Source organism: Sulfitobacter sp. UBA4523 (assembly GCF_002388305.1).
Taxonomy (GTDB): Bacteria; Pseudomonadota; Alphaproteobacteria; order Rhodobacterales; family Rhodobacteraceae; genus Sulfitobacter; species Sulfitobacter pontiacus.
In genome coordinates, this window is the sequence record NZ_DGMH01000024.1 from 5,520 (window position 1) to 61,396 (window position 55,877).

Sequence of the window (55,877 nt, forward strand, 5' to 3'; positions counted from 1 at the left end):
CCCCAATTCGTCTGCCGTCAGCCAGCCAATGTAATGGCCGTAATGCGGCGTGCTTAGTTTCGATTTGCCGCGGCCCGATCCATCTACTGCCTGGATCAACACTTCGGCTTCTTCCATTTGCAGCCAACCTTTGACTTTTTCGTAGCCCGCAACGGCCTTGCCCGCCTTGCGTTGCAACGAAATCAGGTCAACCACACGGCGGACAAGTTGCTTTTCAACTTCATCCACCAAATCATCCGCAACCTTGACAGGTTGCTTGGCCGAGCGGGCGAACAGACCCTTCTTGGCCGCTTTTTCCAACGCGGCCCGATCCGCTGACACATACATCCCCCGACCGGGCAGTTTCCCCATGATATCCGGGAAAACATGCATGTCGGGACCAATGACAAAGCGGATCAGCCCGTTTTTGGGCTGCGCCTCGCCAGTGGCGATACACTTTCGTTCGGGACCGTCTTGCCGGTCTTTAGAAACGCCACCACGTGTCATATCGTTCCCCAAGGCCCCGCGATCAGGCCTCGGCCTCCTCGTCCGTGTCGATGTCGGCATCGAACTCTTCGTCGACATCATCCGCTTCAAGCTCGGCAGGATCGACCCAGCCCAGCAGGACGCGCGCGGTCATGATCAGCTTTTGCGCATCTTCCAGCGACAGATCGAAAGGTTCAAGTGTCCCTTCATCCTTGGTGCGTTCGCCATTCACGGTAGTCCAGCCGCCGGCCAGCTCCCAATCCGCGCAAGTCGCGAAATCTTCGAGCGTTTTAACGTCGTCTTTGGCCAGTGCCTCAATCATTTGGGGTGTCAGACCGTCGAATTCAATAAGCGTGTCGTCCACACCCAAGGCGCGCGCCGCATCAAGCGCCGCTTTGTTCTGCGCTTCGATCACGTCACGGGCGCGGGCTTGCAGTTCGCTTGCGGTGTCTTCGTCAACACCGTCGATGACCAGCAGCTCGTCCACTTCGACATAGGCGACTTCTTCGAGGTTGGTGAACCCTTCGGAGACCAGAAGCTGGGCAAAGAATTCGTCCAGATCCAGATTGTCCATGAACAGCTTGGTGCGCAGTTCGAACTCTGCCTGACGGCGCTGGCTCTCTTGCTCTTCGGTCATGATGTCGATGTCCAGACCGGTCAGCTGCGATGCCAGACGCACGTTCTGACCACGACGGCCAATCGCCAACGACAGTTGTTCTTCGGGAACGACGACTTCGATTTTGCCGGCTTCTTCATCCAGAACAACCTTGGAGACCTCGGCAGGCTGAAGCGCGTTCACCAAGAACGTCGGCTGGTCTTCGTTCCACGGGATGATGTCGATCTTTTCGCCCTGAAGCTCGTTCACAACGGCCTGAACGCGGCTGCCGCGCATACCAACGCAGGCCCCCACAGGGTCGATGGAGCCGTCATAAGAGATGACAGCGATTTTCGCGCGCGAACCGGGGTCACGGGCAACGGCCTTGATCTCGATGATGCCGTCATAGATTTCAGGCACTTCCATCTTGAACAGCTCGGCCATGAATTCGGGCGCGGTGCGGCTCAGGAAGATCTGCGGGCCACGCTGTTCGCGGCGCACATCCTTGATGTACACGCGGATACGGTCGTTCGGGCGATAGCTTTCACGGCCGATTTTCTCGTTGCGACGCAGGATCGCTTCGCCAGCGCCCACATCGACGATAACGTTGCCATATTCCTCGCGCTTGACCAGACCGTTGATGATCGTGCCGGCGCGGTCCTTGAATTCTTCGTACTGGCGGTCACGCTCGGCTTCGCGGACCTTCTGCAAGATCACCTGCTTGGCGGATTGTGCGGCGATACGGCCCATTTCAACCGGTGGGACTTCTTCGCTGAATTCCTGACCGACTTCGGGGTTGGCCATATACTGCTTGGCCTGCTCTACCGTGAACTCCGCCTGATAGTTCTCAAGCTCGTCATCGGCCACAACCGTACGCACACGGGTAAAGGTCGCGCGACCGGTCTTGCGGTCGATGGAAACGCGAATGTCCATCTCAGCGCCGTAGCGCGACTTCGCCGCCCGAGCGAGCGATTCTTCCATCGCTTCAACCACGAGATTGGGGTCGATCATCTTTTCGCGGGCCACAGCCTCGGCGGTTTGCAGCAGTTCCAGCTGGTTGGCAGATGTAATGGCCATTTAGTCGTCTCCCTCGGTGGACCCTTCGGTCTCGATGTCATCGAATTTGGTTTCGTCAATCGCACCGGACGCTTTGCGTTGGCGCAGCATTTCTTTGATCAGATCGTCGGTCAGAACCAGTTTGGCGTCGGTCAGCCAATCGAACTTGAGCCCGATGGTGCCTTCCTCGACGTTGATCAGCACCTCGTCATCCTCGACGCCTGCCAGCTCGCCCTTGAAGCGGCGGCGGCCGTCGATCAGTTCGCCGGTCTCGATCTTGGCCTCATAGCCCTCGAACATCTCGAAATCCTTGAGCCGCGTCAGCGGGCGGTCGATGCCGGGGCTCGACACTTCAAGGGTGTATTCATCAAGGATCGGATCCTCGACATCCATGACAGCGCTGATGGATTGGCTGATCAGGGCCAGCTCGTCCACCTCGATACCGCCATCGGGACGGTCTGCCATCACCTGCAACGTCGTCGACTTGCCCGACATCAGGCGAACGCGCACCAGTTCAAACCCCATATCCTCGATCACCGGTGTGATGATCTCGGCCATGCGGCGATCAATGGCTGCTTTTGCAATCAGGTCGTTGTTCATAATCTCACTATCATCCTGCAGTTTCGAGCAGGCACAAAAAAACGGGCGCGCGGCCCGTGTTCAAGATCGGTGGAGCCTCAGGTGTGGACCCCGATGCGCCGCTGTTGAGACGTCATATACGCCTGTATATGTGAAACTGCAAGCCCCGTGTGCCTGCCCTGCTTAGGCCAGCCACCAGCGTTCGGCGGCGCGCAGGTTGTCCAGCGGGCGATGCTGGCCGGTGCGCAGGGGCATGGCGATGCTGCGTGACACCGCATGGGTCACCCCGCGTGCATGGGGCAGCAAGGCAATATCATCATAGGATTGAAGGGCTTCGCCATCATTCAGGTCTGCCGCTTCGACCAGATATTCAGCCATCGCCTGCGCACGAACCTGCTGCGCGGGAATGGACACCAGTTCAACCGTATCGAACCAGCCGGCGCTGCGCCCTTTGTAGTGATCCGCCACACGTTCGGCCAAAACCTGCTGACCCGGCGTAAATCTTCGCAGACGGTACAGGCCGGTCCCGATGCCGTCGTCCATCGCATGGGCGGCGCGGATCACATGACGCGGGTCCGCCAGCGTAAAGGGCAAGTCCATCGCGGGCGCATCCATCGTGATGCGCAGCTGATGGGGGCCCGTCGCCTCTACCACACCGTCCAGCGCGAGGGACGCGACAACATCGCGCGCGGTCATGGGGCGCTGATCGTGAAACAATACATCCTTGCGCAGATCGACCAGCCAGACGCGCCCGTCGGCGCTGCCTTGCCAGGCTGTTGCCAGCTCTCCGCGCAGGGTGCCGTCGGCGGCGATTTCGGTCAGCGTATCAAAGATCAGCCCCTGCCGCGCCACCTGCATGAACAGGCCATCGCCCTGCCCCCAGGTATCGCTGCGCGCCGCCCCCGACAGCGCCATCCGCAACCGCCCGCCCGCTTTGGGCATGGACGCCGCCGACACACCTGTCGCCGCCAGCAAGGCCGCCGCAGCACCCGAGGCAAATAAAGCACGGCGATCCATCAAAGAGCGGGTCATTGCGCAGCAATCCTGTCCATCGTGCGCACCAGTTCAGCGCTGATGCCGGGTTCAGACAGCGCGTGACCGGCATTGCGCACCATCTTCAGCTCGGCATTGGGCCAAGCCTGCGCCAGTTCATACGCGCTGGAGGGGGGGCAAATCATATCGTAGCGGCCTTGCACAATCACGCCGGGGATATGGGCAATGCGGTCCACATGCGCAAGGATCTGGCCATCAAACTCAAGAAATCCGGCGTTGGTGAAATAGTGATTCTCAAGCCGGGCGAAGGTGCGCGAATATTCACCCGGTCCCTCATACGACCCGCCCGACGCATGGATCGAGGCCAGCGCGTTTTCCCACGCGGCCCAGGCCTTGCCGTATTTCACCTCGGTCATGCGGTCGCCACAGAACAGCCGGCGGTGGTAGGCCGCAATCAGATCGCCATGCTCGGCTTCGGGGATCAGGCCGGTAAACCGCGCCCAAAGATCGGGCCAGAACTTGCCCGCGCCGCCGCCATAGAACCAGTCAAGCTCCGCCTGCGTCATCATGAAAACGCCGCGCAGGATGATGTTGCGCACCATCTCGGGGTGGGTTTCGGCATAGATCAACGCCAGCGTCGCGCCCCAGCTGCCACCAAAAGCGATCCATTTCTCGATGCCAAGCGCTTCGCGGATGCGTTCGATATCCGCGACCAGATCCCATGTCGTGTTATTTATAACCGACGCAAAAGGCTTGGACCGCCCGCACCCGCGCTGGTCAAACAGGATCACGTGATATTTTGCCGGATCGAAATAGCGCCGCATCGACGGGCTGCACCCGCCGCCGGGGCCGCCATGCAGGACCACCACGGGGATGCCATCGGGGTTGCCGCATTGTTCGACATAGATCGAATGACCATCGCCCACATCCATCATCCGCTGATCGAACGGGTCGATCGGCGGGTGAAGATATTGCACTGCGCGCTTTTGGTCCGGGATTTTGTCCATTACAGCCCTATATAGTCATTGGACCCAAAAGAGCACAGAGAGATCAGAATGCAAGCGCCTCAAAGCACTGTTGACCCCGCCGAGATCGAAAAGTTTCAGGCCATGGCCGCCGAATGGTGGGACGAGAACGGCAAATTCAAGCCGCTGCATATGCTCAATCCCTGCCGTCTGGATTACATCACCTCCCAAATCGCCGGAGAGTTCGACCGTGACCTGAAATCGCCCGAACCGTTTCGCGGGCTGCGGATTCTGGACATCGGCTGCGGCGGCGGGCTGCTGTCGGAACCGATGGCGCGGTTGGGTGCGACCGTGGTCGGTGCCGATGCCGCGGCGGGCAACATCCCTGTCGCGCAGGTCCATGCGCAGCAATCGGGGCTCGATATCGACTATCGTCACACCACAGCCGAGGCGCTCGCCGAAGCGGGGGAACAATTCGACGTGGTGCTGAACATGGAGGTGGTCGAACATGTCGCCTCTCCCATCGATTATCTGATCGCCTGCCGCACCCTGCTGAAACCCGGCGGGCTGCACATCTGTTCGACGCTGAACCGCAACCCCAAGTCTTTCATGATGGCGATTGTCGGGGCAGAGCACGTGATGCGCTGGCTACCCAAGGGCACCCATGAATGGTCGAAATTCATCACGCCGGATGAACTCTTTGACCTGCTGCACAAGGCGGGCCTGACGGCAGTGGATCGCAAAGGGTTCGTGTTCAACCCGATCACATGGTCGTGGCGTCTGTCGGACCGTGACCTGAGCGTGAACTACGTCACCGCCAGCCTGAAGCCAGAGTGACCCAAACCGGCGTCAGCCTTCAAGCTGGCGCCGCAGAGCGCGCAGGGTATCTAGCGTGGCACGCACCTGCGCCTCGCCCAGATCATCGGCCACATCATTGATCAACGGCGAGATTTGCCGGATCGCATGGTCCCGCGCGTTGCGGCCTGCGGGGCTGATCGCCACCATCTTGCGCCGCGCATCGTCCCAATCGGGGCGGATATGCACATAGCCCGCCCAGACCAGTTTATTCAGCGTATTTGTCATCGCACCACGGGTGACATTGAACGTCTCGGCCAGCTGCGCGGGGGTCTTTTCACCGTCATGCCAGGCCAGATTGTTCAGCACCGAAAAATGCGAAATCTCCATGCCTTTGGGCAGCGCCCGGGTCAGCCGGTTGCGCATCCGTTGATCAGCCGACAGCAATTCGCTGATCAATGTGATCGCAAGTGAGTTTCGATTTTCCGTCATAAGCCGTTACTAAGGTGCCTTGAAATCCCGCCGGTTGGCAAGACTGGGTACGCGGGTACGTGCCTCTTGTACACGCGCCATGTCCAGCGTGAACGGATAAATGCCGGGCGCGGTGCCCGCATCCAGCAGCACCTCGCCCCACGGGGCAACAACCAGCGAATGGCCGTAGGTGTCGCGGGTCTTGTGGCTGTCGCTGGCATGGGTGCCGGTCTGCGCGGGGGCCAACACGAAACACCCTGTCTCGATCGCACGGGCCCGCAGCAACATGTGCCAATGCGCGGCACCGGTCACGGGCGAAAAAGCGGCGGGCATGGTCAGGATCGTCGCCCCCGCATCCGCCAGCGCCTGATAGAGCTTGGGAAAACGCATGTCATAGCAGATGCTCATCCCGATTTTGGCGAAAGGCGTCTGCGCCACAACCGCCTGATCGCCGGGGCGGTAGCCTGCCGATTCGCGGTAGCTTTCGCCCGCGTCGATATCCACGTCGAACATATGGATCTTGTCGTAGCGGGCCTTGATCTGCCCCTGCGGATCAATCAGGAACGACCGATTGGCAAAGCGCCCGTCCGCATCCCGCGTTTTCAGCCCAAGCGACCCGATCAGCAGCCAGATGCCCGCCTCTCGCGCCACATCCCGCAGGGCGGCGAGGGTGATGTCATCGTCTTCGTGCTGCAAAACGCTGCGCTGGTGGTCGCGGCTGGTCGAGACGCAGTTCGTGACCTCGGGCGTGAGGACAAACGCCGCCCCCTGCGCCGCAGCATCGCGCACCATCTCTACCGTGCCCGCCAGATTGCGGGCCGGTGTATCGCTGACGTTCAGCTGGATCAGCGCCGCCTGCATCAGGAGGCCAACAAAGCGTCCAGCTTGCCCGCACGCTCAAGCGCGTAAAGGTCATCACAGCCGCCGACATGGGTGTCGCCGATAAAGATCTGCGGCACAGTGCGCCCGCCATTCGCACGCTCGATCATCTCGGACTTACGCTCTGGCTGGGCAAGCACGTCGACCTCGGCAAAGCTCACGCCTTTTTCATTCAGCAAACGTTTGGCGGCATGGCAAAAGCCGCACAGCGGGGAGGTATAGATCTCAACAGGTTGCATGTTGATGTCCTTTCAACAAATGGGTTGGATCAAGACTTAAGTATCTTTTGCCACTCTTGCCAGTGTCACAACGCAGATTGGCCCTGCACGTGCCTCCAGACAGGCCCGCGCCGATGCCTGTAATGTCGCCCCCGATGTCATCACGTCATCCACCAGCAGCACCGGACGGCCACGCAGCAGGACGGCGCGGCGGGGATGGGCGGTGATCGCGCCATCCAGATGGGCAAAGCGTTCGCGGCGTCCCTTCCCCTCTAGCGCGGCGGTGCGTCGGACGCGGCGCAGCGCGTCGGGGCACCACCCAAGCTTGTGTTCACGGGCAAGCGCACGGGCAAGCAGGGCCGATTGGTTGAACCGCCGCTTCCACAGCCGCGCGTAATGCAGCGGCACGGGCACCACCAAAGTGTCAGGCGTGACGAAGGGCGCGATCACCCGCGCCATCCAGTGTCCTGCGGGTTTGGCGATGTCCTGACGGTCGCCGTGTTTCAGCGCCAGCACCAGCCGGCGGCCGGTATCTCGGTACAAAAGGGCTGCGCGCCCGTGGTCCCACGGCGGCGGCGCGGCAAGGCAGGCGTCGCAGCGCACGTCTGTCTCGGACAGATCGCCCAGCAAGGGAATACCGCAGGTTTCGCAAACCACACCTCCAATGAACCCCGTGTCGCGCCAGCACGGGCCGCACAGCCCCCCATGAGCAGCCACCCACGCCCCGCACGCCAGACAGGACGGCGGGTAAATCAGCGCAACAGCGGTTTGTAACTGGTCTCGCATGATCTTATTATCCTTTCATGAACGCTTCACACACCCTGACCGATCGCGCGGCGCTGACCCGCAACCGCCGCCGCGCCACCGATGACGCCCTGTTCCTGCACCGCGCCGCGCTTGAAGAGGTCGATGATCGGCTGTCGCTGGTTAACAGAACCTTTACGTCAGCAGCGATTGTCACAGGCTTCCCGCAGGTCTGGGGCGCGCTGCATCCGAACGCGACGCTGGTGGAGGACACCGATACGCTTGCGCTGACCCAGGGCGCGCATGATCTGGTGGTCCATGCGATGGGGATGCATTGGGCGAATGATCCCGTCGGTCAGATCATCCAGTCACGCCGTGCCCTGCAACCCGACGGGCTGTTTTTAAGCGTTGGTTTCGGCGGGCAGACCCTGCACGAGCTGCGCGCCTGTCTGGGTCAGGCCGAGGCGTCGATCACCGGTGGGCTGTCGCCGCGGATCGCCCCTATGGCCGAGTTGCGTGATATCGGCGGGCTGCTGCAACGGGCGGGGCTTGCGCTGCCGGTGGCGGATTCCGTGACGCTGACGACAGAATACAGCGATATCTGGCACCTGATGCGCGACCTGCGCGCCATGGGAGAAGCCAACGCCCTGACCAGCCGTCTGCGCCGCCCCAGTGGCCGCGCGATCTTTGACGCGGCGGGGCAACTTTACCGCGACCACTACGCCACGCCAGAGGGGCGCATCAAAGCAAGCTTTGAGCTGGTCTTTCTGGCGGGCTGGGCACCGGCGGACAGCCAGCCCAAACCCCTGCGACCCGGCTCTGCGCAGCAGCGCTTGGCCGATGCGCTGGCCACGGCGGAAACGCCGCTGCGCGATTGACGCGCGACCATAACCGTTTATCTCAGCGCTAAACGCAGAAAAGGAATGCCAGATGACGCAGCAGCGCCCAGCCCATGCACAGCCTGACCACCCCACCGTGCCCGCCCCCAAGGTGGGTATCCTGCTGGCGAACCTCGGCACGCCGGACAACTATGATTACTGGTCAATGCGCCGATATCTATCGGAATTTCTGTCGGATCGCCGCGTGATCGACTATAGCCCGTGGAAATGGCAACCGCTGCTTCAACTGGTGATCCTGTCGAAACGCCCCTTCACCAGCGGTGCCGCGTATAAGTCGATCTGGAACCACGAGGCCGGGGAAAGCCCGCTGATGACCATCACCAAACAGCAAACCGCGAAGATAAAAGACGCGATGCAGGCGCGGTATGGTGACGCAGTCATGGTCGATTACTGCATGCGCTACGGCAACCCGTCTACCCAATCCAAGGTGGCGGCGATGACCGCTGCGGGCTGCCAGAAGATCCTGTTCTTCCCGCTGTACCCGCAATACGCCGGTGCCACCTCTGCCACCGCGAATGACGCGTTTTTCGCCGCGCTCGCCAAAGAGAAATGGCAGCCCGCCGCCCGCACGGTTGAACCCTATTTCGACCGCCCCGATTATATCGAAGCGCTCGCCACCTCGATCGAGAAGGCCTACGCCAAGATGGAGACAAAGCCCGACAAGCTGCTGTGCTCGTATCACGGTGTCCCGCTGCGCTATTTGATGGAGGGCGATCCCTATCACTGCCAATGCCAGAAAACGACGCGCCTGCTGAAGGAACGGCTGGGCTGGGACGACACCCAGATCATGACGACCTTCCAGTCGAAATTCGGCCCCGAAGAATGGCTGCAGCCCTATACCGTGGAAGAGGTCGCGCGGCAGGCCGAAGCCGGTAACAAAAAGATCGCGGTCTGTGCCCCTGCCTTTTCAGCCGATTGCATCGAAACGCTGGAAGAGATCAACGAAGAGATCAAGGAAAGCTTTGAACACGCGGGCGGGGAGGAGTTTCACTATATCCCCTGCCTCAATGACGACGACTTGCACATCAAGGCGCTGTCCAATGTGATCGAGGAAAACCTGCAAGGCTGGATCGACTAATCCCCCGCGCCGCTTGGACCTGAAAACAAAGAAAAGCGCCTGTGGCTACAGGCGCTTTTCTTTTGTCCGCTTGTCATCTGACGCCGAACGGCAGACATAAAAAAAGGCGGTGTAGAACACCGCCTTTTTCTAACTGAAACTTCGACCGAATTAGTCGGAAGCAACTGCAGCAGCAACAACGGCCAGCAGCAGCAGAGGAATCAGGATGCCCGAGGAAGAAGAGGTGGACTCTTCAACGATGACGGGTGCTTCGATGATTGGCTCTGCCAGCGAACCAGCAAATGCATTCGATGCAGCAGCTGTCAGAGCAGCGGCGAGAACGAGTTTCTTCATAACATAACCTCCAGAAAAGGCGTACTTCACAGTGTGATAGCACGCGCCCAAGACTTACCTCGTAAAACTTTCTAAACAGCATCAGCGGGTAATTGCAAACCCGGATTCAGCTTTTGAGCACCACAATCGCTAAAAAGTTGTCAAATAAGCAACACTTGGGTGCCGACGTTCGCCATGCCAAAAAGTTCAGCAATATGTTCATTGTACAGGCCAATGCAGCCATTCGACGAACGGCGCCCGATCTTGCGTGTGTCATGCGTGCCATGGATACGGTAGTACGTCCAGCTCAGGTACAGCGCGTGGGTGCCCAAGGGGTTGTCAGGGCCCGGCCCGATCACCGCTGGCCACTCTGGGTTGCGTTCCAGCATCGACGGGGTCGGACGCCATGTGGGGCCAACGACCTTCTGGATCACGCTGGTACGCCCACGGCGGGTCAGTTCCTCGGTCAGCGGTACGCTTGAGGGGTATAGTTTGTAGATCGACTGATCCTCGGACCAGTAATGCACCGCGCGGCTGTCGATATCGACAAGAATGGCCCCGTTCTTGGTGTCGCTGAAGTACGGCTGCCAATCCAGCGTGCGGAAGCTGGAGGTGTTGCGACGCACGGTCTCGGTCAGATCACGCTCCGTCTCCGTGGTCGCTTCGCTGTTGACGCTGCTTTGCGCCAGAGCGGGCGTTGCCAGCATGGCGGCGCTGCCAGCAAGGAAAGCACGGCGCGACGAAAGGGTAAATTTCTTATCAGACATCAGATGTCTCCTGAAGGTAGTTACAACCTAGTATAATACTGTCGTATATGGCTCGAAAGTCGCAGTTTCAAATCAAACAAGCGTTAACAGGCGCGCTCACGCTCATGTGCGTTTGATCTGCAACGCATCAAGCTGTATGGCACGACAAACCCAATTGCGTGGAGCTGCGCCATGATCCGTCTGTTTTCAATCCTTATTTCCCTGACCGTGGCGCTGGCGGCCTGTACCCCTGCACCAACCCCGCTTGCGTCCGACGGTCGCCCCGGCCCTACCGTCTATAAGATTGGGCGCAATGATACCGGCAAGCTGCAATTCCGCATGCTTGATTCCGTGAACGCGCTGCGCGGTGCCTCCGGTCTGGCACCCGTTCAACTGGACGCACAACTGAACGCCGCCGCCGCGACCCATTCGCGGGATATGGCGGTGCAGAACCGCCCCTGGCACTTCGGGTCTGACGGGTCGTCCCCTGTCGATCGCATCCAACGTGTAGGGTATACCGGCGCGCTGGTCGGCGAAGTCATCTCGGAAACCTACGAGACCGAGCTCGAAACACTTGCCGCGTGGATGGAGAAACCGGACACCCGCCGCATCATCATGTCGAAGGACGCTTTGAACATGGGCTTTTCCTGGCATCAGGAAAACAACGGCAAGATCTGGTGGACCATGGTGATGGGGAAGTGACCGCCAAGGTCACCCCCGCTTTTAGATAAATATCAGGGGTTCAGTGCGATGGGGGTGTTATTCCCGACCATCGCATAGATCTCCTCCATCTCGTCGTTCGAGACAGAGATACACCCCCACGTCCAATCGGTGCGATTCTTGTCCTTGGCGGTCTTTTGACCGTGGATAAAGATATCGCCACCGGGGCTTTTGCCCAAAGCTTCCGCGCGGGCGCGGTCCATTTCATTGGGATAGTTGATGCCGATCGACAGGTGGAACCGGCTGTTCGGATTGCGCCGGTCGATCATATAGATCCCTTCGGGCGTGCGTCCGTCACCTTCGTACACCTTGTGGCCCACAGGCGCGAACCCCAGTTTGATATCATATGATTCCAGCACCTTGTCGTGGTGCATCAGATACATCCGGCGGTCGCCCTTGTTGACGATCACATAGGTGACCTGCGGCCCGTTGTACCGTTTGAATTTACTGCTGCTGCAGGCCCCAAGCGCGACCAGCGCGGTGCCACCCAGAATCAGGTTTCTGCGTTTCATGTTCACTATGCCTCGTTCCCGCGACCTTTTCGGCCTTATGTGGATGCCCTATCATGTAGCAAATATCGGTGCGGTCAAAAAGCCGTTACTGTCGGCTGTGCTCTGCCAGCTTCTTTTCGATCGCTTCCAGCTTTTCCATCACCTCAAGCCGGTAGGCATCGGTGCGCACGGTCTCTTCCTCGTTATGCGCGTCCTGCATCGAGTTCACGATCAAACCCACCAGCAAGTTCACCACGGCGAAGGTCGTGACCAGAATAAACGGCACGAAGAAGACCCAGGCATAGGGGTAGACCTCCATCACCGGGCGGACGATCCCCATCGACCAGCTTTCCAGCGTCATGATCTGAAACAGGCTATAGGCGCTGGCGGGCAATGACCCGAACCATTCGGGGAACTGGTCGCTGAACAATTTGGTCGCGATGACGGACCCTATGTAAAAGATGATCGTCATCAGCAGGAACACCGACCCCATACCGGGCAACGCGGTAATAAACCCTTCGACAACGCGGCGCAGACGCGGGGCGACGGACAGCACCCGCAAAACCCGCAGGATACGCAGAGCCCGCAAGACAGACAGCCCCTGCACCGCGGGCACCAGCGCGATGGCAACGACCGTAAAGTCAAAGACATTCCACCCGTTGCGGAAGAACCCGACCCCACGCGCGATGATCTTGAGCGTGATCTCGGCGATGAAAATGAACAGGCAGACGCGATCCAGAAACAGGATCAGCGTGCCGTATTTCTCCATCAGGGCGGGGGCTGTCTCCATGCCTAGCAAGGCGGCGTTGAATACGATCACACCGATGATGAAATTGCTGACGGCCCGCCCTTCGACCCATCTTCCCAGACGTTCCCGCATGTTTACCGTGCCCACCATAGATCTGCGTTATTTACGTTTGCGTTGTACTTCCGGCGCAGTGAACTGCGCTGCCAGCTCCACATGGGAGGACCAGCGGAATTGATCAACGACTTGCACCCAATTCAACGTATAACCGGCGGCAATCAGCACGGCGGCGTCCCGCGCGAAGGTGACGGGGTTACACGACACATAGGCCAGCACCGGCGGCATCGCTTTGACGATCTCGGCGATCTGGGCCTCGGCCCCCGCGCGCGGCGGGTCGATGACCACGGCGTCGGTCTTGGCCAGCTCGTCCGGCAGCAAGGGACGGCGGAACAGGTCACGCGCCTCAGTCGTGACGGGTTTAAGCCCCGTCGACATGCGCCACCCGTGATCCAGCGCGGCGGTCATGGCGGCGTCACCTTCGACGGCGTGTACCTCTGCCTGATCGGCCAGGGGCAGGCTGAACGTGCCGCAGCCGGCAAACAGGTCAATCACATGGCGCGCCTCACCGACAGCCTCGCGCACGGCGGTGACCAGCGCCGCCTCTCCGTGCGGGGTGGCCTGCAGGAAGGCACCGGGCGGGGGTGTCACCTTGGCCGCACCGAAACGCTGCACGGGCGGCGTGCGCATCGCGATCACCTCGCCGTCCCAGGTCAGCCGCGCCAGCCCCAGACTGTCGCACAGATGCGCCAGTTCTTGCCGCAAGGGGCCGTCCAGCTCTTTCCCGTTCTGGACCGAGATATCGAGCCCCCCGCGCGATGCGGTCACCGTTACAGCCAGTGCGGCCTTGCGGCTTGTACCGATCACGGCAAGCTTTTCGGCAATCGGCAGCGCGCCCATCACCGCAGGGTCCAGCAACTGACACCCGGGAATTTCGATCACCACATCAGACCCGCGCCCGTGGAAACCGGCCATCGCGCCCTTTTTGGTGCGTTTCGCCGCAAAGGTGGCCCGACGGCGCGATTGCGCAGGCGAGGTTTGCAGCGGCTTGAAAACAGTCTCTATCCCGTGGGAATCCAGCGACGCCTTGACCACGCCCAGCTTGAAATCCGCGACATAGTCATCCGACGCATGCTGCAACTGGCAGCCGCCACAGGCCTTGAAGTGGCGACACGGCGCCGACACCCGGTTCTCCGACGGGGTGACGATACGGATGTCGGTCAGGGTCTGACCGTCAGGCGTGCCTGTCACCACCTCGCCCGGCAGGGTCATCGGGGCAAATAAAGGGCCGGGCGCAATGCCGTCGCCCAGGTGGCCAAGTCGCTGGATTGTATATTCTGTCATGCGCAGGGCTTACCGCGAAGCTGAGCGCAGCAAAAGCCTTATTCTGCGGCCTTCATATCCAAAAACCCGCCCGACTGCCGCCGCCAGTAGCGGGCATAAAGCCCGTCTTTGGCAAGCAGCGCATCATGGGTGCCGATCTCTACGATCCGGCCCGCGTCCATCACGGCAATGCGGTCCATCTCGGTCAGGGTCGACAGACGGTGGGCGATGGCCATCACGGTCTTGCCCTCCATCACGCGGGTCAACGCGCTTTGGATCGCGGCTTCGACCTCGCTATCCAGCGCGCTTGTCGCTTCGTCCAATATCAGGATCGGCGCGTCCTTGAGGATCGCGCGGGCCAGCGCAATACGCTGACGTTGCCCGCCCGACAGCTTCACCCCCCGTTCCCCCAGATGCGCGTCATAGCCGCTGCGGCCCGTGTGGTCCTGCATCTTCTCGATGAACTCATGCGCCTCGGCCTTACGTGCGGCCGCGATGACCTCTGCCTCGGTCGCGTCGGGCTTGCCATAGCGGATGTTGTCGAACGCCGAGCGGTTGAACATCGCCGTCTCCTGCGTGACCATCCCGATCTGACGCCGCAAGCTTTGCTTGGTCACACCCGAGACATCCTGCCCATCAATCGAAATGTGACCCTGTTCCGCGGTATAGAGCCGCAGCAAAAGCGAAACCAACGTCGATTTCCCCGCCCCCGACGCGCCGACGATGCCCAGCTTCTCTCCCGGTTTGATCGATAGGCTGAGCTCTTCGATACCGCCCGTATCGCGGCCATAGGTAAAGCGCAGCCCGTCAAAGCGGATCGCCCCTTCGCGCACGTCCAGCTCTGCTGCGTTGTCTGCATCGCGCAGCTGCTGCGGCGCGGCCAGCGTGCGCATCCCGTCTTCAACCTCGCCCACATTCGCATAAAGCGCCATCAGCGTGAAACTGACCCAGCCCGTCATCTGCGCCAGCCGCAGCGACACCGCCCCCGTCGCCGCAATATCACCCGCCGTCACCAGACCCAGCGACCAGTACCAAAGCGCACCCCCCACCAGCAGCACCGGCAAAAACCCCGCTATCGTCATCAGCCAGAACCGGAAAGAGACACTCACCCGCCCGAAATCGAGGCTCGTGTCCAGAAACTTGCGCATCGCCCCCAAGGCGGCGCGGTCCTCGTGATCGGCATGGGCGAAGAGCTTGACGGTTTTGATGTTGGTGATCGTATCGACCACTTGCCCCGTCACCATCGCGCGCGCGCCTGCCCGCGCTTTGGAATGTTTGCGGACCCGTGGCATGAAGTGGCGGATCAGGAAGACATAGCCGACCATCCAAAGCACCAGCCCCGCAGCGATGCGCCAATCCACCGTGCCAAGCAGCATCACCGCGCCGACAAAGGACGCGGCGGCGAAGAGCACCGTATGCAGCACCTCGGTCACGACATCGGTCAGCGCGCGGCTGGTCTGCATTTCCTTCTGCGAAATCCGGCCCGCGAAATCATTGTCGAAAAACGTGACCGCCTGCCCCAGCGTGTAGCGATGCAAGCGCGACAGCACGAGGTTGAACACATTCGGCGCGACCACGATCGACTGCATATACGAACTGACGCCGAACAGCGCGGGACGCAGCAGCAAAAAGAACGCCAGTCCCGCCAAGAGCAGCCCCGTATGATCCGAGAATACGGCCCCCGCCTCGGCGGCAAGCGCCGCATCCACGACCCACCCAAGAACTAGGGCGGCCATCACCTCTATCACGCCGGCGAAAATCGACAGCACCCCCGCGAGGCCAAGCGCAGGGCCGCTGCCCTTCAACGCCCAACGGAAAAAGGCCGCCAGACGGCGCGGCGGCTCTGTCTTGGCGGGGGAAAACGGGTCGATCCATGTCAAAGGCATTACGATGTCGGCTCTTCTGTGCGAAGGAACCCGCCGGATTGCCGGTTCCAGAAATCTGCATATAGCCCGCCTCGCGCCAAAAGCACCTCATGCGTGCCCTCTTCGACGATACGGCCCCCGTCCATGACCAGAATACGGTCCATTTCAGCGATGGTGGACAGGCGATGCGCGATGGCGATGACGGTCTTGCCCTCCATCATGCCGTACAGGGTTTGCTGGATCGCGGCTTCTACCTCGCTATCAAGCGCGCTCGTCGCTTCGTCCAGCAAAAGGATCGGCGCGTTCTTGAGGATAACCCGCGCCAGCGCGATGCGTTGCCGCTGCCCGCCTGACAGCTTCACCCCCCGCTCGCCAACCTGCGCGTCATAGCCGGACCGCCCGCCCTGATCGTTCAAATCCTGAATAAAGTCATGGGCTTGAGCCTGTTTCGCTGCGGCAATCACCTCTGCCTCCGTCGCGGTGGGACGCCCGTAAAGGATATTCTCGCGGATCGACCGATGAAGCAGGGCATTGTCCTGCTGCACCATCCCGATCGCCTGCCGCAGGCTGTCCTGCCGCACGGTGGTGATATCCTGCCCGTCAATCAGAATACGTCCGCCTTCGGGGTCGTAAAACCGCAGCAGCAGCTTGACCAAGGTCGATTTGCCCGCGCCCGACCGCCCGATCAGGCCGATCTTTTCCCCCGGCTGCACGGTGATATCCACCTGATCCAACCCGCCCGAACCACGGCCATAATGATGGGTCAGCCCGCGCATCTCCACCCGCCCGTCGGTCAGGGCCAGCGGCTTGGCATCGCTGTCGTCAACCAAGGTGATTGGCTGCGCAATCGTTTCAAGCCCCTCGGCCACGACGCCAAGCTGCTGGAAGAACGTCGAAAGCGCCCACATGATCCAGGCGGTCATGGAGTTCAACCGCAGCGTCAGCGCCGTCGCAGCCGTCACCACGCCCACCGTCGCGTTGCCGGTTGACCACAGATAGAACGCCCAGCCTACGACCCCGACGATTAACAAACCGTTCAAGCTGACCAGACAGATATCCATGATGGTGAATATCCGCATTTCCTTTTGAAAAGTGACGCGCGCCTTCTCGATGGCGCCCTTGGCATATTCAATCTCGCGGTCATGGTGCGCAAACATCTTGACCGAATGAATGTTGCTGTAACTGTCGACCACGCGGCCCGTCACCTCTGACCGCGCATCCGACGCGGCCTGCGACGCAACCGCCACACGCTTGATCGTCCATTGGGTCAGCACAGCATAAAGCGCGAACCACGCGACCAAGGGGATCAGAAGCTGCCAGTCCGACGTGGTTAACAAAATCGCTGCGCCGATGAGATAGGCCAGCGCATATGAAATCGCGTCAAAGACCTGAAACACGACCTCCCCCGCAGCGGGGGGCGTTTGCATGATGCGGTTGGCGATGCGCCCGGCAAAGTCATCCTCGAACCAGCCGACCGATTGCCGCAGCACCTGACGGTGTCCGCGCCAACGGAAAAGCGTGCCGTAATTCGGCAACACCGCGTTGTTCAGGAGCAACACGTGAACCGCCTGCACAGCAGGCCGCGCGATCAGGATAAGCAGCGCGACGACGATAAACTCCGTCCCATAGCTACGCCATACCTCGGCCGGGCTGCCGTCCATCAGATCGACAAGACGGCCCATATAGTAGATCAGCCCGATCTCGATCGCCGCGACGACAACGGAAAGCACACCCGTGACCCAGAACACCGTTTTGAACGGCGCGCTGTAGGTGCGGAAAAAGGGCCACAGCCGCGTGGGCGGCGTGTCTTGCTCGGCGTAGTCCGCATAGGGATCGACAAGATTTTCGAAAAATCGAAACATAATTCACCTGTAGGGCGCGTGTTCGCCGCCACTATAGAAAGAGCCGCGCCGAAAAGACCACAGGTTGCGTCAGCTTTCTGGCGTGTCCAACAAACTGTCCCGCGTCGCCGCAAACCCCGAAGCGATCCAGAGCGCCCTAAGCGCGGCCAGCCGCCTGCCCAAAGCAGGGCCGGTATATTCCGGCATCAAATCAGCGGCTTGCACGGGAAATACAGCCGTTTCGGCCTGCGCGATACTATCAAGCACAGCCGCATCGGGTGGCGTTTCAGACAGGCAGGCGCGCAGCACAACAACCGCGCGCGCCATATCGCCGCCGTCGGTATGGGCAATCGCGGCCACCGTCTCTGCGCCATATGCCGCCGCTTTCAGCCGATGCAGGTATTTCGCGTCTGCCTTGCTCAACCTCAGGCGCTGGTCGATATCCTCACCGCCAAGCGCTGCCAGCCGCGTGCGCCAGTCCACAGACATCTGCAACAGCTGTTCGAAATGCACGACCATCCCGAGCCAGCGGTCATCGCTTCCCGGCAGAATTGCCCCCAAAACGCCGGTTTGACGCATCGCCGCTACCGCTGGTGCAGGGTCCGGCGCGGTAAACAGCTTCGTAAGCTCTGCTCCGATCCGCTCCGCCGACAGGCTTTCCAACCCGTCGGTATGCGCTGCAATCGCGGCCAAAGCCTCCGGATCGAAGCCCTCGACCGGGTCCGCATACCACGCGCAAAACCGGAAATAGCGCAAGGTGCGCAGGTAGTCTTCGCGGATACGTTGGGCGGCATCCTCGATAAACCTCACCCGCCGCGCGCGCAAATCAACAAGACCTTCAAGCGGGTCGATCACCCGCCCCTGCGAATCCGCGTAAAGCGCGTTCATCGTAAAATCACGGCGCAACGCATCGTCGAGGATACTGTCCGAAAAAGCGACAACCGCACGTCGCCCGTCCGTTTCCACATCCCGGCGGAAGGTCGTCACCTCGAACCCCTTACCGCCGCTGACCACGGTGACAGTTCCATGTTCCACGCCCGTCAGTACGGCTTTCAGCCCAGCGCGCGCGGCAAGAGCCATGACGCGCTCGGGCAATGCATTGGTCGACATGTCGACATCGCTATCCGCCACGCCCAAAAGCGCGTTCCGCACACAGCCCCCGACAAAATAGATCGCATGCCCGCCGTCCGTCACCGCATCGCATACGGCTTGGGCATCGGGGTCGGAAAGCCAGCGCGTGCTGGCGGGAAGGGTCACATCATACGTTCTGTCCATGCCCGCAACATACGCGCGGTTGCCCCCCAAATGTAATAGGGCCCATAAGGAACCGTGTAATAATACCGTCGCTGCCCCTGCCACCGGCGCGACTGGACCACGTAATTTTCGGCGTTGAGCACATGATCAAGTGGAACGGTAAAGACTTCCTCAACTTCGCCGGGCTCGGGGATAATTTCGAAGTCTTTTTTCACGAAGGCAATGACGGGCGTCACCAGAAAGCTGGTAACTGTCTCATGTGCGGGCAGCGTACCCAAAACGTCGACCAGATCCGAGGGCAGGCCGATTTCCTCCCGCGCCTCGCGTAGGGCTGCGGCAACGACATCCGCATCACCGCCATCCTGCTTGCCGCCCGGGAAGGAGATTTGCCCCGGATGGTGCTTTAGCGCGGACGACCGTTTGGTCAGGATAAGTTCCAACCGACCGCCCCGTTCAACGATCGGGGCCAGAACGCCAGCTGGCCGCAATGTCCGGTTCGCCGGTGGCGTAGACCCTTTGTTAAGGTCAAAATCGGAAGACGTGACACCAGTTTGCGCCAGCGCCTTCCGAAAATGGGCGAGCTGATCAGCTGCCACTGTTGTCTTCTGCCTCGAACCCGACTGTTTTCGGGTCCAGATCATAATGCGCGCCACAGAACTGGCAGTCGGCCGTGACGCGGCCGTCGTCTGTCGTCATCGTTTCGATATCCCCCGCCGAATAGATCGACAGGCTTTGCCGCACACGATCTTCGGAGCAGGTGCAGCCAAAGCGGACCACCTGCGCGTCGAATACTCGCGGCATCTCCTCGTGAAACAGACGTTTCAAAAGATCTGTCGGCGGCAGGCTCGGCCCAATCAGTTCAAGCTCGTCTACCGTATCCAGCAAGACGTTGACGCGGCGCCAATTATCCCCCTCTTCACCGTCGACCAGATCAGTGGCTTGCAGCACCTCGCCGCTGCCTTCCCCTTGCGCGGCAAAGGGCGAGGCTTTGGGCATATGTTGCAGCATAACACCGCCGGCGCGCCAATGCTCATCCTCCCCCGGGGAGGTGGATTTGCCAAAGCTCAGTTCAAACCGTGTGGGCAGTTGTTCGGACTGCGCGAAATACGCCTCTGCACATTCGGACAGCGATTTACCGGTAAGCGGCGTAATCCCCTGATAGGGGGTCATCCCGTTGCCCTGGTCGATCATAATGGCAAAATACCCCTCGCCCACCTGATCAAAGGCCGGCCCATCGGTGATCCGGTCGGCATCATAACTAGCGTAAGCGCGGATGCGCGCGGGTTCACCATCCTCCGTCGGGCCGTAGTAGTCTGTCGCAATCATGCGCACGGGCCCTTTGGATTGGACCTGTAGTTGCAATTTCCAGCGCAGCTTAATGGTTTGCCCGATCAGCGCCGTAAGCAAGGCCATTTCGGCGACCAACGCCTCTACCTTTTCGGGATAGTCATGCTGACGCAAAATCCCTTCCAGCACGCCATCCAGACGCGCTACGCGCCCCCGAATATCAGAGGCATCGAGTTGAAAGGGTAGAACGGTGTCGTCCCACGCGATTTTGTTTCCTTGGGTCATTTGACTTTCCTTACCGGCAGACGGTTGGCATACCGCGTCTATATAAGGGCAACAAGCCGTGCGAAAAGGGGGAGTCATATGATGCGACGCGTTGGGGAACCGCCCATTCCGGGAAAAACATACACGTCGCGTCCCGGAGCCTATGCGATTTTGCCCCTCAAGGGCCGCTTTTTGATGACCGCCCAGCTTAGGCCACATGTTGATATTCAGTTGCCAGGCGGTGGCATTGACCCCGGTGAATCGCCTCTCCAAACGCTCCACCGCGAGGTGATGGAAGAGATTGGCTGGACCATTGCGCGCCCTCGGCGGTTGGGCGCATTCCGACGATACGTCTATATGCCGGAGTATGACATCTGGGCCGAGAAAATTTGCCATGTCTATGTCGCCCATCCCGTCCGTCATATTGCCCCCCCGATAGAGCCTGACCACGCAACAGTTGTTCTGTCGGGGGAAGAGGCCGTTTCGGTGCTAGGCAACGATGGGGATCGGCACTTTCTTGAACGGTTTCTGGCGGCAAGGTCCTGAAATTCGAAGCAGATGCCGGAAACATCATCAGGAAAGTCAGCCGTCCCCGCATGATCTTCTAGGCGCGACGTGAGCGCGTCAAAGAAAAGCGGCCCCCTGATGGGGTGCAGATCATGTAGAACCTGATTTAGACCATTATCGTCAAGCATTTGCCCAATCGGGTCAGGACATTCCGTCACCCCGTCGGAAAGCACGATCAGACGGTCGCCAGGATAAAGCTGGCTCGCGACTGTTTCATATTGCGCATCGGCAATCAGCCCTACGGGCAGCCCGCCTCTCCCGAAGTTTTCCAACCTGCGATTGCGTCGCTGAATGAAGGGGTGCGGGTGGCCGGCCTGAGTTGCCCTGATCCTGCCGGTATCAAGTTCAATTTCCGCCAGAAAAAGTGTGAAATACTGCTCCGATTCCATGTCAGAGAGCACTAGGCTGTTCATCTCGGCGATTACTTGGTCGGGCGGGCGCATTTTATACGTCCCGTCAGATTGGCGTGCCAATGCCAGGTTTTGCTCAGGTGCGACGGCGGAAAATATACCGGCCAAACGGGCGGCCATCAGGGCCGAGCTCACCCCGTGACCGGACACATCTAGCCCGTAGATCCCGATGCTATTTCCCGCTGTGAAATATCCCACCAGATCGCCCCCTACATGCCCGCTAGACCTGAGCATCAAAGACACGGCACCCGCATCGAAGGCGCAGTGGGGTTCCTGCAAAAGGGATTTCTGAAACTTTCGCGCCTCGTCTAGGTCCCGATCCAATGCGTCATGTACGTTTTGCAACGCGTCCAGAGCTTCACTGATGACACGGTTTTTCGACGATAATTCACGCTGCATCGTCAAAATGCGTTCGCCGGCCATAATTCGCGCGCGTAGCTCGTCAACGTTGACTGGCTTGCTGACAAAATCGTCCGCACCGCTGTCCAACCCTTTAACCACCTCGGATTTATCAGATTTTGCCGTCAGTAAAATGAAGTACCCGTAGCTGCCCTTCGAAAGTTTGCGAAACGCCTCGCAAAATTGCAGCCCCGACATACCTGGCATAATCCAGTCGCTGATGATCAGATCTGGTAGATTTTGTTCGCAGACCGCCAATGCTTCTTCAGCAGAGGCCGCTTCCTGTACGTCGAATCCCCATCGCGACAGTGTCGCCATCAAGATTCGCCGCTGCAGCGCGCTATCGTCGACAACCATAGCTGTTTTGATCGCGCGAAACCGCTGCGGCGTCTTTGGTCGGGCAATTTTTTCAATCTTGTTCTGCAACATACACAAGCTTTCGACAACTTCACCCCGAGCCTAGCCAACGACAGATTAAGATTCGGTGAAGCCCAAAAGTTTTTAAGTGATGATCGCCCTGCACGCTTTGTTAAGAATTTTGCCCCACATTGGCCGGAGAAAGAGGGCGAATCAGTGATTGACTGGGAACAGGTCGCGACCTTGCAAACCGCTGTTGGGCGCGACGACTTCAGCACAATTATGTGCGTGTTTTTTAAGGAGGTGGAAGAAGCCAATGCTCAACTAACGATGGGCGTAACGACCGATCAGTTTCGTGACATACTTCACTTTGTGAAGGGCAGCGCATTAAGCGTGGGGTTTGTCGAATTGTCAGAACAATGTGCGCAGGCCGAAGGCAATTTTGCCGGCAGCCAGCAAATCACATCTTTTTGGAAGGAGATCCTTACCAGCTATGAAAAATCGAAAGAACATTTCCTATCGAACACGGAGACCTGCAGTGCGCCTATAGAACAAATTGAGCCAAGGTTTCGTCATTCGTGATGTCCGTATAGGTAAACCCTGCGTCCTTCAGTTGCGCCAAGAACGGCCCAAAACTTTCAGGGCTTCGTGTTTCAATTCCGATCAGAACAGAGCCGAAGTTTCGCGCAGACTTCTTCAGGTATTCAAACCGACAGATGTCATCGTCCGGGCCGAGAATGCTCAAGAATTCTTTCAGCGCACCAGGGCGCTGCGGCATCCTCAGAATAAAATATTTCTTGACGCCGGAGTACCGCTGCGCCCGCTCTTTCACCTCTGGCAGACGCTCAAAATCGAAGTTTCCGCCGGATGCTACGCATACAACGGTCTTGCCCTTGATCTGGTCAGCTACTTCGCCCAGCGCCTCAATAGAAAGGGCACCAGCAGGTTCTAATACGATGCCTTCAACATTCAGCATTTCGATGATCGTGACGCAGATGCGGTCCTCGGCCAGATGGATCACTTCACTCTCTGCGACACGATCCAACCGTGAAAAGTTACGTTGGCCAATTTTTGCGACCGCGGCCCCATCGACGAAACTATTGATAGGAGACACATCCACCGGTGCACCCGCGGCCAAAGCTTTGGCCAAACTAGGGGCCCCTTCAGGTTCAACAAAGCTATACCGGCACTCATTTTGAAAATAGCTGTAAACGCCGGACGAAAGACCGCCGCCACCAACGGGAAGCAGAATGTGGTCGGGCACGCGCCCTAACTGCTCCTCTATTTCAACCGCAACGGAGGCTTGCCCCTCTATGACATCTTCATCATCGAAAGGAGACAGAAAATGCGCGCCCTCTTCCACGCAATACTGCTGCGCCGCGGAGAGCGTTTTGTCAAAGTAGTCGCCGATCAAGCGAACCTCGACCTGAAGCCCACCAAACATCTTGGTTTTCTGAATTTTCTGTTGAGGCGTCGTGACGGGCATGAAAATCACACCTTTCACACCGAAATGACTGCACATAAATGCAACACCTTGGGCGTGGTTGCCCGCGCTTGCACAAACGAAAACAGACTTCTCGGGGATCACTTTGCGCATCGCGTTGAACGCTCCGCGCAACTTATATGATCTAACGGGGCTTAGGTCTTCGCGTTTCAACCATATGTCAGCGTCATATTTTTCTGACAGATGTTCGTTGCGCATCAAGGGGGTGGCGGGAAACACCTCTCGCATCTGTTGCGCTGCGCTGCGTGCTGCAGTTTTAAACATATCTGTCATCTCATCGACCTTCCCGTTGAATACTTGTCGATACGATTCCCAGGTGACGCGGTCAACGCAGCCTTCAATCTTGCTCACGCCTTGAAAAACAGGTACTTCGCGGTGCAAACCGAAAAGGAAACATCATGTCCGCGCCCAAAAAAGTTGTGCTCGCCTATTCTGGTGGGCTTGATACCTCGATCATCCTGAAATGGCTGCAAACCGAATATGGCTGCGAGGTGGTTACCTTTACCGCTGACCTCGGCCAAGGCGAAGAGCTTGAGCCCGCCCGCGCCAAAGCTGAAATGATGGGCGCATCCGAGATTTACGTGGAAGACGTGCGTGAAGAATTCGTGCGCGATTTCGTCTTCCCCATGTTCCGCGCCAATGCGGTCTATGAAGGCCTCTACCTGTTGGGCACCTCCATCGCGCGCCCTCTGATTTCCAAGCGCCTTGTTGAAATCGCCGCCGAAACCGGTGCCGACGCCGTTGCGCACGGCGCGACAGGCAAGGGCAACGATCAGGTTCGCTTCGAATTGGCGGCCTATGCGTTGAACCCCGACATCAAGGTGATCGCGCCATGGCGGGAATGGGACCTGTCCAGCCGGACTAAATTGATCGAATTTGCCGAAAAACATCAGATCCCTGTGGCGAAGGACAAACGTGGTGAAGCGCCGTTTAGCGTGGACGCGAACCTGCTGCACACCTCTTCGGAAGGCAAAGTGCTGGAGGATCCGGCCGTGGACGCGCCCGACTATGTGTACCAGCGCACCGTCTCGCCAGAGCAAGCACCAGATACGCCCGAGTATGTGGAAATCGGGTTTGAATGTGGCGATGCGGTAAGCATCAACGGCGAAGCCATGTCGCCCGCGACACTTCTGGCTAAACTGAACGAACTTGGCGGCAAACATGGCTGCGGGCGCCTTGACCTTGTCGAGGGTCGTTTTGTCGGGATGAAATCCCGCGGTATTTACGAAACGCCGGGCGGCACCTTGCTGCTTGAAGCACACCGCGGGATCGAATCGATCACCCTCGACCGTGGGGCGATGCACCTGAAAGACGAGCTGATGCCGCGCTATGCGGAGCTGATCTATAACGGCTTCTGGTACAGCCCCGAGCGCACCATGCTGCAAGCGGCGATTGATGCCTCGCAAACCCATGTAACCGGTACAGTTCGACTGAAATTGTACAAAGGCCACGTGCGTACCGTCGGCCGCTGGTCGGATCATTCGCTGTATTCCGAAGCCCACGTGACATTTGAAGATGACGCTGGTGCCTATGATCAAAAAGACGCGGCGGGCTTCATTCAGCTGAACGCGCTGCGTCTCAAGCTCTTGGCCGCACGCGATAAGCGCCTCAAAGGGTAAACAAAAAAGGCCCGGACAGGGGGATATTCTGTCCGGGCCTTCTTTTGGGTTAGAACGGTTTACTCTGCAGTAATAACCGTCATCACCAATTTACCGTCTGGCTTGATCGGGCCGTCTTCTTTGGCACCCAATGTGTATTCAAAGCCGCCGGTTTTCATGCCGCCCTCTTCGGAGTGGACCATGAGCATCAACATATCGCCGGATTTCACCTCTTCTTGCAGAATGGCGGCAACGTCGACGTTTTCACCCGCACGCAGAGGCGCGTAGCCGACAACGGGGCCGGGTTTCATCTCGGCATCTGTGCGGTGAACGACCATCCAGCCGTTTTCAGTTGCCATCACCTTATCGGCGCTGACCACACCGTTGGATACATCTTGATCCATCGCTTCGACCATCGCGTTGCTGTGTGCGGCGGCGAAGGCTGTACCCGTGGCAAGCGTGAGAGCCAGAGCGGTTGCTGTAAACATCTTCATGTTAAATCTCCTTGTTGCGTGGTTCTTCCTGATAATTCACGCAACATGAGATGATTTAGTTTCGATAAATCGAAGATTTTTACCCGAAATCACCTAAGCCGTTGATCATAAAGCTTTTGATAATGTGGAAGGGCTTTGGCACACAGCGCTTCTGCGGCAGGTTCAAGCCTGGGTAACGGCCCCTCCGCCCCTGCGAAACCGGTGCTTTTGTGCACGGCACCATACCAATGTGAGGCCCAGATACCATCTTCGGCACGTGGGCCCGCCGCCCAGGATAGCATTGCCGGATCGAAGGGCAGGTTGATGGCATCACAGAGTTTACGCAACATGCCTTCGGGGTTCGCGCGAATATCAGCGGAATCGATGACCAGCCCCCCGATTTGATCGTACAGCGCGGTCTGTTGACCATAGCCGATATCATTAAAATTCGGCGCTTCCCGTTTCGCGGTATAGCTCGCGATCACGCGGGCGGGGTGGCGTATCAGGTGGACATGCACGCAGCCCTCTGCCCAATCCATCGGAAACCCGTCAATCATATGATGGGGCATGTGTTTCATGTAGCGATGCGGCGTGCCCGGCTCTGCGCAGCGCGCCGCGACGCTCAAAGGGTCGCATTCATGGCCCGCGATAATTTCATCTTTCATCGGATGATCGGCACCGGTAGCCTTAAGATACGGCGCATAGAACGGTTCATCCATCGCGGTGAAATCGGCCCGGTTTCCGAAGCTATACATCATCGCCGTGCTCAGATTGCGCGGGCCGGACCACATTGCGATACGCATCAGGCACATTCCTTTGCGATCAGGTCTTTGTACAAGCCGCGCAGCTTTTTTGTTACCGGCCCCATGTCGCCCGTGCCAATCTGACGGCCATCGATCATCGCGACAGGTGTTTGCGCCCCGAATGTGCCGGTCAAGAAGGCCTCGTCAGCACCATAGGTGTCGACCAATGAATAATTCCTTTCGAAACACGGGATATCATTGGCGCGACACAGGTCGATCACCTTCTGACGGGTGATTCCATTCATGCAGTAATCGCCGGTGCTGGTCCAAACCTCCCCTTTGCGGACGATGAAAAAGTTACAGGCGTTGGTTGTATTCACGAAACCGTTAATATCCAGCATCAGCCCTTCGTCGGCACCCGCTTTTTCCGCGGCAATACACGCGAGAATACAGTTCAATTTGGAATGGCTATTCAGCTTTGGGTCCTGCGTCATCGGCAGCCCGCGCAGATGCGGCACTGTGGCCAGCCGGATCGGGCGCGGCATATTCGGGCGCGAGTGTTCCATAATGATCGTGATGGTGGGGCCCGATTGCGACAGCGACGGGTGCTGGAAGGGTCGCGTTTTTGGCCCCCGGGTGATCATCAGGCGCGCGTGGGCATCGGTGGTCATGCCATTGGCCTTTTGCGTCTCTAACAAGGCTGAAATCAGGGCGTCGCGCGTCATCCCGATGTCAAGGTCAATGGCTTTGGACGCCTCGAACAGGCGGTCAAAGTGATCGTCTAGAAAGGCCCATGTACCATCATACAGCCGCAGCCCTTCCCAGATGCCGTCGCCCAGCATGAAACCGCTGTCATAGACGCTGACCACGGCCTGTGCCTTGGGGACAATTTGACCGTTTAAATAGATCAAAATGTCTTCATTGCGGGCATCTTCTTCGGCTTGGTGCGTGGTGACGTGGGTTTGCATCAAATTGCTCCTTCTTTGGGGCTGACGCTAAGAACTTCGTGCCGCGGGGCCAAGGGTGAAACCGACATCACTTGGCCGTGACATCACGGGCACCTGAGTTGCGTCGCACAAACATTGCGGTCACCGTCAGGCAAAACAAAGGAGAGTATTCCATGGGATTTGCCACAAATATGCGCATGATCGCGTTAAGCGCCGCCATTGGTCTGGGTCTTGCAGCACAGGCGACAACCGCAAAAGCCGCCGGAACAGAGACGCTTTTGGTCGCGGGCGGCTGCTTTTGGTGCGTTGAAGCGGACTTTGAAAGCGTGAAAGGTGTGAAAGAGGTCGTATCGGGTTTTGCAGGCGGAAGCGTGAAAAACCCCACCTATAAACAGGTCGTCGCCGGCGGCACCGGACACTATGAAGCAGCGCAGATCCAGTATGATCCGGCGGTGGTGTCTGCGGACCAGTTGCTGTCGATGTTCTTCCGGTCGGTTGATCCGACGGACGCGGGCGGGCAATTCTGCGACCGCGGCGATAGCTACCGCACCGCGATTTTTGCCGACGGTAACGGGCAGAAGGCCGCTGCAGAAAAGGCCAAGGCCGATGCGCAGGCCGCTTTGGGCAAGAACGTCGTAACCCCGATCTTGGGCAAAGCCGCGTTCTACCCCGCCGATGCCTACCATCAGGATTACTACAAAAGCGATGAACGTCTGGCCTTTACCAGCGTCGGCTTGGGCGTGAAGAAATCCGTCGCCTACAAGCGCTATCGCAACGGCTGCGGGCGCGACCAGCGCGTGAAACAGCTTTGGGGCAACGCTGCGCCCTTTGCGAAATAACGCTAACCCCGCGTTAATCGCGAGCGTTAATCTTCGTCAAAACCGTGATCCTGGATGTCTTTGAGGTCCGGGATCACATCCGCTGTCCCTTGCCGCATGACCATCAAGGCGCCAGCTTGCATCGCCAGCGCAATCGCATCCGGCATCGACAGTTTGCGGTCCAAGGCGGCGATCAGATAGCCGGTAAACGTGTCCCCCGCGCCCGTGGTATCGATGGCTTTGACCGGATAGGCCGGAAAGCTTTGCACCGTTTTCGCCTTGCTAGAGACCCATTTGCACCCCTCAGCGCCCAAGGTCACGATAATATCGTCGACCGGCAGCGCGTCGATGCGGGCACCTGTGGTTTTTTCAAGCGCCTCTGCCTCGACCTCGTTCAACACCAGCAGATCGATGTCGGGCAGAACCTGCGCCACGATCTCAGCATCAAAGGGCGCGGCGGCATAAGCGACGCGCAGGCCCAAAGTATGCGCGGTCTGCGCGGCAAAGCGTTGGCCCAGGGTTTCGTTCTGCATCAGCAGAAAGTCACCGGGCGATGCCTCTGCCAGGGCGGCCCCGATCATCTGGGTGGTGATCTGGTGATTGGCCCCTGAAAACAAGACGATAGAGTTTTCGCCATCCTCGGCCACACAGATATTCGCGTGACCGGTGGCCGTGTCGATCATGCTGATATGCTGCGTTTCGACGCCATATTCCAACAAGCGGTCCACGGTCCATTTACCGTCCGGCCCCACGGCGCCGATATGCATAACGCGCGTTCCGGCGCGGGCGGCGGCGACCGACATATTGGCCCCCTTCCCGCCCAACCCTTGCCGGAAATCATGCGCGGCAATCGTTTCCCCCGGCGCCGGCAGATGCCGCAGATAGTAGAAATTATCCGCGTTGATAGAGCCGAGGTTCCAGATCATTCGCCGACCTTGCAGGCCGCCAGAATAGCCATGTTCAGGATGTCATTCGCGGTGGATGTGGTCGAACAGATCTGGATCGACTTGTCCAACCCCGTCAGGATCGGGCCGATTACTGTGGCCCCCGCCATTTCCTGCATCAATTTGACCGAGATACTGGCCGAATGCCGCGCCGGCACGACGAGGATATTCGCAGGCCCTGTCAGCCGCGAGAACGGATAGTTCTTCTGGCTTTCGGCATTCAGCGCCACATCAACGGTCATTTCGCCTTCGTATTCGAAATCGACCCCGCGTGCATCCAGCACATCGGGGGCACGCTGCATCTTTTCTGCCCGCTCGGACACGGGATAGCCAAAGGTAGAGAAGCTGACGAAGGCAACCCGCGGCTCAAGCCCCATGTGGCGGGCGACCTTGGCCCCTTTTTCAGCAATATTCGCAAGGTCTTCTTCGTTCGGCCATTCATGCACCAGCGTATCGCCGATGAACACAATCCGCCCCTTGTGCAGCAGCGCAGTGATCCCGACGGCGCCGTGTTTTGCATTGGCATCGAACACGTGGTTCAGCCGTTCAAGCACATGGGCGGATTTGCGGGTTGCACCGGTCACCAGACCATCGCCATGCCCGTGCGCCAACATCAAGGCGGCAAAGACGTGGCGGTCACGGGCGGCCAGACGGTGGATATCCTTGCTATCCGACCCTTTGCGCTGCAAGCGATTGTAAAGGAATGATTTATACGTCTCCAGGTGTTGGGTATTGGCCGCATTCACGACCTCAAGCTCGCGGTAGGCATCCTCCATCCCCGCCGCCGTCAGCTTGGCCTTTACGTCGTCAGCACGTCCGACCACCAGCGCCTTGCCCAGACCGGAGCGTTGATACATCACCGCCGCCCGCAGAACCTTGGGGTCATCCCCTTCGGCAAAGATCATCCGCGCCTGATTGGCCCGCGCACGGGCGTTGATCCCGCGCAGGATATTCGCCGTCGGGTCCATCCGCGACTTCAGGCTCAACTCGTAGGCGTCCATATCGATGATCGGGCGCCGCGCGGCGCCGGTGTCCATACCTGCACGTGCAACAGCAGGCGGAATACGATGGATCAGACGCGGATCGAACGGCGTCGGGATGATGTAATCCCGGCCAAAGCTCAGGTTCTTGCCATAGGCCAGCGCCACTTCGTCCGGCACATCCTCGCGTGCCAGATCGGCCAAAGCGTGAGCGCAGGCGATCTTCATCTCGTCGTTGATGGCGCGGGCGTGGATATCCAGCGCCCCGCGGAACAGGTAAGGAAAGCCCAAAACGTTGTTTACCTGATTGGGGTAATCACTGCGGCCTGTGGCGACAATCGCATCGGGGCGCACCTCGTGCGCTTCCTCCGGCGTGATTTCAGGATCGGGGTTCGCCATCGCGAAGATCACCGGATTATCCGCCATGCTGGCGACCATCGCGGGCGTCACCGCCCCTTTGACCGACACACCCAGGAACACATCCGCGTTCTTCATCGCCTCTTCCAGCGTGCGCAGCTCGGTCTGCGCGGCATGGGCCGACTTCCACTGGTTCATACCCTCGGTACGGCCCTGATAGATCACACCTTTTGTATCGCACATGATACAGTTGTTATGCTTGGCCCCCATCGCCTTGAGCAGTTCAAGACAGGCGATCCCCGCCGCCCCCGCACCGTTCAACACAATCTGCACATCTTCGATCTTCTTGCCTGAAATGCGCAAAGCGTTCAGCAGACCGGCAGCACAGATCACCGCGGTGCCGTGCTGGTCATCGTGAAAGACGGGAATATCCATCTCTTCTTTCAGACGCTGTTCGATGATGAAACATTCCGGCGCCTTGATATCCTCAAGGTTGATCCCGCCGAACGTCGGCCCCATCAGCTTGACCGCGTTGATGAATGCCTCGGGGTCTTCGGTGTCCAGCTCGACGTCGATCGAATTCACGTCGGCGAACCGTTTGAACAGCACCGACTTGCCCTCCATCACCGGTTTCGACGCCAGCGCACCAAGGTTGCCCAAGCCCAAAACGGCAGTGCCGTTGGAAATCACCGCGACCATATTGCCCTTGTTGGTATAGTCATATGCCAGCTCGGGATTTTCAGCGATCGCCTCACAGGGAACGGCAACACCGGGGGAATAGGCGAGGCTCAGATCCCGCTGGGTCGTCATCGGGACGGTTGCGGTGATTTCGAACTTGCCCGGCGTGGGTTCAAGGTGAAAGGCGAGCGCCTCTTCGGACGTGATGCGGTTTTTGGTCACTAGAACGGCTTTCCTCATGGTTTCCCGCTTGATATCGCCGATCGGCCCCTCACACAATCATGATGGCGCTCACGGTTTGCACGACGTCGCGGCGACGCCTCGCGTGCAACGCCGGTCCGCCCTTTCGTCCGGAGGCGCGGTTTTGTACACAACGTTAACTCGAACCGGGGGCGCAGGGTGACCGAAGAAAAAATCACGCCAATGATGGCGCAATATCTAGAGCTGAAATCCCAGTACGCCGAAGCGCTGCTGTTCTACCGCATGGGCGATTTCTACGAGATGTTCTTTGACGATGCCGTCGCCGCGGCTGAAGCGCTGGATATCGCGCTGACCAAACGCGGCAAACACGGGGGCGAAGACATCCCCATGTGCGGCGTTCCGGTCCATGCCGCCGAAGGGTATTTGCTGACGCTGATCCGCAAAGGCTTCCGCGTGGCGGTCTGCGAACAGATGGAAAGCCCGGCAGAGGCGAAGAAACGCGGCTATAAATCCGTGGTCAAACGCGATGTCGTGCGGCTGGTCACCCCCGGCACATTGACCGAGGAATCCCTGCTCGAAGCGCGGCGCCACAACTATCTGGCCGCATTTGCAGAGGTCCGCGATGGTCATGCGCTGGCCTGGGTCGATATTTCGACCGGTGCGTTTCACGTGATGCCCCTGACCCTGTCGCGCCTTGGCCCCGAACTGGCCCGCCTGTCCCCGTCAGAGCTGATCGTGTCAGAAGCGAAAGAGGCTGATTTGCGTGAATTAGTCTCTGATTTCGACATCGCGCTGACCCCTATCGCGCGCTCTGCCTTTGACAGCAGCAGCGCTGAAAAACGGGTCTGCGATCTGTTCGGCATCGGGTCGCTCGACGCCTTCGGCAGCTTTGAACGCGCCGATATCTCGGCCATGGGCGCGATCATCGACTACCTCGAGATTACACAGAAGGGCAAACTTCCCCTCCTGCGCCCGCCGCAGAAAGAGGCCGAGTCCCGCAGCGTGCAGATCGACGCTGCCACACGTCGCAATCTTGAACTGACACATGCGCTGACCGGTGGTCGCGCCGGCACGCTGTTGTCCGTCATGGACAAGACAGTGACCGCCGGCGGTGCCCGGCTGCTGGAACGGCGCATTTCATCACCTTCCCGTGTGTTAGAGACGATTCAATCCCGTCTGGACGCGATCAGCTTTGCCTATGACACACCGTCGATCCGCAATGACATCCGCCAGCATCTGCGCAACGTCCCTGATCTGGACCGCGCCCTGTCGCGCCTGTCGCTGGACCGTGGCGGCCCCCGTGACCTTGCCGCCATCCGCAACGGCCTGACCGAAGCCAGTCATCTGGCCGACAAGATGCAAACCGCCGCCCTGCCCGATCTGCTGGCCCAGGCCGCCAAAGGGCTTACCGGCCATGACAGCCTGATTGATCTGCTCGACGATGCGCTGATCGCCGAGCCCCCCCTGCTGGCCCGCGACGGCGGCTTTATCGCGCCGGGGTATGACGCCGAGCTGGACGAGGTGCGCACCCTGCGGGACGAAGGCCGCAGCGTCATTGCCCAGATGCAGCAGGATTTCATCACGCTCACCGGTATCTCGACGTTGAAGATCAAACACAACAACGTGCTTGGGTATTTCGCCGAAGTCACAGCGACTCACGCCGAGAAAATGCTGTCGGCGCCGCTGTCCGATACCTTTATCCACCGTCAGACCACCGCCAATCAGGTCCGTTTCACAACCGTGGAGCTGTCAGAGATGGAGACAAAGATCCTCAACGCGGGCAACCACGCGCTGGAGATTGAAAAGCGGCTTTATGAAACGTTGAAACGCGCCATTCTGGATCACTCCGGCCCGATCGGTGTCGCCTCGGCTGGATTGGCCGAGATTGATCTGGCCACTGGTCTGGCCGATCTGGCGCAGTCCGAAAACTGGGTGAAACCCCGCGTCGATAATTCACGTGCCTTCGACATTCAGGGGGGCCGCCACCCGGTCGTGGAACGCGCCTTGGCCCAGCAATCCGGCAGCCCCTTTATCGCCAACGATTGCACCCTGTCGGCCGATGGCGACAACGCGAATATCTGGCTGCTGACCGGCCCTAACATGGCGGGTAAATCGACCTTCCTGCGGCAGAACGCAATCATCGCCCTGATGGCGCAAATGGGCAGCTACGTGCCTGCCGCCAGCGCGCACATCGGCCTGATCAGCCAGATTTTCAGCCGGGTCGGCGCCTCTGACGATCTGGCACGGGGCCGTTCCACGTTTATGGTCGAAATGGTCGAAACCGCCGCAATCCTCAATCAGGCAGACGACCGCGCACTTGTGATCCTGGACGAAATCGGGCGCGGCACGGCGACTTACGACGGCCTGTCCATCGCCTGGGCCACGCTGGAACATCTGCACGATATCAACCGCTCTCGCGCATTGTTCGCCACACACTACCATGAAATGACCGCGCTTTCGAACAAGCTGGGCGGGGTCGATAACGCCACCGTCGCGGTCAAGGAATGGGACGGAGAGGTGATCTTCCTGCACGAGGTCCGCAAAGGCGCCGCCGATCGGTCCTACGGTGTGCAGGTCGCGCAATTGGCCGGCTTGCCGCCTTCCGTCATCGCGCGCGCACGCGTCGTGCTTGAAGCGTTGGAAAAGGGCGAACGCGAAGGCGGCGCGACGCAGAAAACCCTGATCGACGATCTGCCCCTGTTTGCCGTGGCACCGGCACCTGCGCCTCAACCAAAACAAAGCTCCAAGCTCGAAGAAACCCTGGCCGAGATTATCCCCGACGAGCTCTCTCCACGTGAAGCGCTCGACCTGCTCTATAAATTGAAAGAGGCGGCCAAAAGCTGACCGCCTCCCTCGCTTCCAAATGGTGTTAAATCCTCCCCGAAGGGCCGCTCTATCCCGGGCGTTTACCCTGCGGGGGTAGAGGAAACGCCGACCTGCGCCGGACGCAGCAGACGGTCGTGCAACATGAAACCTTCGGCGGCGACCTGGATGATATCGCCTGCTTTGGTGTCGGGCACGGGCGCCTCGAACATCGCCTGATGATGCTGCGGATCGAACTTGTCACCCACTGCGGGCGAAATGACTTCGATGCCGTGCTTCTTGAACACGCTCAGCAACTCGCGCATCGTCAGTTCGATCCCTTCCAGCAACGGGCCGGAAATGGTGCGCTGCTCTTCTGTAGCGGCTTCCAGGGCGCGTTTCATATTGTCGTAGACCGGCAGCATGTCGCGCGCCAGTTTCGACCCGCCATAGTTTTCCGCCTCGCGACGGTCCTTGTCAGACCGTTTACGCGCGTTCTCTGCGTCGGCCAGGGCCCGCATGAAACGGTCTTTCAGCTGGTCACGCTCGGCACGCAATTCGTCCAGTTCCAGCGCTTCGTCGTCAATTTCGGACATCTCGTCGGCATAGGCTTCGGCCTCTGCGTCATCGATATCATCCAGAAATTCGTTCTCTTTCGGCTCTGCCATAATTCACCTCTAGCTGCGGTTCGAAATCAGCTTTCCAACCAGCTGCGCCGTGTAATTCACAATCGGCACGATACGTCCATAATTAAGGCGCGTGGGGCCGATCACACCGACCGCCCCGATCACCTTACGATCAGCGTTCATATAAGGGGAAACGACCAGAGAGGAACCCGAAAGTGAAAAAAGTTTATTCTCAGAACCAATAAAAATGCGCACACCGTCGCCCGCGTCGGCCAATTCGAGGAATTCCGCGATATCGCGCTTGCGTTCAAGGTCGTCAAACAGCTGGCGGATCAATTCGACGTTCTCGGCCTCGCCTTCGGTGTTGATCAGATTCGACCGTCCACGCACGATCAACCGCTCGGGGGATTCCCCTTCGCCCTGCCACAGCGCCAGACCGCTTTCGACAAGCTGCTGCGCCAGAACATCGATCTGCTGACGCCGCTGGCTGATCTCATGCGCGATGGTGCGCTGCAATTCCGAGATGGTTTTCCCCTCGACCAGCGCATTCAGGAAATTCGCGGCTTCACGCATGCTGCTGGGGGTCTGGCCCGGCGGCGGTGTGAACAACCGGTTCTCCACGTGACCGTCGGAAAAGACCAGAACGACCAGCGCCCTATCGTGAGACAGTGAAACAAATTCGATATGCTTGATCGGCGCCTCGTGCTTGGGCGTCAGCACAAGCGAGGCGCCCTGGGTCACGCCGGACAGCGCCGACCCCACCCGATCAAGAATGCCGCTGACATCGGCGTTGTTGCTGCCAACGGTCGCGTCGATCTTTTCACGGTCCGTCTCGGTTGGATCGCCGATCTCGATCATGCCGTCGACGAACATGCGCAGCCCCATCTGCGTCGGGATACGACCCGCGCTCACATGGGGGCTCCCCAGCAGGCCCATATATTCAAGATCCTGCATCACATTACGGATCGTGGCCGCGCTGACCTTTTCGCTGAAATCCCGGGTCAGCGTGCGTGACCCCACGGGATCGCCATTCGCCAGATAGCCTTCGACCACGCGGCGGAACACCTCGCGCGAGCGGTCGTTCATCTCGTCTAAAACTGTCGGTGTTTTGTCCATAGTGGGAGAAGTATGTGCGACAGGGGGCAAACGTCAATCGGGGTTGCATCGCGCCGCAACGCAGAGTTATCCCCAATGGCAAATGGAAAAGGAAATACCTATGCGCCCCTCTGGTCGGAAACTTGACGAACTGCGTGCCGTATCGATTGAAACGGGATTCACCAAACACGCCGAAGGATCGGCCCTGATCAAGATGGGCGACACCCATGTGCTGTGTACCGCCACGATCGAGGACCGCGTGCCGCCCTTCATCAAAGGCTCCGGTCTGGGCTGGGTCACGGCGGAATACGGCATGCTGCCCCGTGCCACCAATACCCGTATGCGCCGCGAGGCGGCAATGGGCAAACAAGGGGGCCGTACCGTTGAGATTCAACGCCTTATCGGTCGCGCCCTGCGCGCCGGCGTGGATCGTAGCGCCTTGGGCGAACGTCAGATCACCATCGACTGTGACGTGCTGCAGGCCGACGGCGGCACGCGTTGTGCCTCTATCACCGGGGGTTGGGTCGCGTTGAAACTGGCGGTGAACAAGCTGATGAAGGCCGGCGACGTGGTCAGCGACCCACTGGTCGATCCGGTCGCCGCGATCAGCTGCGGCATCTATGCGGGCCAGCCCGTGCTTGACCTTGACTACCCCGAGGATTCCGAAGCAGGCGTGGACGGTAACTTTATTATGACCGGCAGCGGCAAATTGATCGAGATCCAGATGAGCGCCGAAGGCTCCACCTATTCGCGCGACCAGATGAACCAGCTGATGGACCTTGCTGAAAAAGGCGTGGCAGAGCTGGTCGAGAAGCAGAAGGCAGCCACCGCATGACCCGTAAATTCACCGGCGACCAGATTCTGGTCGCCACCCACAACGCTGGCAAGCTGCAGGAAATGACCGAGCTTTTCGCCCCCTTCGGCGTCACCGTCAAAGGGGCAGCCGAGATGAACCTGGGCGAGCCGGAGGAAACCGAAAACACTTTCATCGGCAACGCCCGCATCAAAGCCCGTGCGGCGGTCGCGGCGACGGGCCTTCCCGCGCTTGCAGATGACTCCGGGATCGAGGTCGAAGCGCTGGACAATGCCCCCGGCGTCTATACCGCCGATTGGTCCGAAACGCCCAACGGCCGCGATTTCGTCATGGCAATGACCAAGACCCACAGGTTGCTGGAAGAGGCAAACGCCCCCCACCCGCGCCGCGCGCGGTTCTGCGCGACACTGGTTTTGGTCTGGCCCGACGGACATGAAGAGATTTTCGAAGGCCGCGTGAACGGCACGCTTGTCTGGCCGATCCGCGGCGACGTCGGTCACGGCTATGACCCGATGTTCCAACCCGACGGGCACGAGCAGACCTTTGGCGAAATGTCCGCCGACGCCAAGAACGCAATCAGCCACCGTGCGGACGCTTTCGCCAAACTGATCTCTGCCTGCTTTGACTGAGGATTGGCGCCAGGGGGGCTTTGGCCTTTATATCCATTGGCCGTTTTGCGAGGCGAAATGCCCCTATTGTGACTTTAACAGCCATGTTAGTCGCACAATCGACCAACGGGCCTGGCGCGATGCCTATCTGGCAGAGCTTGAACGCGGCGCCGCCGAAACCCAAGGGCGCGTCTTGAACGCCGTCTTTTTCGGCGGTGGCACCCCCAGCCTGATGGACCCCGATGTCGTCGCCGATGTCATCGCCGCGATCCGTCGACTGTGGCCCACGGCGAATGATCTGGAAATCACGCTCGAGGCGAACCCCGGTTCGGTTGAGGCCGACCGTTTTGCCGCCTTCCGACAGGCGGGCGTCAACCGTATTTCAATGGGGATACAGGCCCTGAATGATGCGGACCTGAAACGTCTGGGCCGCATCCATACGGTTGACGAAGGGCTTGCCGCTTTTGACATCGCCCGTAATACCTTTGAACGCGTCAGTTTTGACCTGATCTATGGTCGCCAGAACCAGAGCTTGCCCGACTGGCAGACCGAACTGAAACAGGCCCTATCCCTAGCGATAGACCATATGTCGCTCTATCAACTGACCATCGAACAAGGCACCGCCTTTGGCGATCGCTATGCAGTGGGAAAGCTGCGCGGATTGCCCAGCGATGATCTGGGTGCCGATATGTATGCGGCCACTCAGGATATTTGCGGCGAGATGGGCATGCCCTCTTACGAGGTATCGAACCACGCCCGCGACGGGGCGCAATCGCGGCACAATCTGATATATTGGCGCTACGGCGATTATCTTGGCATCGGTCCGGGGGCCCACGGGCGCTTGACCCAAAACGGCAGTCGCTTTGCGACCGAATGTTTTAGCAACCCCAAACGCTGGCTTGACGCTGTTGCCAGCGGCGCCACCGAAAAGCCCCGCGAGCTTTTGACCACCGAAGATCAGGGTAGCGAGTTTCTTATGATGGGGCTTCGTCTGAAAGAAGGCGTGGACCTGCGTCGGTACGAGGCGCTTTCCGGCGCACCGCTTTCGACAAAAAAAATCACCCAGATGCAGGACATCGGGATGATTTCTTGGGATAAAGACCAGCTTTATGTGACGGATCAGGGCTTTATGGTGCTAAACGCGATCCTGGCCGAGCTTTTGTCGGATTAAGAGGCCGACAAACGTTGGCAAAGCTCGTCCAGCTCGTCCATCGTCGTGTAGTGCAGCACCATCTGGCCCGCCTCCTGCCCCGGCTTGTGGTTCAGGGTTACCTTCAAACCAAGGTTTGCTGACAGATCCCCTTCAAGCGCGCGGGTGTCCGCGTCTTTTTCGCTCGAGGATTTCGCCGCCCGCTTGTTTGGTCCTTCATTCTCGGCTTGCTGCTCTTTCTTGATCAGCGCCTCGGCCGCGCGCACCGACAAGCCGCCGGCGATAATCTGTTTGGCCAGCTTTTCAGGGTTCTTCGACGGCACCAAGGTCCGGGCGTGGCCCGCTGTCAGATCGCCCTGACGCACCATTTCCAGAACATTTTCGGGCAAGTTTAGCAAGCGCAGCAAGTTCGCGATATGACTGCGGCTTTTGCCCAAGGCTTCCGCCATCTTCTCTTGCGTGTGGCCAAAACGGTCCATCAGCTGACGATAGCCCGCCGCTTCTTCGATCGAATTGAGGTCCGCCCGTTGGATGTTCTCGATAATCGCAACTTCGAGAACTTCAACATCGGTGAATTCGCGGACAATGATCGGAAGTTCATGCAGCTGCGCCATCTGCGACGCGCGCCATCGGCGTTCACCCGCGACAATTTCGAACGTCCCATCATCGCGGCGACGTACGATCAGCGGCTGGATAACCCCTTTTTCGCGGATAGAGTTTGCAAGATCATCCAAATCCTGCGGATCAAACCGCTTGCGCGGCTGCTCCGGATTGGGAGAAATTTTTTCAATAGGAACATACTGTTCCGCCGCGCCTTCTGATGCCACCGTTTGTGTCTCCGCTACGTCCGCCATCAAAGCTGACAATCCTCGACCCAAACCGCGCCGTTTGTCTTTATCTGCCATTGCCTGACCCCTTATTTATACGGCACTATTTGCCAGTACTTCTTTCGCCAGATCGCGGTACGCTTTGGCACCTTTCGACCCGCTATCGTAACTTAGAACCGGCATCGCGTAACTGGGTGCCTCACTGACCCGTACGTTGCGCGGAATAACGGTTCTATATACCAGTTCGCCCAAATTGCTTCGGGCGTCCTGCTCAACCTGTTGCGACAGGTTGTTCCGCTGATCATACATCGTCAGCAAAATTCCTTCGATCCGTAGATCCTTGTTCCCGCTCTGGCGCACTTCGCGGATGGTGAGCATCAACTGCGACAGTCCCTCAAGTGCGAAAAACTCGCTTTGCAGCGGGACGAGCACCGAATGCGCCGCAATCATCGCGTTCACTGTCAGCAAGTTCAGCGATGGCGGGCAATCAATCAGAATGTAGTCGAAGGCGTAGCTGTCCATCTGCGTCTGCCGCAGGGCGTCATGCAGAAGAAAACTACGCTTTTCATTAGCGATCAATTCCATATCTGCGGAACTGAGATCGACAGTGGCGGCAACGATATGCAGGCCCTCTGTCTCGGTCGTCATAATAACTTGATCCAGGTCGATATCCTCAAGCAAAAGCTCGTAGGTCGTAAATTCCCGATCATCCAGTTCAATGCCCAGACCAGTTGACGCGTTGCCCTGCGGATCAAGGTCAATGACCAGAACACGCTGCTTCTGCTCAACCAAAGCCGCCGCAAGGTTGATCGTCGTCGTGGTTTTGCCCACCCCACCCTTCTGGTTCGCAATCGCAATAATTTTGGGCCCCGAAGGTCGAGACAGATCAGACATGTTTGATTTCCTTGATCTTAAGAATTGCGGCGGATGGGTTCGTCTGGCTTTGGATCGCGTCGCAGGTATATGCCCAGGTCTCTTTCGCAGCGGTATCCTCTGCGCGCCAGTTTTCCCCCTTCGGGAAAAGCGCAGTGCCAGAAGGTAAAAGATGGCGATCTGCAAAGCCGAGCAAAGCGGTCAAGTCGGACAGGGCCCGCGCGCTTAGAACGTCTGCTTCCAAGGGTTCGATCGCCTCAATCCGCGCGTTCACCACTGTTGCGTCCAGCTCAAGCTCCCGAATGGCCGTTCTCAGGAACGCGCATTTACGCTGGTCGCTTTCAACCAAGGTGAATTTCGTAGCACGCTCCTCTTGCTGCGACATCAGCGCCACGACAATTGCCGGAAAACCGCCACCGCTTCCAAGATCTACCCAATGGTGCGCATTGGGCGCGTGGGAATAGATTTGTAGTGAATCCAGAATGTGGCGCTCCCACATCTCGGGGACGCTCGGCTTGGAAATCAGATTAATCTTGGCCGTCCACTTCTCGACCAATTGCGAGAAATGCTGAAGCTTCTCCAATGTTTCACGTGAAACATCCTCCTCAAAAGTGCTCATCATGCAGACTTCTTCTGGCTGCCGCGCTTGAGGTGAGACAGAAGGAGCGTCAAGGCGGAGGGTGTCATACCGTCAATTCGGGCCGCCTGTGCGAGGTTGGTCGGACGTGTCAGCGACAGCTTCGAGGTAAGCTCATTTGACAGTCCGTCGATGGCTTCATAATCAAAATTCGCGGGAATAACATGCGCCTCGTCCTTCTGGAGGAGGTCGATATCCCGTTGCTGACGCGCGATATAGTTTGCATATAGCGCATCCCGCTCGACCTGACGGCGGATTTCGGGTTCTACCGTTTCAAGCGCTGGATTAATCAAGACGATCTGTTCGAATGTCACATCCGGAAACGCCAACAGTTGGAAACCGGTCCGCTTCGTTCCATCTTGGCTGACCTTGATCCCCGCCGCCTCGATCGCCTTTGATGCATAGGGCGTTTTCGTGAGCTCTGCCATCGCTGCGTCGATTTTGGCCATTTTGGCGTTAAAATGCGCAACCCGCTCTTGCGAGACGCAGCCCAAGGCAATCGCCAAAGGGGTGAGGCGCTGGTCAGCGTTATCTGCCCGGAGCGACAACCGGAATTCGGCGCGAGAGGTGAACATGCGATAGGGCTCTGTCACACCCCGGGTGGTCAGGTCATCAATCATCACGCCAATATAGCTATCGGCGCGGCTGAACCTCACCGGCTCTTTACCCTGTGCTGAAAGCGCCGCGTTCAATCCGGCAACCAAACCTTGTGCCGCAGCTTCTTCATAACCGGTTGTCCCGTTGATCTGACCAGCGAGATATAGGCCAGGCACAGTCCTCACGGAAAGGGCCAGATCAAGGGCGCGGGGGTCGACATAGTCATATTCAATCGCATAACCGGGCTGGATGATTTCTACGTTTTCCAACCCAACCATCGACCGAACATAGGCAAGCTGAACATCCTCAGGCAGCGAGGTCGAAATCCCATTGGGGTAGATGGTGTGGTCATCGGCGCCCTCAGGCTCCAGGAAAACTTGGTGCGAGGTTTTGTCAGCGAAGCGGACAACTTTATCTTCGATCGATGGACAGTATCGGGGCCCTACCCCGTCGATATGCCCCCCGTACATCGCGGAGCGCGACAGGTTATCGCGAATAATTTGATGCGTTTTTTCATTGGTATGCGTAATGCCGCAGGAGATTTGCGGGGCCGACGTCGCCTCTGACAAGAAAGAGAACAAGACAGGCTCATCATCCCCGGGTTGCGATTCCAGCTTTTCCCAGTCAATCGTCCGTCCGTCCAAGCGCGGCGGCGTCCCCGTTTTCAATCGTCCGAGTGGTAAGTTGAACGAATCAATGCGGTTTGCCAGGTCGACGGAGGCTTTATCGCCCATCCGACCGCCGGAGCGCGACACATCCCCAATATGGATGACCCCGCGCAAGAAAGTACCCGTGGTCAAAACAACCGCAGCCGCTGCGATCTGTTCACCATCGGCAAGAACGGCACCAGAAACCTTGCCATTGTCGAGAATGAAGTCGGTCACCTCACCCTCTACGATGGTCAGATTCTCCTGGCGTTCGGTCTCGGCCAGCATTTCTTTACGATAGATAGCACGGTCCGCTTGCGCCCGCGGGCCTTGAACAGCGGGACCCTTGCGGCGGTTCAAAAGACGGAACTGGATGCCGGCTTTATCCGCGACACGCCCCATAACGCCATCCAGCGCGTCAATCTCGCGTACCAAATGCCCCTTACCCAGGCCACCGATAGCCGGATTGCAGGACATCACCCCGATCCCATCGCGCGACATCGTGATCAAAGCAGTATTCGCGCCCATACGCGCGGATGCGTGGGCCGCTTCGGCTCCGGCATGGCCGCCACCGATAACTATCACGTCAAAATGTTTCACGTGAAACACTCCATCTATTTTCCCAAGCAAAAGCTCGAAAAGATTACATCCAGCAGGTTCTCAACGTCAATTCGGCCTACCAGCGCCTCAAGCGCGCGAATCGAATGGCGCAGTTCTTCTGATGCTATATCATATTGATCGGGGCCGTGATCCAGAACCAACATCGCAGCGGCTAATCCCTCGGCTGATTTTTGCAATGCAACGCGGTGACGTTCGTGCGTCGCAAGGCCGGCATTCAGGCTTCGTGCCCCGAGGATGGCCTGTATTCTTTCTATCAGCTGCGGTACGCCCTGCCCTGTCACACCAGATATAGCTTTGTCAGCGCTAGCGCGTAAGTCAGCCTTTGGTCGTAGGACGATATCATCCGCAACTGCGGCAACGGGCAGCTCCTCACCCTCTTCACTCAAAAACACGCGCAGGTCAGCTTGCTCGCCGCGGGTTTTCGCGCGGTCGATCCCGATGGATTCGACCTCGTCTGCCCCCTCGCGCAAGCCTGCCGTATCCAGCAAGGTCACCGGCAGGCCACCAAGGTCCATCCGGACCTCGATCACGTCGCGCGTCGTACCCGCCACGGCAGAGGTGATCGCTGCATCGCGCCCCGCCAATGCGTTCAACAAAGTAGATTTTCCGGCATTGGGTCGGCCGATGATAGCGACCTCAAAACCGGTTCGGATACGTTCGGCCGTATGGGTACCGGCGATTTCAGCCAGAATATCGGCGTTCACCGCATTCAGCAGTTCCGTAACCTCGGGCGAGACGTCGACGGGAACGTCTTCATCCGCGAAATCGATGGTCACCTCAAGCAGAGCGGCTGCGCGGATCAGTTTTTCGCGCCAGATATCGACCTTTTGACCCAAGTGCCCGGACAAAACGCGCAAGGCTTGTTTACGCTGGGCTTCGGTCTCTGCCTCGATGAGGTCACCCAAGCCCTCAACCTGTGTGAGGTCCAGCTTGCCATTCTCCATCGCACGGCGGGTAAACTCGCCTGGCTCGGCAAGGCGCGTGCCGTCAAAACCAGAGAGCAGCGCCAGTACCGCACGCACCACCGCGATGCTGCCATGCAAGTGAAGCTCGACCGTGTCTTCGCCGGTAAAGCTGTTCGGGCCTTCGAAAGTCAGGACAAGGGCACGATCAATGACCTGCCCATCGGCGTCACTAATTGCCCGCACGGCGGCCAGCCGCGGGGCGGGCAATGGCTGCGCGATGGTTTCAGCGATAAAAAACGCCTGAGGGCCCGAGATACGAATGACGCAAACACCGGCCCGCCCCTGCGCTGTGGCTTGGGCGAATATCGTATCCATATCATTTAACCCACTGATTTAAGTGAATATTTAGCTATTCATTGAGTCGAAGAAATCGGAGTTCGTCTTGGTTTGCTTCAACTTCCCGATCAGGAATTCAATCGCATCTGTCGTGCCCATCGGGTTCAGAATGCGACGCAATACAAAGGTCTTTTGCAGATCGTTTTTGTCGACCAGCAGATCCTCTTTCCGCGTACCGGATTTCAGAATATCGATCGCAGGGAAGACGCGCTTGTCCGCAATTTTTCGATCCAGCACGATTTCAGAGTTACCGGTCCCTTTGAATTCTTCAAAGATCACCTCGTCCATGCGGCTGCCGGTGTCGATCAGCGCGGTGGCGATAATGGTCAGCGACCCACCCTCTTCGATGTTCCGTGCGGCGCCGAAGAAACGTTTGGGGCGCTGCAGCGCGTTGGCATCAACACCACCGGTCAGAACCTTACCCGACGACGGCACAACCGTGTTGAACGCACGGCCCAGACGGGTGATCGAATCCAGCAAGATCACAACGTCGCGCTTATGCTCTACCAGACGTTTCGCCTTTTCGATGACCATTTCCGACACGGCCACGTGGCGCGTTGCAGGCTCGTCGAAGGTCGAAGAAACAACCTCTCCTTTGACACTACGCTGCATATCAGTGACTTCTTCGGGGCGTTCGTCAATCAGCAGAACGATCAGGTAGCACTCGGGGTGGTTCTGTTCGATCGAATTCGCGATGTTTTGCAGCAGAACCGTTTTACCGGTCCGTGGCGGCGCCACGATCAAGCAGCGCTGGCCCTTACCGATGGGAGATACCAGATCGATGATACGCGAGGACCGGTCCTTGATCGTCGGATCATCGACTTCCATCGTCAGACGTTCATCAGGGTAAAGCGGCGTCAGGTTTTCAAAGGCCACCTTGTGGCGCGCTTTTTCCGGCTCTTCAAAGTTGATCTTGGTGACATCTGTCAGCGCGAAATACCGCTCCGCATCATCCGGCGCTTTGATCAGACCTTCGATTGTGTCGCCCGTGCGCAGCGAGTGCTGGCGGATCATCTCGGGCGAGACGTAAATGTCATCGGGGCCCGGCAGATAGTTCGCTTCGGGCGACCGCAGGAAGCCAAAACCGTCCTGCAACACTTCCAGCACACCATCGCCCGAGATTTCCCAGCCTTCATCCGCACGTTCGCGCAGGATCTGGAACATCATTTCGCCTTTACGCATGGTCGATGCGTTTTCGATCTCAAGCTCTTCGGCCATCGCCAGAAGATTCTTGGGCGTCTGCGCCTTTAGATCGGCAAGGTTAAGTGTTTCAGTTGTCATGGAAATATCCTGTTCCGATCCCGGAATGCGGGCGGGTCGTGTCATAAAAATGGGCAGATGTATACGGTCCCCGGACGGGGTGCAGGAAACACATACTCAGAATGGCGGGTTTCGTCAATCAGCTTAGAATTTCACGACGACCGAGAATACAATGATGATCATCAGCAGCGTCGGCACTTCATTCATGATCCGGTAACGTTTACCGCTCAGCCGGTTCTCCCCCGCTGCAAAGGCCTTCACACGCCCGACAAGCCACCCGTGGAACCCCGTCATCGCAAATACGCTTGCGCCCTTCATCCAGGGCCACACAGCGGCCCAGTCGACGATGCCCGGTGTGAACACCAGCGCCAGCCCGAAAATCCAGGTGCCGATCATCGCGGGGCGCATGATCACGGTGGCAAGCTTGAACTCCATCATCTTGAAAAGATCGTGGGTCTGGCCGCTTTGGCCCACCTGCTCTGTATGATGCACGAGAAGCCGCGGCAGATAGAACAGCGCCGCCATCCACGAAATGACCGAGATAATATGAAGCGATTTTACCCAAGGATAGGCGATGGCAAGCAAGTCGGTCATGTCACACTCCGGTTGGTGCCTTCTTACTAATATAAATAAGAAAAGAAGAAAGATGATGATGTAAGTAGGGGGATCATTTTCTGTGGATTACTGTTTTGTACCTCGATTTATCCACCTGTGCATGTTGTGAATCCCGTCTCGATGATAACTCGGCGCCGCGCGGATAAATTCACCCTTTTTCAAATACTTAAATAAAAAATTTTCAGGGGATAAACTGTGTAGCTTTGTGGATAAGCTTGGGATTAACTCCGTTCAGGGGGTTTGCGATTTATCCTTATGCCGCCCCGTATAAAGCTGGAATTTCCCGCTGGCAGGCAGGGGTTTTCCCGACGCTTTCGCGCACTCTCGCCATTCGGGGGAAAAATCCCTAAGAACTTCCTAGCGTCGCACACAGGTTTATCCCCATGCCCCAACGTTTCATCCTCGCCTCCGGGTCGTCGATCCGGTCACAGCTGCTGCAACAGGCCTGCGTCCCCCATGAGGTGAGCGTGGCGCGAATAGATGAACAAATGATTAAGATGGCTCTGCTGGCAGAGCAGGCACCCCCTCGCGACATCGCCGATACACTGGCCGAGATGAAAGCCCGCAAAGTCAGCGACAAGACCCCGGGCGCCTTGGTGATGGGCTGTGATCAGGTGCTCGACCATCGCGGGACGCTGCTGTCAAAACCCGCCACGCCAGACGAGGCGATTGCCCATCTGAAATCCCTGCGCGGCGATCGCCATAGCTTGCTATCCGCCGCCGTGATCGTCGAGGATGGCAAACCGATCTGGCGTCACGTGGGTCAGGTGCGGCTGCGCATGCGAGATGCGTCGGACAGTTATATAGAGGAGTATGTCGCGCGGAACTGGGACAGTATCCAACATGCGGTCGGTGCCTATAAACTAGAAGAGGAAGGCGTCAGGCTGTTCAGCGGCATTGAAGGGGATTACTTTAATGTCCTAGGGTTACCCCTGCTTGAACTGTTGAATTATCTGACGCTACGGGGGGATCTATCCGCATGAGCTTGGCTAAAATACCGCTGGCAGGTGTGATCGGATCGCCGATTGCCCATTCAAAATCCCCGCAGATCCACGGGCACTGGCTGAAAACGCTTGGGCTGCAAGGGGCCTATATCCCCCTTCACGTCGAACCCGAAGACCTCCGTCAAGTGCTTGAGACGATGCCGAAAATGGGGTTCATCGGGGCCAATGTCACGATCCCCCATAAAGAAGCGGTGATCGAGATCGCAGATATCATCACAGACCGCGCCGCGATGATTGGGGCCGTGAATACGATCACCTTCCGCGCAGACGGTAAAATTCAGGGCGATAATACGGACGGTTACGGGTTTATCGAAAACCTCAAGGCGGGCGCGCCAAACTGGATGCCGGGTGATGGCCCCGCCTGCGTCTTTGGTGCCGGCGGCGCCGCGCGTGCCGTGATCTCTTCGCTATTGGACGCCGGCGTGCCCGAAATCCTGCTTGCCAATCGCACCCGTGTGCGGGCCGAACGGTTGCGGTCGGTCTTTGGTAACCGCGTGACGGTCTACGACTGGTCGCAGGCGGGGACGATGGTCAGCCACGCCGGCCTCGTGGTGAACACCACGTCGCTGGGGATGATCGGAAAATCCGAGCTGCGCGTGCCGCTTGATGGGTTGCGCGCCGATACGGTGGTCACGGATCTGGTCTATGCGCCGTTGAAAACCACGCTTCTGGCAACTGCAGAGGCGGCAGGATGCGTCACTGTTGACGGCTTAGGCATGCTTTTGCATCAGGCAGTGCCGGGGTTCGAACGGTGGTTTGGCGCGCGGCCGACGGTGGACCATGAAACACGTCTGGCGGCGTTGCGCTGATGTTTCTTCTGGGTCTGACCGGGTCGATCGGTATGGGGAAATCGACCACCGCACAAATGTTCGCTGATCTTGGCTGCGCCGTCTGGGACGCAGACGCCGCCGTGCATCGGCTCTATGCCAAGGGGGGGGCTGCCGTCGCGGCCTTTCGCGAAACGCTACCCGATGCGGTCGTTGCGGGCGAAGTGTCGCGGCCCGCGCTCAAAAGCCTGATCGATGCGGACCCCACCGTATTGAAAACGATCGAAAGCATTGTGCATCCGCTGGTCGGCGAAGATCGCGCGGCTTTTCTGGCGGAAACAAAGGCCAAGATCGTCGTGCTCGACATCCCGTTGATTTTTGAAACCGGTGGTGACAAACGCATGGATGCGGTGGCATGTGTCACGGTCTCGGCCGACATCCAGCAAAAGCGCGTGATGGCGCGCGGGACGATGACGCTGGAACAGTTCGAAAACATCCGCGCCAAACAGATGCCAAACGATGAAAAATGCGCTTTGGCCGATTATGTGATTGAAACAGACACCCTGCCCCACGCCCGCGCGCAGGTGGCGGCTGTCATCGAGGATATCAAAGGAAAGCTGTCCCATGCGTGAGATCGTACTGGATACGGAAACCACCGGATTCGACCCTGAAAGCGGCGATAGGATCGTTGAAATCGGTGCGGTTGAACTGATGGGTCACGTGGCGACCGGCAATACCTATCACCAATATATCAACCCCGAACGCAGTATGCCCGCCGAAGCCTTCGAGGTGCACGGGCTGGGCGACGACTTTTTGCGCGACAAACCCAAGTTTGCGCAGATCGGGCAGGATTTTCTGGATTTCATCGGTGATTCAAAGCTGGTGATCCACAACGCCGCCTTCGATATCAAGTTTCTGAACGCGGAACTGAAATGGATGGGGCTGCCCCAGATCCCGTGGGAACAGGCGCTTGATACGCTGGCCATCGCGCGCAAACGCTTTCCGGGCTCGCCCGCGTCGCTGGACGCCCTATGCCGCCGCTTTGGCATCGATAACACGTCGCGGACGCTTCACGGTGCTTTGCTTGACAGTGAAATTCTGGCGGATGTCTATCTAGAGCTGATCGGCGGGCGGCAACCGGACTTCGGCCTGTCGACCAAACCGGAAAAGAAAGAGGGCGACACCACCCCCGATTGGACGCCAAAACCGCGCCCGACACCCCTGCCCTCGCGGATTACCCCGCAAGAGGCCGCCGCCCATACCGAATTTGTCGATAAACTGGGCGACAGCGCTGTGTGGAAGACGCTTTAGGCGTCCGCTTTTTGCGTATTCTCGGCCTGACGGCGCGCGATCTCGTTGCGATACAGCGCGACAAAGTCGATGTTTTCGAGGTTCAGTGGCGGGAAGCCACCGTCGCGGGTCACATCGCTGACAACGCGGCGCAGGAACGGGAAGATCATGCGCGGGCATTCAATCAGCAGGAATGGGTGCATCTGGTCTTCGGGCACGTTTTCAACGTGGAAGATACCGACATAGTCGATTTCCAGCAGGAACAGCGTCGCGTCGCCGCCTTTGGCTTTTGACGTGACCTGAAGCTTGATCGCGGATTCATACTGGTTCTCGGCCGACCGCTTTTTCGCATCCAGATTGACCTGAACCTGAACGTCGGGCTGTACATCTGTCGGCGCGCCTTTTTGCGCCATGATGTTTTCAAAGGACATATCACGAATGAACTGACCCAGAATGCGCATCTGCGGCTGTGCGGCCTGGGTCGGTTGTGTTGCTTCTTCTTCAGCCATTTAAAGGCTCCTTAAGACAATAAACTCATTTAGTCGGGCTTATCAGATCGCCTTGCCGCGCTCAATGGTCCGCATCAAATGGCCTGAAGTCAGTGGCCCTTAGTTAGTGATCGGTCCAGCCAGAGGGGCGTTTGGGCCCGCGGTCCTGTTCCGACAGCTCGTGGTATTCGCCATCAATCACATCCCCTTGCATCGGACGATGGGGCTGCGGGCGCCGTGGCCCCGAGGTGCCGCCCATATGGACGCTGCTCACGTTAACCTTGCTGCGTGCAGCTTTGAACGCAGCGGTGCGTACGCCGGGGATCAGCAGGGCAAAGCCCAAGGCATCGGTGAAAAACCCCGGTGTCAGCAGCAACGCGCCGGCAAACAGGATCATCGCGCCATGCACCAGCGGTTCGGTCGGATCACGGACTTCGGACAGGGACGATTTGATCTGGCCAAGCGCCAGCGCACCCTGTGCGCGCATCAGATAGGTGCCGATGATCGCGGTAGAAACAACAATCGCCAGTGTCCAGCCGAGGCCAATTGCCCCACCCACCTGAATGAACAACGTTATTTCTATCAACGGTACGGCAATAAAAGCCAAAAACAGCCACATGGCATGCGTCCTTTCCTATGGGCCAGAGTGGACTTGGCCCGGTTCACACCCTACATAGGGGCACTAGACCGACGTTTCCATGTTTCTCAGCACGAGGTACCTATGAATTCGCCCATGATACAGCTTCTGGTACTGGCCGCTATTGCCGTGTTCCTGATCCTGCGGCTCAAGAATGTGCTTGGCACACGCACCGGTTTTGAAAAATCGGCCGAGGTCAGCGAGAAACCCGAACGCCCCAGCGGCCCCGCGTTCGAAGTCATCGAAGGTGGCCCTGATCTGGATATCACCGATCACGCGCCCGAAGGGTCCGATACCGCGCTCGCCCTGGCCGAGATGAAGCGTGTCGAGCCCTCCTTTGGGGTCAGCGACTTTCTGGGCGGTGCCCGCGGTGCCTACGAGATGATCGTGATGGGCTACGAACACGGTAATCTGGACGAGATCAAACCTTTCCTTTCGGAAGACATCTACGAAAGCTTTGTCGAAGGCGTTGCCGCGCGTGAAGATCAGGGCCTGACCGTGGAAAGCCACTTTATCGGCATCCGCGAGATGGAGCTTGAGAACGCCACGATGGACAAGACCACCAACGAGGCAGAGCTGACGATCCGTTTCGTGGCCGAGCTGACGTCGGTCGTGAAAGACCGCGATGGTGAAATCGTCGAAGGCAGCACGACAGAGGTCAATCGTCAAAAAGACACATGGGTGTTTGCCCGTGTCATGGGCTCGGATGATCCAAATTGGCTGCTCGTTTCTACAGACGGTTAAAACGTGCCTGTGCGGGTGCATTGCTGTGGGCGGGCCTGATGGCGCCGCCCGCTTCTGCGACAGATGTGTCCTATTCGATCCTGTCGTTCGACCAGCTTGAGGGGTGGGAAACCGACGACCACGCCGCCGCCCTGCGCGCGTTTCTGAATACCTGCGGTGATATGAAGGATGTCGATTGGCGCAACATCTGCGCCTATGCCAGATCCGACCCCGACCCGCGCCAGTTCTTTGAACTTCTGTTCCGGCCTGTGTTGATCGAGGACGGAAACGAGGCGATGTTCACGGGCTATTTCGAACCTGAACTTGACGGCGATCTCTACCCCTCCGACCGCTACCGCTATCCGGTCTATGCCATGCCGCCAGAGGCGAAGGCGAACAACCCGTGGCTGACCCGCCGCGATATTCTGGATACCGACGTGATGAAGGGCCGCGGCCTTGAGATCGCCTATGTTGACGACCCGGTCGAACTTTTCTTTTTGCAAATCCAAGGCTCTGGCCGCATCAGGCTGCCCGATGGGAATTATCTGCGCGTGGGCTACCGCGGTGCAAACGGCCACCCGTACCGGTCGATCGGCGTCGAACTGGTGCGCCGCGGCGTCTATGACCCGCATCAGGTCAGCGCAGAGGTGATCAAGAACTGGGTCCGCCGTAACCCTGATGACGGGCGCGAGCTGCTGTATCACAACCCGTCCTATGTGTTCTTTCGCGAGGTCAATCAGGTGCCCGCCGATCAGGGGCCGCTTGGCGCGATGAACCGGTCGGTGACCACCCTGCGCACCGTTGCAGTGGACCCCAAGTTTGTACCGCTCGGCGCCCCTGTCTGGATCGAAAAAGAGGGCAAGGAACCGATGCACCGCTTGATGATCGCGCAGGATACCGGGTCGGCTATCAAGGGCGCGCAACGGGCGGATGTGTTCTTTGGCACCGGCGACAAGGCGGGGCGTGCCGCGGGCAAGCTGCGTGATCCGGGGCGGATGATGGTCCTGATGCCGATCCAGCGCGCCTATGCGCTTTTGCCGGAGCCGCTGTTATGAGCCGCAAGCGTCTGGATAAGGATGATCTGTCGCTTTGGAAAAAGGTGACAGAGCGGACGGAAAAGCTCGACGTTGACAAGCTGTTCCGCGCCGAGATTGACGGCACCTCCCCGATCCACGGCCCCACGCCAACACCGCCGCAAATCCGCAAGCGCAGCTCTGTCGTCATGGGCAAGCCCGATCCCAAGCCGCGGCGAAACACCCATGATCTGATGCCCTCCCTGCCCGATCAGCTGCGTCAGGCACCGGTGCAGATGGATTCAAAGGCGTTTGGCAAGCTCAAGCGCGGCAAGATGCGCCCCGAGGGTCGCATCGACCTTCACGGTATGACGCTGGACCGCGCTCACCCTGCGCTGACCAAGTTCATTCTGGGCTCGCATGCCAAGGGGCGGCGCCTTGTCTTGGTGATCACCGGTAAAGGCAAGATGCGGGACGAAGGCGGCCCGATCCCCGTGCGCCACGGCGTGCTGCGTCATCAGGTGCCGCAATGGCTGTCGATGCCGCCGCTGTCGTCAGCCGTGCTTCAGGTCAGTCAGGCGCATATCAGCCACGGCGGCGGCGGCGCCTATTACGTCTATCTACGGCGTCACCGTTAGGCCGTGGCAGGCGCGACCAACCGCTTGCGATAGCGCAACACCCCGACCGTCGCCATGATCGCGGCCACGGCATAGTAGATCGCAATCGGGATCATCTGCTGCGGGAAATCAACCCCCAGATCAATGAACAGCCCCGTCACCCCCGGCCCGATGGCCGACCCGAACACCATCAGCGCGGCGCCCACGGCCTTGATCGACCCGATATAACGCGTGCCATAGAATTCGGCCCAGAAAACAGAGGTCGCCGTCGCCTGCATCCCCTGCCCCACGCCAAAGATCATCAACCCGACCCCCGCCATCGCAATCGTATCGGCAAAGGCGAGCACGGCGAAAGACAGCGCAAAAGGCAGCATTTGCACCGGCGTGACCCGCGTCACGCCAAACAGGTCGATTGCCCAGCCCGACACAAAGGTCGCGATCACGGATGTCACCGTATAAAGCGGCATCAGCGCGACAAAGCTGACCAGCGTCCAGCCCTTCACCTCTGTCAGGTGGACCTGCTGAAAGAACAGCGCCGTCCCCCACGCCGGAGGACCGATCACCAGCGGGATCATCAGCCAGAACAACCCGTGACGGATCATCTGCATCCGCGTCCAGTGCTGCCCGTCCATCCCCGCCGATTGCGTGCTTTGCGCCATGGATTGCGGCGTACGCTCTTGCCGCAGCAGCAGGAGCATCACCGGCATGGTGATCAGCACCAAAGCGGCGGCCAGCACCCAAAGGCTGCGCCAGTGAAAGCTTGCGAAAAGGGCGACGAAGACGACAGGCAAAATCGCCTGACCCGCCGCAAAGCCCATAGACGACAGCGACAGCGCCTTGCCCCGTGCGGCTTCGAACCAGCGCACCATGGCCACGGCCCCAAGCTGAGACATCATCCCCTGCCCGGTCAGACGCAGCGCATAGATAACAAAGATCAGCACGATCCAGTTCGGCACGGCGGCCATCGCCAGACAGGCACCCGCCAGCGCGACCATCACCCAGAATGACAGTCGACGCACCCGAAACCGGTCTGTCAGCACACCCGCCCAGACCATCGTGATCGCCGAGAGCGTCGTGCCGAGGGTATAGATCCCGCCCCATTGACCGTCAGACAGCCCGAAACTGCCCTTAATCTCGCCCGCGAAAAGCGAGATGAAATAAGTCTGCCCATAGGCCGAGGTAAATGTCAGCAGGAAACCCGCCAACAAGAACACCCAATTGGCGCGGATAAATCTGAAGTATGCCATGCGCCATCATTCTCAGGCGCATGGCAGATTGAAAAGCCCTAAAGAACGTAGCGTGACAGATCGGTGGATCGTGTCAGTTCGCCCAGGTTCTTCTCGACGAAATCGCCGTCGACGGTGATCTTTTCGCCGGTGCGATCCGGCGCGCTGAACGACAGCTCTTCAAAAACACGCTCCATCACGGTGTAAAGCCGCCGCGCGCCGATATTCTCGATCGACTGGTTCACATCGGCGGCGATCTTGGCCAGCGCCTTGATACCTTCGTCGGTGAATGTGACCTCGACCTCTTCGGTGCCCATCAACGCGGTATATTGCAGCGTCAGCGCATTGTCGGTCTCGGTCAGGATGCGAACGAAATCATCCTCCGTCAGCGCGCGCAGCTCGACGCGGATCGGCAAGCGGCCCTGCAATTCGGGCAACAGGTCGGACGGCTTGGCAATGTGGAAGGCACCCGAGGCGATAAACAGGATATGATCCGTTTTCACCGGCCCGTGTTTGGTCGATACGGTAGTGCCTTCGATCAGGGGCAGCAGGTCGCGCTGCACGCCTTCACGGCTGACATCGCCGCCACGCGCGTCAGAGCGGGCGCACACCTTGTCGATCTCGTCCAGAAAGACGATGCCGTTCTGCTCTACCGCCTCGATCGCGGCGCGGTTGACGGTTTCGTCATCCAGCAGCTTGTCGGCCTCTTCGCTGATCAGCACCTCGTAGCTTTCGGCGACTGACAGACGTTTCTTGACCGTCCGGCCGCCCATGGCTTTGCCGAAAAGATCGCCAAGGTTCATCATCCCCATACCGCCGCCGGGTTGTCCGGGGATATCCATAGCCGGAAACGGGCTAGAGGTATCGGCGACTTCAAGCTCGATCATCGTATCGTCCAGCTCGCCCGCTTTCAGCTTCTTGCGGAACATATCGCGGGTGCCTTCGCGGGCGTCCTTGCCCGCAATCGCGTCAACAACGCGTTCTTCGGCGGCCTTATGGGCGCTGACCTTCACGTCCTCGCGCATATATTCGCGGGTCATGACGATGGCGCTGTCTACCAGATCACGGATGATCTGTTCCACATCGCGGCCGACATAGCCGACTTCGGTGAATTTCGTCGCCTCGACCTTGAGAAAAGGGGCCCGCGCCAGTTTTGCCAAGCGGCGGCTGATCTCGGTCTTGCCCACGCCGGTGGGCCCGATCATCAGGATGTTCTTGGGGTATACTTCGTCGCGCAGATCATCGCCCAACTGCTTGCGGCGCCAGCGGTTGCGCAGCGCCACGGCAACGGCGCGTTTGGCGTCGTTCTGGCCGATGATAAAACGGTCAAGTTCAGAGACGATTTCGCGGGGGGTCAGATCGGTCATTGTGTGATTTTCTCCACCGTGAGGTTACCATTGGTATAAACGCAGATGTCCGACGCGATCTTCATCGCATCCCGCGCGACGGTTTCGGCGTCGCGGTCGCTGTCCATCATGCCGCGCGCCGCGGCCAGCGCGTAATTCCCGCCCGACCCGATGGCCGCGACAGAATGTTCAGGCTCCAGCACGTCACCCGCGCCGGTGATCACCAGCAGCTCGCGCCCGTCTGACACGATCAGCATCGCTTCGAGCTTTTGCAGGTATTTGTCGGTTCGCCAGTCCTTGGCAAGCTCGACACTGGCGCGCGCCAACTGCCCGGGCGTGGCTTCAAGCTTGGCTTCAAGCCGTTCCAGCAGCGTGAAAGCATCGGCAGTCGATCCGGCAAAGCCCGCCACAACGTCAAACCCGCCAGGGCTGAGCCGGCGCACCTTCCGTGCGGTTCCTTTGATCACGGTTTGGCCAAGGCTGACCTGACCGTCGCCCGCGATCACGACTTCGCCGTCTTTCTTCACACCGATGATGGTGGTCCCGTGCCAGCCGGGGAATTCTTGCTTTGACATGTAGCCTCCATAGTTCAAACCTATATGAAAACCCCGCCGCTGTTTCGCAAGGCTAATGTCCCGAAAGGATTTGAATGCCACCGGTAGACGACCTGAAAGT

59 protein-coding genes and 1 pseudogene (1 of these 60 only partly in view) are annotated in these 55,877 nt (G+C 58.9%); 20 read left to right on the forward strand and 40 right to left on the reverse strand.

What is annotated here, in order from left to right; genetic code table 11:
* The 5 genes from B3849_RS05835 to pip form a co-directional block, all read right to left on the reverse strand.
* Positions 1-486, reverse strand: a 486-nt coding sequence (locus B3849_RS05835; protein ID WP_286779911.1) for an RNA-binding protein, incomplete at its 3' end; no start/stop codon positions are given.
* Between the two features lie 22 nt (positions 487-508).
* Positions 509-2,137 (reverse strand): transcription termination factor NusA, encoded by a 1,629-nt coding sequence (gene nusA / locus B3849_RS05840; protein ID WP_005850855.1) that lies wholly within the window; start codon positions 2,135-2,137, stop codon positions 509-511.
* On the reverse strand, positions 2,138-2,716 hold the full coding sequence (gene rimP / locus B3849_RS05845) for a ribosome maturation factor RimP (protein WP_005850854.1): 579 nt from the start codon (positions 2,714-2,716) through the stop codon (positions 2,138-2,140). It abuts the gene before it with no gap.
* 162 nt (positions 2,717-2,878) lie between these two features.
* On the reverse strand, positions 2,879-3,727 hold the full coding sequence (locus B3849_RS05850; protein ID WP_009825747.1) for an ABC transporter substrate-binding protein: 849 nt from the start codon (positions 3,725-3,727) through the stop codon (positions 2,879-2,881).
* Positions 3,724-4,695, reverse strand: a complete 972-nt coding sequence (gene pip, locus B3849_RS05855) for a prolyl aminopeptidase (RefSeq protein ID WP_278425911.1) — start codon at positions 4,693-4,695, stop codon at positions 3,724-3,726. The genes B3849_RS05850 and pip overlap by 4 nt, the downstream gene beginning before the upstream one ends.
* A gap of 48 nt (positions 4,696-4,743) precedes the next feature.
* Here pip and ubiG point away from each other — a divergent pair, with 48 nt between their 5' ends.
* Positions 4,744-5,490, forward strand: coding sequence for a bifunctional 2-polyprenyl-6-hydroxyphenol methylase/3-demethylubiquinol 3-O-methyltransferase UbiG (gene ubiG / locus B3849_RS05860; protein ID WP_064217204.1), 747 nt, complete (start codon positions 4,744-4,746; stop codon positions 5,488-5,490).
* Positions 5,491-5,502: 12 nt separating this feature from the next.
* Here the strand turns inward: ubiG and B3849_RS05865 are convergent, their stop codons facing one another.
* From B3849_RS05865 to B3849_RS05880, 4 genes are read right to left on the reverse strand one after another with little or no spacing between them, the layout of a single operon-like run.
* Positions 5,503-5,940: a MarR family winged helix-turn-helix transcriptional regulator gene (locus B3849_RS05865; protein ID WP_005850847.1), complete on the reverse strand. Its 438-nt coding sequence runs from the start codon at positions 5,938-5,940 to the stop codon at positions 5,503-5,505.
* Between the two features lie 9 nt (positions 5,941-5,949).
* Complete coding sequence (locus B3849_RS05870) at positions 5,950-6,780, reverse strand: carbon-nitrogen hydrolase family protein (RefSeq protein ID WP_074636695.1); 831 nt, start codon at positions 6,778-6,780, stop codon at positions 5,950-5,952.
* Positions 6,780-7,037 carry a glutaredoxin 3 gene (gene grxC / locus B3849_RS05875; RefSeq protein WP_005850844.1) on the reverse strand — a complete coding sequence of 86 codons (258 nt, stop codon included), beginning with the start codon at positions 7,035-7,037 and terminating at the stop codon, positions 6,780-6,782. Before grxC ends, B3849_RS05870 begins: the two co-directional genes overlap by 1 nt.
* A gap of 36 nt (positions 7,038-7,073) precedes the next feature.
* A complete protein-coding gene (locus tag B3849_RS05880) occupies positions 7,074-7,802 on the reverse strand; it encodes a ComF family protein (RefSeq protein ID WP_278425910.1) in 729 nt (242 codons plus the stop codon).
* Between the two features lie 17 nt (positions 7,803-7,819).
* On the opposite strand from B3849_RS05880, the gene B3849_RS05885 reads away from it, so the two are divergent.
* Together B3849_RS05885 and hemH are read left to right on the forward strand one after the other, a co-directional pair.
* Positions 7,820-8,638: an SAM-dependent methyltransferase gene (locus B3849_RS05885; protein ID WP_278425909.1), complete on the forward strand. Its 819-nt coding sequence runs from the start codon at positions 7,820-7,822 to the stop codon at positions 8,636-8,638.
* Positions 8,639-8,690: 52 nt separating this feature from the next.
* Positions 8,691-9,737, forward strand: coding sequence for a ferrochelatase (gene hemH / locus B3849_RS05890; RefSeq protein ID WP_009825741.1), 1,047 nt, complete (start codon positions 8,691-8,693; stop codon positions 9,735-9,737).
* A 150-nt stretch (positions 9,738-9,887) separates the two neighbouring features.
* Here hemH and B3849_RS05895 read toward each other — a convergent pair whose 3' ends face one another.
* Positions 9,888-10,070, reverse strand: coding sequence for a hypothetical protein (locus B3849_RS05895; RefSeq protein WP_005850832.1), 183 nt, complete (start codon positions 10,068-10,070; stop codon positions 9,888-9,890).
* Between the two features lie 140 nt (positions 10,071-10,210).
* Entirely contained in the window at positions 10,211-10,816 is a 606-nt protein-coding gene (locus B3849_RS05900) for a L,D-transpeptidase (protein ID WP_037942384.1), read from the reverse strand.
* Positions 10,817-10,987: 171 nt separating this feature from the next.
* On the opposite strand from B3849_RS05900, the gene B3849_RS05905 reads away from it, so the two are divergent.
* Entirely contained in the window at positions 10,988-11,497 is a 510-nt protein-coding gene (locus B3849_RS05905) for a CAP domain-containing protein (protein WP_005850828.1), read from the forward strand.
* Positions 11,498-11,529: 32 nt separating this feature from the next.
* On the opposite strand, the gene B3849_RS05910 is transcribed toward B3849_RS05905, so the two are convergent.
* The 8 genes from B3849_RS05910 to B3849_RS05945 form a co-directional block, all read right to left on the reverse strand.
* The gene (locus B3849_RS05910) at positions 11,530-12,027 is read right to left on the reverse strand and encodes a L,D-transpeptidase family protein (protein WP_278425908.1); all 498 of its coding nucleotides are present in this window, start codon (positions 12,025-12,027) and stop codon (positions 11,530-11,532) included.
* An 85-nt stretch (positions 12,028-12,112) separates the two neighbouring features.
* Complete coding sequence (locus B3849_RS05915; protein ID WP_005850824.1) at positions 12,113-12,904, reverse strand: ion transporter; 792 nt, start codon at positions 12,902-12,904, stop codon at positions 12,113-12,115.
* 9 nt (positions 12,905-12,913) lie between these two features.
* Positions 12,914-14,152 carry a class I SAM-dependent RNA methyltransferase gene (locus B3849_RS05920; RefSeq protein WP_278425907.1) on the reverse strand — a complete coding sequence of 413 codons (1,239 nt, stop codon included), beginning with the start codon at positions 14,150-14,152 and terminating at the stop codon, positions 12,914-12,916.
* A 38-nt stretch (positions 14,153-14,190) separates the two neighbouring features.
* Complete coding sequence (locus tag B3849_RS05925; RefSeq protein ID WP_278425906.1) at positions 14,191-16,017, reverse strand: ABC transporter ATP-binding protein; 1,827 nt, start codon at positions 16,015-16,017, stop codon at positions 14,191-14,193.
* On the reverse strand, positions 16,017-17,858 hold the full coding sequence (locus B3849_RS05930) for an ABC transporter ATP-binding protein (protein WP_278425905.1): 1,842 nt from the start codon (positions 17,856-17,858) through the stop codon (positions 16,017-16,019). Before B3849_RS05930 ends, B3849_RS05925 begins: the two co-directional genes overlap by 1 nt.
* 69 nt (positions 17,859-17,927) lie before the next feature.
* Positions 17,928-19,112: a CCA tRNA nucleotidyltransferase gene (locus tag B3849_RS05935; protein WP_278425904.1), complete on the reverse strand. Its 1,185-nt coding sequence runs from the start codon at positions 19,110-19,112 to the stop codon at positions 17,928-17,930.
* Positions 19,091-19,687, reverse strand: a complete 597-nt coding sequence (locus B3849_RS05940; protein WP_278425903.1) for a CoA pyrophosphatase — start codon at positions 19,685-19,687, stop codon at positions 19,091-19,093. Before B3849_RS05940 ends, B3849_RS05935 begins: the two co-directional genes overlap by 22 nt.
* Positions 19,677-20,663: an Hsp33 family molecular chaperone HslO gene (locus B3849_RS05945; RefSeq protein ID WP_278425902.1), complete on the reverse strand. Its 987-nt coding sequence runs from the start codon at positions 20,661-20,663 to the stop codon at positions 19,677-19,679. Before B3849_RS05945 ends, B3849_RS05940 begins: the two co-directional genes overlap by 11 nt.
* Positions 20,664-20,741: 78 nt before the next feature.
* Between B3849_RS05945 and B3849_RS05950 the strand changes: the two genes are divergently transcribed.
* The gene (locus B3849_RS05950) at positions 20,742-21,188 is read left to right on the forward strand and encodes an NUDIX hydrolase (RefSeq protein ID WP_005850812.1); all 447 of its coding nucleotides are present in this window, start codon (positions 20,742-20,744) and stop codon (positions 21,186-21,188) included.
* A gap of 11 nt (positions 21,189-21,199) precedes the next feature.
* On the opposite strand, the pseudogene B3849_RS05955 reads toward B3849_RS05950, so the two are convergent.
* Positions 21,200-22,447: pseudogene (locus B3849_RS05955) on the reverse strand (PP2C family protein-serine/threonine phosphatase); the annotation flags it as partial.
* 144 nt (positions 22,448-22,591) lie between these two features.
* Between B3849_RS05955 and B3849_RS05960 the strand changes: the two are divergent.
* Positions 22,592-22,957, forward strand: a complete 366-nt coding sequence (locus tag B3849_RS05960; protein WP_278425901.1) for an Hpt domain-containing protein — start codon at positions 22,592-22,594, stop codon at positions 22,955-22,957.
* Here the strand turns inward: B3849_RS05960 and ilvA are convergent.
* Positions 22,920-24,152, reverse strand: coding sequence for a threonine ammonia-lyase IlvA (ilvA, locus tag B3849_RS05965; RefSeq protein WP_278376313.1), 1,233 nt, complete (start codon positions 24,150-24,152; stop codon positions 22,920-22,922). The genes B3849_RS05960 and ilvA overlap by 38 nt on opposite strands.
* Positions 24,153-24,277: 125 nt before the next feature.
* On the opposite strand from ilvA, the gene B3849_RS05970 reads away from it, so the two are divergent.
* Positions 24,278-25,498, forward strand: a complete 1,221-nt coding sequence (locus tag B3849_RS05970; protein ID WP_278376238.1) for an argininosuccinate synthase — start codon at positions 24,278-24,280, stop codon at positions 25,496-25,498.
* 59 nt (positions 25,499-25,557) lie between these two features.
* On the opposite strand, the gene B3849_RS05975 is transcribed toward B3849_RS05970, so the two are convergent.
* The 3 genes from B3849_RS05975 to B3849_RS05985 all read right to left on the reverse strand — a co-directional run bounded on the left by B3849_RS05975 (position 25,558) and on the right by B3849_RS05985 (position 27,661).
* On the reverse strand, positions 25,558-25,971 hold the full coding sequence (locus tag B3849_RS05975) for a DUF7282 domain-containing protein (RefSeq protein WP_005850801.1): 414 nt from the start codon (positions 25,969-25,971) through the stop codon (positions 25,558-25,560).
* 89 nt (positions 25,972-26,060) lie between these two features.
* Entirely contained in the window at positions 26,061-26,753 is a 693-nt protein-coding gene (locus B3849_RS05980; protein WP_037965729.1) for a hypothetical protein, read from the reverse strand.
* Positions 26,753-27,661, reverse strand: a complete 909-nt coding sequence (locus tag B3849_RS05985) for a D-amino acid aminotransferase (protein WP_278425900.1) — start codon at positions 27,659-27,661, stop codon at positions 26,753-26,755. The genes B3849_RS05980 and B3849_RS05985 overlap by 1 nt, the downstream gene beginning before the upstream one ends.
* A 152-nt stretch (positions 27,662-27,813) precedes the next feature.
* Here B3849_RS05985 and msrA point away from each other — a divergent pair, with 152 nt between their 5' ends.
* Positions 27,814-28,479, forward strand: a complete 666-nt coding sequence (msrA, locus tag B3849_RS05990; protein ID WP_278425899.1) for a peptide-methionine (S)-S-oxide reductase MsrA — start codon at positions 27,814-27,816, stop codon at positions 28,477-28,479.
* A 26-nt stretch (positions 28,480-28,505) separates the two neighbouring features.
* Here msrA and B3849_RS05995 read toward each other — a convergent pair whose 3' ends face one another.
* Both B3849_RS05995 and B3849_RS06000 read right to left on the reverse strand, forming a co-directional pair.
* The gene (locus tag B3849_RS05995; protein WP_278425898.1) at positions 28,506-29,384 is read right to left on the reverse strand and encodes a ribokinase; all 879 of its coding nucleotides are present in this window, start codon (positions 29,382-29,384) and stop codon (positions 28,506-28,508) included.
* Positions 29,381-31,639: an NADP-dependent malic enzyme gene (locus B3849_RS06000; protein ID WP_005850791.1), complete on the reverse strand. Its 2,259-nt coding sequence runs from the start codon at positions 31,637-31,639 to the stop codon at positions 29,381-29,383. Before B3849_RS06000 ends, B3849_RS05995 begins: the two co-directional genes overlap by 4 nt.
* Positions 31,640-31,840: 201 nt before the next feature.
* On the opposite strand from B3849_RS06000, the gene mutS reads away from it, so the two are divergent.
* On the forward strand, positions 31,841-34,462 hold the full coding sequence (gene mutS, locus B3849_RS06005; protein WP_286779941.1) for a DNA mismatch repair protein MutS: 2,622 nt from the start codon (positions 31,841-31,843) through the stop codon (positions 34,460-34,462).
* 62 nt (positions 34,463-34,524) lie between these two features.
* Here mutS and B3849_RS06010 read toward each other — a convergent pair whose 3' ends face one another.
* Positions 34,525-35,088: a nucleotide exchange factor GrpE gene (locus B3849_RS06010; RefSeq protein WP_005850788.1), complete on the reverse strand. Its 564-nt coding sequence runs from the start codon at positions 35,086-35,088 to the stop codon at positions 34,525-34,527.
* 9 nt (positions 35,089-35,097) lie between these two features.
* Entirely contained in the window at positions 35,098-36,132 is a 1,035-nt protein-coding gene (gene hrcA, locus B3849_RS06015; RefSeq protein WP_005850786.1) for a heat-inducible transcriptional repressor HrcA, read from the reverse strand.
* 130 nt (positions 36,133-36,262) lie between these two features.
* Here hrcA and rph point away from each other — a divergent pair, with 130 nt between their 5' ends.
* Genes rph through hemW form a run of 3 tightly spaced genes read left to right on the forward strand, consistent with a single transcriptional unit; the run spans position 36,263 to position 38,734 of the window.
* Complete coding sequence (rph, locus tag B3849_RS06020) at positions 36,263-36,976, forward strand: ribonuclease PH (protein ID WP_037942417.1); 714 nt, start codon at positions 36,263-36,265, stop codon at positions 36,974-36,976.
* Entirely contained in the window at positions 36,973-37,584 is a 612-nt protein-coding gene (gene rdgB, locus B3849_RS06025; protein ID WP_037942418.1) for an RdgB/HAM1 family non-canonical purine NTP pyrophosphatase, read from the forward strand. Before rph ends, rdgB begins: the two co-directional genes overlap by 4 nt.
* Positions 37,577-38,734 carry a radical SAM family heme chaperone HemW gene (gene hemW, locus B3849_RS06030; protein WP_286779912.1) on the forward strand — a complete coding sequence of 386 codons (1,158 nt, stop codon included), beginning with the start codon at positions 37,577-37,579 and terminating at the stop codon, positions 38,732-38,734. The genes rdgB and hemW overlap by 8 nt, the downstream gene beginning before the upstream one ends.
* Here the strand turns inward: hemW and B3849_RS06035 are convergent.
* The 7 genes from B3849_RS06035 to B3849_RS06065 form a co-directional block, all read right to left on the reverse strand.
* Entirely contained in the window at positions 38,731-39,618 is an 888-nt protein-coding gene (locus B3849_RS06035; protein ID WP_132997652.1) for a ParB/RepB/Spo0J family partition protein, read from the reverse strand. The two genes, hemW and B3849_RS06035, sit on opposite strands and share 4 nt — an antisense overlap.
* A 15-nt stretch (positions 39,619-39,633) precedes the next feature.
* Positions 39,634-40,434 (reverse strand): ParA family protein, encoded by an 801-nt coding sequence (locus B3849_RS06040; RefSeq protein WP_005850775.1) that lies wholly within the window; start codon positions 40,432-40,434, stop codon positions 39,634-39,636.
* Positions 40,427-41,035, reverse strand: coding sequence for a 16S rRNA (guanine(527)-N(7))-methyltransferase RsmG (gene rsmG / locus B3849_RS06045; protein ID WP_278425896.1), 609 nt, complete (start codon positions 41,033-41,035; stop codon positions 40,427-40,429). Before rsmG ends, B3849_RS06040 begins: the two co-directional genes overlap by 8 nt.
* On the reverse strand, positions 41,032-42,894 hold the full coding sequence (gene mnmG / locus B3849_RS06050; protein WP_278425895.1) for a tRNA uridine-5-carboxymethylaminomethyl(34) synthesis enzyme MnmG: 1,863 nt from the start codon (positions 42,892-42,894) through the stop codon (positions 41,032-41,034). Before mnmG ends, rsmG begins: the two co-directional genes overlap by 4 nt.
* Before the next feature lie 14 nt (positions 42,895-42,908).
* Complete coding sequence (mnmE, locus tag B3849_RS06055) at positions 42,909-44,195, reverse strand: tRNA uridine-5-carboxymethylaminomethyl(34) synthesis GTPase MnmE (RefSeq protein WP_286779913.1); 1,287 nt, start codon at positions 44,193-44,195, stop codon at positions 42,909-42,911.
* Positions 44,196-44,225: 30 nt separating this feature from the next.
* Positions 44,226-45,497, reverse strand: coding sequence for a transcription termination factor Rho (rho, locus tag B3849_RS06060; protein WP_005850767.1), 1,272 nt, complete (start codon positions 45,495-45,497; stop codon positions 44,226-44,228).
* Positions 45,498-45,620: 123 nt separating this feature from the next.
* The gene (locus B3849_RS06065) at positions 45,621-46,070 is read right to left on the reverse strand and encodes a CopD family protein (protein WP_278424583.1); all 450 of its coding nucleotides are present in this window, start codon (positions 46,068-46,070) and stop codon (positions 45,621-45,623) included.
* A gap of 404 nt (positions 46,071-46,474) precedes the next feature.
* Between B3849_RS06065 and B3849_RS06070 the strand changes: the two genes are divergently transcribed.
* Genes B3849_RS06070 through dnaQ form a run of 4 tightly spaced genes read left to right on the forward strand, consistent with a single transcriptional unit; the run spans position 46,475 to position 49,173 of the window.
* A complete protein-coding gene (locus B3849_RS06070) occupies positions 46,475-47,074 on the forward strand; it encodes a Maf family protein (RefSeq protein WP_278424585.1) in 600 nt (199 codons plus the stop codon).
* Positions 47,071-47,904 carry a shikimate dehydrogenase gene (locus tag B3849_RS06075; RefSeq protein WP_278424586.1) on the forward strand — a complete coding sequence of 278 codons (834 nt, stop codon included), beginning with the start codon at positions 47,071-47,073 and terminating at the stop codon, positions 47,902-47,904. Before B3849_RS06070 ends, B3849_RS06075 begins: the two co-directional genes overlap by 4 nt.
* Positions 47,904-48,494 (forward strand): dephospho-CoA kinase, encoded by a 591-nt coding sequence (gene coaE / locus B3849_RS06080; protein ID WP_278424588.1) that lies wholly within the window; start codon positions 47,904-47,906, stop codon positions 48,492-48,494. Before B3849_RS06075 ends, coaE begins: the two co-directional genes overlap by 1 nt.
* Positions 48,487-49,173: a DNA polymerase III subunit epsilon gene (gene dnaQ / locus B3849_RS06085; protein WP_005850757.1), complete on the forward strand. Its 687-nt coding sequence runs from the start codon at positions 48,487-48,489 to the stop codon at positions 49,171-49,173. The genes coaE and dnaQ overlap by 8 nt, the downstream gene beginning before the upstream one ends.
* On the opposite strand, the gene secB is transcribed toward dnaQ, so the two are convergent.
* Positions 49,170-49,661, reverse strand: a complete 492-nt coding sequence (secB, locus tag B3849_RS06090) for a protein-export chaperone SecB (protein ID WP_005850756.1) — start codon at positions 49,659-49,661, stop codon at positions 49,170-49,172. The genes dnaQ and secB overlap by 4 nt on opposite strands.
* Positions 49,662-49,764: 103 nt before the next feature.
* Complete coding sequence (locus B3849_RS06095) at positions 49,765-50,259, reverse strand: FxsA family protein (protein ID WP_009825706.1); 495 nt, start codon at positions 50,257-50,259, stop codon at positions 49,765-49,767.
* Between the two features lie 102 nt (positions 50,260-50,361).
* Between B3849_RS06095 and B3849_RS06100 the strand changes: the two genes are divergently transcribed.
* Genes B3849_RS06100 through B3849_RS06110 form a run of 3 tightly spaced genes read left to right on the forward strand, consistent with a single transcriptional unit; the run spans position 50,362 to position 52,651 of the window.
* Positions 50,362-51,021 carry a Tim44/TimA family putative adaptor protein gene (locus B3849_RS06100; protein ID WP_278376255.1) on the forward strand — a complete coding sequence of 220 codons (660 nt, stop codon included), beginning with the start codon at positions 50,362-50,364 and terminating at the stop codon, positions 51,019-51,021.
* Positions 51,022-51,059: 38 nt separating this feature from the next.
* On the forward strand, positions 51,060-52,055 hold the full coding sequence (locus tag B3849_RS06105; RefSeq protein WP_064217232.1) for a murein transglycosylase A: 996 nt from the start codon (positions 51,060-51,062) through the stop codon (positions 52,053-52,055).
* A complete protein-coding gene (locus B3849_RS06110; RefSeq protein ID WP_005850748.1) occupies positions 52,052-52,651 on the forward strand; it encodes a Smr/MutS family protein in 600 nt (199 codons plus the stop codon). The genes B3849_RS06105 and B3849_RS06110 overlap by 4 nt, the downstream gene beginning before the upstream one ends.
* Here B3849_RS06110 and B3849_RS06115 read toward each other — a convergent pair.
* Genes B3849_RS06115 through hslV form a run of 3 tightly spaced genes read right to left on the reverse strand, consistent with a single transcriptional unit; the run spans position 52,648 to position 55,777 of the window.
* On the reverse strand, positions 52,648-53,877 hold the full coding sequence (locus B3849_RS06115; RefSeq protein WP_278424591.1) for an MFS transporter: 1,230 nt from the start codon (positions 53,875-53,877) through the stop codon (positions 52,648-52,650). The genes B3849_RS06110 and B3849_RS06115 overlap by 4 nt on opposite strands.
* 38 nt (positions 53,878-53,915) lie before the next feature.
* The gene (gene hslU / locus B3849_RS06120) at positions 53,916-55,223 is read right to left on the reverse strand and encodes an ATP-dependent protease ATPase subunit HslU (protein ID WP_009825703.1); all 1,308 of its coding nucleotides are present in this window, start codon (positions 55,221-55,223) and stop codon (positions 53,916-53,918) included.
* Positions 55,220-55,777: an ATP-dependent protease subunit HslV gene (gene hslV / locus B3849_RS06125; RefSeq protein ID WP_005850743.1), complete on the reverse strand. Its 558-nt coding sequence runs from the start codon at positions 55,775-55,777 to the stop codon at positions 55,220-55,222. The genes hslU and hslV overlap by 4 nt, the downstream gene beginning before the upstream one ends.
* A 74-nt stretch (positions 55,778-55,851) precedes the next feature.
* Here hslV and B3849_RS06130 point away from each other — a divergent pair, with 74 nt between their 5' ends.
* Positions 55,852-55,877 carry the beginning of a phosphotransferase family protein gene (locus B3849_RS06130; protein ID WP_278424593.1) on the forward strand. 940 nt of this gene lie beyond the right edge of the window, so 26 of the gene's 966 nt are visible here — the first part of the coding sequence; the start codon lies at positions 55,852-55,854; its stop codon lies off the right edge, out of view.

Coding starts and splice junctions, on each gene's coding strand:
- nusA (WP_005850855.1), bottom strand. CDS start 2,137: ATGGCCATTACATCTGCCAACCAGCTGGAACTGCTGCAAACCGCCGAG.
- rimP (WP_005850854.1), bottom strand. CDS start 2,716: ATGAACAACGACCTGATTGCAAAAGCAGCCATTGATCGCCGCATGGCC.
- B3849_RS05850 (WP_009825747.1), bottom strand. CDS start 3,727: ATGACCCGCTCTTTGATGGATCGCCGTGCTTTATTTGCCTCGGGTGCT.
- pip (WP_278425911.1), bottom strand. CDS start 4,695: ATGGACAAAATCCCGGACCAAAAGCGCGCAGTGCAATATCTTCACCCG.
- ubiG (WP_064217204.1), top strand. CDS start 4,744: ATGCAAGCGCCTCAAAGCACTGTTGACCCCGCCGAGATCGAAAAGTTT.
- B3849_RS05865 (WP_005850847.1), bottom strand. CDS start 5,940: ATGACGGAAAATCGAAACTCACTTGCGATCACATTGATCAGCGAATTG.
- B3849_RS05870 (WP_074636695.1), bottom strand. CDS start 6,780: ATGCAGGCGGCGCTGATCCAGCTGAACGTCAGCGATACACCGGCCCGC.
- grxC (WP_005850844.1), bottom strand. CDS start 7,037: ATGCAACCTGTTGAGATCTATACCTCCCCGCTGTGCGGCTTTTGCCAT.
- B3849_RS05880 (WP_278425910.1), bottom strand. CDS start 7,802: ATGCGAGACCAGTTACAAACCGCTGTTGCGCTGATTTACCCGCCGTCC.
- B3849_RS05885 (WP_278425909.1), top strand. CDS start 7,820: ATGAACGCTTCACACACCCTGACCGATCGCGCGGCGCTGACCCGCAAC.
- hemH (WP_009825741.1), top strand. CDS start 8,691: ATGACGCAGCAGCGCCCAGCCCATGCACAGCCTGACCACCCCACCGTG.
- B3849_RS05895 (WP_005850832.1), bottom strand. CDS start 10,070: ATGAAGAAACTCGTTCTCGCCGCTGCTCTGACAGCTGCTGCATCGAAT.
- B3849_RS05900 (WP_037942384.1), bottom strand. CDS start 10,816: ATGTCTGATAAGAAATTTACCCTTTCGTCGCGCCGTGCTTTCCTTGCT.
- B3849_RS05905 (WP_005850828.1), top strand. CDS start 10,988: ATGATCCGTCTGTTTTCAATCCTTATTTCCCTGACCGTGGCGCTGGCG.
- B3849_RS05910 (WP_278425908.1), bottom strand. CDS start 12,027: ATGAAACGCAGAAACCTGATTCTGGGTGGCACCGCGCTGGTCGCGCTT.
- B3849_RS05915 (WP_005850824.1), bottom strand. CDS start 12,904: ATGGTGGGCACGGTAAACATGCGGGAACGTCTGGGAAGATGGGTCGAA.
- B3849_RS05920 (WP_278425907.1), bottom strand. CDS start 14,152: ATGACAGAATATACAATCCAGCGACTTGGCCACCTGGGCGACGGCATT.
- B3849_RS05925 (WP_278425906.1), bottom strand. CDS start 16,017: ATGCCTTTGACATGGATCGACCCGTTTTCCCCCGCCAAGACAGAGCCG.
- B3849_RS05930 (WP_278425905.1), bottom strand. CDS start 17,858: ATGTTTCGATTTTTCGAAAATCTTGTCGATCCCTATGCGGACTACGCC.
- B3849_RS05935 (WP_278425904.1), bottom strand. CDS start 19,112: ATGGACAGAACGTATGATGTGACCCTTCCCGCCAGCACGCGCTGGCTT.
- B3849_RS05945 (WP_278425902.1), bottom strand. CDS start 20,663: ATGACCCAAGGAAACAAAATCGCGTGGGACGACACCGTTCTACCCTTT.
- B3849_RS05950 (WP_005850812.1), top strand. CDS start 20,742: ATGATGCGACGCGTTGGGGAACCGCCCATTCCGGGAAAAACATACACG.
- ilvA (WP_278376313.1), bottom strand. CDS start 24,152: ATGACAGATATGTTTAAAACTGCAGCACGCAGCGCAGCGCAACAGATG.
- B3849_RS05970 (WP_278376238.1), top strand. CDS start 24,278: ATGTCCGCGCCCAAAAAAGTTGTGCTCGCCTATTCTGGTGGGCTTGAT.
- B3849_RS05975 (WP_005850801.1), bottom strand. CDS start 25,971: ATGAAGATGTTTACAGCAACCGCTCTGGCTCTCACGCTTGCCACGGGT.
- B3849_RS05980 (WP_037965729.1), bottom strand. CDS start 26,753: ATGCGTATCGCAATGTGGTCCGGCCCGCGCAATCTGAGCACGGCGATG.
- B3849_RS05985 (WP_278425900.1), bottom strand. CDS start 27,661: ATGCAAACCCACGTCACCACGCACCAAGCCGAAGAAGATGCCCGCAAT.
- msrA (WP_278425899.1), top strand. CDS start 27,814: ATGGGATTTGCCACAAATATGCGCATGATCGCGTTAAGCGCCGCCATT.
- B3849_RS05995 (WP_278425898.1), bottom strand. CDS start 29,384: ATGATCTGGAACCTCGGCTCTATCAACGCGGATAATTTCTACTATCTG.
- mutS (WP_286779941.1), top strand. CDS start 31,841: ATGATGGCGCAATATCTAGAGCTGAAATCCCAGTACGCCGAAGCGCTG.
- B3849_RS06010 (WP_005850788.1), bottom strand. CDS start 35,088: ATGGCAGAGCCGAAAGAGAACGAATTTCTGGATGATATCGATGACGCA.
- hrcA (WP_005850786.1), bottom strand. CDS start 36,132: ATGAACGACCGCTCGCGCGAGGTGTTCCGCCGCGTGGTCGAAGGCTAT.
- rph (WP_037942417.1), top strand. CDS start 36,263: ATGCGCCCCTCTGGTCGGAAACTTGACGAACTGCGTGCCGTATCGATT.
- rdgB (WP_037942418.1), top strand. CDS start 36,973: ATGACCCGTAAATTCACCGGCGACCAGATTCTGGTCGCCACCCACAAC.
- B3849_RS06035 (WP_132997652.1), bottom strand. CDS start 39,618: ATGGCAGATAAAGACAAACGGCGCGGTTTGGGTCGAGGATTGTCAGCT.
- B3849_RS06040 (WP_005850775.1), bottom strand. CDS start 40,434: ATGTCTGATCTGTCTCGACCTTCGGGGCCCAAAATTATTGCGATTGCG.
- rsmG (WP_278425896.1), bottom strand. CDS start 41,035: ATGATGAGCACTTTTGAGGAGGATGTTTCACGTGAAACATTGGAGAAG.
- mnmE (WP_286779913.1), bottom strand. CDS start 44,195: ATGGATACGATATTCGCCCAAGCCACAGCGCAGGGGCGGGCCGGTGTT.
- rho (WP_005850767.1), bottom strand. CDS start 45,497: ATGACAACTGAAACACTTAACCTTGCCGATCTAAAGGCGCAGACGCCC.
- B3849_RS06065 (WP_278424583.1), bottom strand. CDS start 46,070: ATGACCGACTTGCTTGCCATCGCCTATCCTTGGGTAAAATCGCTTCAT.
- B3849_RS06070 (WP_278424585.1), top strand. CDS start 46,475: ATGCCCCAACGTTTCATCCTCGCCTCCGGGTCGTCGATCCGGTCACAG.
- B3849_RS06075 (WP_278424586.1), top strand. CDS start 47,071: ATGAGCTTGGCTAAAATACCGCTGGCAGGTGTGATCGGATCGCCGATT.
- coaE (WP_278424588.1), top strand. CDS start 47,904: ATGTTTCTTCTGGGTCTGACCGGGTCGATCGGTATGGGGAAATCGACC.
- dnaQ (WP_005850757.1), top strand. CDS start 48,487: ATGCGTGAGATCGTACTGGATACGGAAACCACCGGATTCGACCCTGAA.
- secB (WP_005850756.1), bottom strand. CDS start 49,661: ATGGCTGAAGAAGAAGCAACACAACCGACCCAGGCCGCACAGCCGCAG.
- B3849_RS06095 (WP_009825706.1), bottom strand. CDS start 50,259: ATGTGGCTGTTTTTGGCTTTTATTGCCGTACCGTTGATAGAAATAACG.
- B3849_RS06100 (WP_278376255.1), top strand. CDS start 50,362: ATGAATTCGCCCATGATACAGCTTCTGGTACTGGCCGCTATTGCCGTG.
- B3849_RS06105 (WP_064217232.1), top strand. CDS start 51,060: ATGGCGCCGCCCGCTTCTGCGACAGATGTGTCCTATTCGATCCTGTCG.
- B3849_RS06110 (WP_005850748.1), top strand. CDS start 52,052: ATGAGCCGCAAGCGTCTGGATAAGGATGATCTGTCGCTTTGGAAAAAG.
- B3849_RS06115 (WP_278424591.1), bottom strand. CDS start 53,877: ATGGCATACTTCAGATTTATCCGCGCCAATTGGGTGTTCTTGTTGGCG.
- hslU (WP_009825703.1), bottom strand. CDS start 55,223: ATGACCGATCTGACCCCCCGCGAAATCGTCTCTGAACTTGACCGTTTT.
- hslV (WP_005850743.1), bottom strand. CDS start 55,777: ATGTCAAAGCAAGAATTCCCCGGCTGGCACGGGACCACCATCATCGGT.